Origin of the sequence: Streptomyces albidicamelliae (assembly GCF_025642175.1) — a bacterium.
GTDB lineage: Bacteria > Actinomycetota > Actinomycetes > Streptomycetales > Streptomycetaceae > Streptomyces > Streptomyces albidocamelliae.
Genome location: NZ_CP106795.1, coordinates 902,658 through 958,175, shown reverse-complemented (window position 1 = coordinate 958,175; position 55,518 = coordinate 902,658). Strand labels below are relative to the sequence as shown.

The 55,518-nt window shown below is 73.3% G+C and carries 54 protein-coding genes and 2 pseudogenes; 31 read left to right on the top strand and 25 right to left on the bottom strand.

What is annotated here, in order from left to right:
- Nucleotides 1-46: 46 nt before the first annotated feature.
- Nucleotides 47-1,564: an SDR family oxidoreductase gene (locus N8I86_RS04645; RefSeq protein WP_263277163.1), complete on the bottom strand. Its 1,518-nt coding sequence runs from the start codon at nt 1,562-1,564 to the stop codon at nt 47-49.
- A gap of 215 nt (nt 1,565-1,779) precedes the next feature.
- On the opposite strand from N8I86_RS04645, the gene N8I86_RS04640 reads away from it, so the two are divergent.
- From N8I86_RS04640 to N8I86_RS04630, 3 genes and pseudogenes are all read left to right on the top strand, one after another.
- Nucleotides 1,780-1,956 carry a hypothetical protein gene (locus tag N8I86_RS04640; RefSeq protein WP_185091484.1) on the top strand — a complete coding sequence of 59 codons (177 nt, stop codon included), beginning with the start codon at nt 1,780-1,782 and terminating at the stop codon, nt 1,954-1,956.
- Nucleotides 1,957-2,005: 49 nt separating this feature from the next.
- Nucleotides 2,006-2,541 (top strand): annotated as a pseudogene (locus N8I86_RS04635) (HXXEE domain-containing protein).
- 35 nt (nt 2,542-2,576) lie between these two features.
- On the top strand, nt 2,577-2,930 hold the full coding sequence (locus tag N8I86_RS04630; protein WP_263277162.1) for a VOC family protein: 354 nt from the start codon (nt 2,577-2,579) through the stop codon (nt 2,928-2,930).
- 149 nt (nt 2,931-3,079) lie between these two features.
- On the opposite strand, the gene N8I86_RS04625 is transcribed toward N8I86_RS04630, so the two are convergent.
- Nucleotides 3,080-4,114, bottom strand: coding sequence for an acyl-CoA dehydrogenase family protein (locus tag N8I86_RS04625; protein WP_263277161.1), 1,035 nt, complete (start codon nt 4,112-4,114; stop codon nt 3,080-3,082).
- Between the two features lie 120 nt (nt 4,115-4,234).
- Here N8I86_RS04625 and N8I86_RS04620 point away from each other — a divergent pair, with 120 nt between their 5' ends.
- The 7 genes from N8I86_RS04620 (at nt 4,235) to N8I86_RS04590 (ending at nt 10,521) form a co-directional block, all read left to right on the top strand.
- On the top strand, nt 4,235-4,585 hold the full coding sequence (locus N8I86_RS04620; RefSeq protein WP_073895304.1) for a YciI family protein: 351 nt from the start codon (nt 4,235-4,237) through the stop codon (nt 4,583-4,585).
- A gap of 16 nt (nt 4,586-4,601) precedes the next feature.
- Complete coding sequence (locus tag N8I86_RS04615; protein WP_263277160.1) at nt 4,602-5,801, top strand: RNA polymerase sigma factor; 1,200 nt, start codon at nt 4,602-4,604, stop codon at nt 5,799-5,801.
- Between the two features lie 116 nt (nt 5,802-5,917).
- Entirely contained in the window at nt 5,918-7,240 is a 1,323-nt protein-coding gene (locus N8I86_RS04610; protein ID WP_263277159.1) for an aldehyde dehydrogenase family protein, read from the top strand.
- A gap of 81 nt (nt 7,241-7,321) precedes the next feature.
- Complete coding sequence (locus tag N8I86_RS04605; RefSeq protein ID WP_123438921.1) at nt 7,322-8,227, top strand: aldo/keto reductase; 906 nt, start codon at nt 7,322-7,324, stop codon at nt 8,225-8,227.
- Between the two features lie 254 nt (nt 8,228-8,481).
- Nucleotides 8,482-8,859, top strand: a complete 378-nt coding sequence (locus N8I86_RS04600; protein ID WP_263277158.1) for a BlaI/MecI/CopY family transcriptional regulator — start codon at nt 8,482-8,484, stop codon at nt 8,857-8,859.
- A 161-nt stretch (nt 8,860-9,020) separates the two neighbouring features.
- Nucleotides 9,021-9,413, top strand: coding sequence for a VOC family protein (locus N8I86_RS04595; RefSeq protein WP_073894440.1), 393 nt, complete (start codon nt 9,021-9,023; stop codon nt 9,411-9,413).
- Nucleotides 9,414-9,450: 37 nt separating this feature from the next.
- The gene (locus N8I86_RS04590) at nt 9,451-10,521 is read left to right on the top strand and encodes an adenosine deaminase (protein WP_263277157.1); all 1,071 of its coding nucleotides are present in this window, start codon (nt 9,451-9,453) and stop codon (nt 10,519-10,521) included.
- On the opposite strand, the gene N8I86_RS04585 is transcribed toward N8I86_RS04590, so the two are convergent.
- Both N8I86_RS04585 and N8I86_RS04580 read right to left on the bottom strand, forming a co-directional pair.
- Nucleotides 10,503-11,018: a mycothiol transferase gene (locus N8I86_RS04585; RefSeq protein WP_073895302.1), complete on the bottom strand. Its 516-nt coding sequence runs from the start codon at nt 11,016-11,018 to the stop codon at nt 10,503-10,505. The genes N8I86_RS04590 and N8I86_RS04585 overlap by 19 nt on opposite strands.
- A 28-nt stretch (nt 11,019-11,046) precedes the next feature.
- Nucleotides 11,047-11,967: a LysR family transcriptional regulator gene (locus tag N8I86_RS04580; protein WP_123438925.1), complete on the bottom strand. Its 921-nt coding sequence runs from the start codon at nt 11,965-11,967 to the stop codon at nt 11,047-11,049.
- Nucleotides 11,968-12,125: 158 nt separating this feature from the next.
- Between N8I86_RS04580 and mgrA the strand changes: the two genes are divergently transcribed.
- Nucleotides 12,126-13,118: an L-glyceraldehyde 3-phosphate reductase gene (mgrA, locus tag N8I86_RS04575; protein WP_073894435.1), complete on the top strand. Its 993-nt coding sequence runs from the start codon at nt 12,126-12,128 to the stop codon at nt 13,116-13,118.
- A gap of 22 nt (nt 13,119-13,140) precedes the next feature.
- On the opposite strand, the gene N8I86_RS04570 is transcribed toward mgrA, so the two are convergent.
- On the bottom strand, nt 13,141-14,151 hold the full coding sequence (locus N8I86_RS04570; protein WP_241840993.1) for an oxidoreductase: 1,011 nt from the start codon (nt 14,149-14,151) through the stop codon (nt 13,141-13,143).
- Nucleotides 14,152-14,224: 73 nt separating this feature from the next.
- On the opposite strand from N8I86_RS04570, the gene N8I86_RS04565 reads away from it, so the two are divergent.
- Entirely contained in the window at nt 14,225-15,142 is a 918-nt protein-coding gene (locus N8I86_RS04565; RefSeq protein WP_073894433.1) for an AraC family transcriptional regulator, read from the top strand.
- Between the two features lie 168 nt (nt 15,143-15,310).
- On the opposite strand, the gene N8I86_RS04560 is transcribed toward N8I86_RS04565, so the two are convergent.
- Complete coding sequence (locus tag N8I86_RS04560; protein ID WP_073894432.1) at nt 15,311-15,694, bottom strand: nuclear transport factor 2 family protein; 384 nt, start codon at nt 15,692-15,694, stop codon at nt 15,311-15,313.
- A 313-nt stretch (nt 15,695-16,007) separates the two neighbouring features.
- Here N8I86_RS04560 and N8I86_RS04555 point away from each other — a divergent pair, with 313 nt between their 5' ends.
- The 4 genes from N8I86_RS04555 (at nt 16,008) to N8I86_RS04540 (ending at nt 20,435) form a co-directional block, all read left to right on the top strand.
- Nucleotides 16,008-16,418: a hypothetical protein gene (locus N8I86_RS04555; RefSeq protein ID WP_073894430.1), complete on the top strand. Its 411-nt coding sequence runs from the start codon at nt 16,008-16,010 to the stop codon at nt 16,416-16,418.
- A gap of 80 nt (nt 16,419-16,498) precedes the next feature.
- The gene (locus N8I86_RS04550; protein WP_073895298.1) at nt 16,499-18,850 is read left to right on the top strand and encodes an ABC transporter ATP-binding protein/permease; all 2,352 of its coding nucleotides are present in this window, start codon (nt 16,499-16,501) and stop codon (nt 18,848-18,850) included.
- Nucleotides 18,847-19,398, top strand: a complete 552-nt coding sequence (locus tag N8I86_RS04545; RefSeq protein WP_073894429.1) for a hypothetical protein — start codon at nt 18,847-18,849, stop codon at nt 19,396-19,398. The genes N8I86_RS04550 and N8I86_RS04545 overlap by 4 nt, the downstream gene beginning before the upstream one ends.
- On the top strand, nt 19,398-20,435 hold the full coding sequence (locus N8I86_RS04540) for a serine/threonine-protein kinase (RefSeq protein WP_073894427.1): 1,038 nt from the start codon (nt 19,398-19,400) through the stop codon (nt 20,433-20,435). The genes N8I86_RS04545 and N8I86_RS04540 overlap by 1 nt, the downstream gene beginning before the upstream one ends.
- On the opposite strand, the gene N8I86_RS04535 is transcribed toward N8I86_RS04540, so the two are convergent.
- Nucleotides 20,432-21,700, bottom strand: coding sequence for a streptophobe family protein (locus tag N8I86_RS04535; protein ID WP_263277156.1), 1,269 nt, complete (start codon nt 21,698-21,700; stop codon nt 20,432-20,434). The genes N8I86_RS04540 and N8I86_RS04535 overlap by 4 nt on opposite strands.
- A gap of 190 nt (nt 21,701-21,890) precedes the next feature.
- Between N8I86_RS04535 and N8I86_RS04530 the strand changes: the two are divergent.
- Both N8I86_RS04530 and N8I86_RS04525 read left to right on the top strand, forming a co-directional pair.
- Nucleotides 21,891-23,081, top strand: a pseudogene (locus tag N8I86_RS04530) (DUF6777 domain-containing protein); the annotation flags it as partial.
- Between the two features lie 452 nt (nt 23,082-23,533).
- Nucleotides 23,534-23,986 carry an ATP-binding protein gene (locus tag N8I86_RS04525; RefSeq protein WP_073894422.1) on the top strand — a complete coding sequence of 151 codons (453 nt, stop codon included), beginning with the start codon at nt 23,534-23,536 and terminating at the stop codon, nt 23,984-23,986.
- Nucleotides 23,987-24,076: 90 nt separating this feature from the next.
- Here N8I86_RS04525 and N8I86_RS04520 read toward each other — a convergent pair whose 3' ends face one another.
- Nucleotides 24,077-24,964 carry an RNA polymerase sigma factor SigF gene (locus N8I86_RS04520; RefSeq protein WP_073894421.1) on the bottom strand — a complete coding sequence of 296 codons (888 nt, stop codon included), beginning with the start codon at nt 24,962-24,964 and terminating at the stop codon, nt 24,077-24,079.
- A gap of 245 nt (nt 24,965-25,209) precedes the next feature.
- On the opposite strand from N8I86_RS04520, the gene N8I86_RS04515 reads away from it, so the two are divergent.
- Nucleotides 25,210-25,611 carry a helix-turn-helix domain-containing protein gene (locus N8I86_RS04515; RefSeq protein WP_073894419.1) on the top strand — a complete coding sequence of 134 codons (402 nt, stop codon included), beginning with the start codon at nt 25,210-25,212 and terminating at the stop codon, nt 25,609-25,611.
- Nucleotides 25,612-25,613: 2 nt separating this feature from the next.
- Here N8I86_RS04515 and N8I86_RS04510 read toward each other — a convergent pair whose 3' ends face one another.
- Nucleotides 25,614-26,810: an epoxide hydrolase family protein gene (locus N8I86_RS04510; protein ID WP_073894418.1), complete on the bottom strand. Its 1,197-nt coding sequence runs from the start codon at nt 26,808-26,810 to the stop codon at nt 25,614-25,616.
- 121 nt (nt 26,811-26,931) lie between these two features.
- Here N8I86_RS04510 and N8I86_RS04505 point away from each other — a divergent pair, with 121 nt between their 5' ends.
- Entirely contained in the window at nt 26,932-27,414 is a 483-nt protein-coding gene (locus N8I86_RS04505; protein ID WP_073894416.1) for a VOC family protein, read from the top strand.
- Nucleotides 27,415-27,420: 6 nt separating this feature from the next.
- On the opposite strand, the gene N8I86_RS04500 is transcribed toward N8I86_RS04505, so the two are convergent.
- From N8I86_RS04500 to N8I86_RS04485, 4 genes are read right to left on the bottom strand one after another with little or no spacing between them, the layout of a single operon-like run.
- A complete protein-coding gene (locus tag N8I86_RS04500) occupies nt 27,421-28,341 on the bottom strand; it encodes an aminoglycoside phosphotransferase family protein (RefSeq protein ID WP_263277155.1) in 921 nt (306 codons plus the stop codon).
- Between the two features lie 54 nt (nt 28,342-28,395).
- On the bottom strand, nt 28,396-29,295 hold the full coding sequence (locus N8I86_RS04495; protein WP_185091486.1) for a geranyl diphosphate 2-C-methyltransferase: 900 nt from the start codon (nt 29,293-29,295) through the stop codon (nt 28,396-28,398).
- A 47-nt stretch (nt 29,296-29,342) separates the two neighbouring features.
- Entirely contained in the window at nt 29,343-30,395 is a 1,053-nt protein-coding gene (locus tag N8I86_RS04490) for a family 2 encapsulin nanocompartment cargo protein terpene cyclase (protein WP_123438931.1), read from the bottom strand.
- A gap of 16 nt (nt 30,396-30,411) precedes the next feature.
- Nucleotides 30,412-31,854, bottom strand: coding sequence for a family 2B encapsulin nanocompartment shell protein (locus N8I86_RS04485; RefSeq protein WP_263277154.1), 1,443 nt, complete (start codon nt 31,852-31,854; stop codon nt 30,412-30,414).
- A gap of 310 nt (nt 31,855-32,164) precedes the next feature.
- Between N8I86_RS04485 and N8I86_RS04480 the strand changes: the two genes are divergently transcribed.
- Nucleotides 32,165-32,959, top strand: coding sequence for a VOC family protein (locus tag N8I86_RS04480; protein ID WP_073894412.1), 795 nt, complete (start codon nt 32,165-32,167; stop codon nt 32,957-32,959).
- 34 nt (nt 32,960-32,993) lie between these two features.
- Entirely contained in the window at nt 32,994-33,683 is a 690-nt protein-coding gene (locus N8I86_RS04475; protein ID WP_073894410.1) for a ribonuclease H family protein, read from the top strand.
- Here the strand turns inward: N8I86_RS04475 and melC2 are convergent, their stop codons facing one another.
- Nucleotides 33,684-34,505, bottom strand: coding sequence for a tyrosinase MelC2 (melC2, locus tag N8I86_RS04470; protein ID WP_073894409.1), 822 nt, complete (start codon nt 34,503-34,505; stop codon nt 33,684-33,686).
- A 35-nt stretch (nt 34,506-34,540) separates the two neighbouring features.
- Nucleotides 34,541-34,921: an apotyrosinase chaperone MelC1 gene (gene melC1, locus N8I86_RS04465; protein WP_263277153.1), complete on the bottom strand. Its 381-nt coding sequence runs from the start codon at nt 34,919-34,921 to the stop codon at nt 34,541-34,543.
- Nucleotides 34,922-35,258: 337 nt separating this feature from the next.
- Between melC1 and N8I86_RS04460 the strand changes: the two genes are divergently transcribed.
- The 6 genes from N8I86_RS04460 (at nt 35,259) to N8I86_RS04435 (ending at nt 41,264) form a co-directional block, all read left to right on the top strand.
- The gene (locus N8I86_RS04460) at nt 35,259-36,455 is read left to right on the top strand and encodes an FAD-dependent monooxygenase (protein WP_263277152.1); all 1,197 of its coding nucleotides are present in this window, start codon (nt 35,259-35,261) and stop codon (nt 36,453-36,455) included.
- 73 nt (nt 36,456-36,528) lie between these two features.
- Entirely contained in the window at nt 36,529-37,350 is an 822-nt protein-coding gene (locus N8I86_RS04455) for a lipase family protein (RefSeq protein ID WP_198960415.1), read from the top strand.
- Between the two features lie 104 nt (nt 37,351-37,454).
- On the top strand, nt 37,455-38,948 hold the full coding sequence (locus N8I86_RS04450) for an MFS transporter (protein WP_263277151.1): 1,494 nt from the start codon (nt 37,455-37,457) through the stop codon (nt 38,946-38,948).
- Nucleotides 38,949-38,964: 16 nt separating this feature from the next.
- Entirely contained in the window at nt 38,965-39,600 is a 636-nt protein-coding gene (locus tag N8I86_RS04445) for a TetR/AcrR family transcriptional regulator (protein ID WP_263280066.1), read from the top strand.
- Nucleotides 39,601-39,665: 65 nt separating this feature from the next.
- A complete protein-coding gene (locus N8I86_RS04440) occupies nt 39,666-40,649 on the top strand; it encodes an aldo/keto reductase (protein ID WP_073894404.1) in 984 nt (327 codons plus the stop codon).
- 75 nt (nt 40,650-40,724) lie between these two features.
- Nucleotides 40,725-41,264, top strand: a complete 540-nt coding sequence (locus N8I86_RS04435) for a DUF6328 family protein (protein ID WP_073894402.1) — start codon at nt 40,725-40,727, stop codon at nt 41,262-41,264.
- Between the two features lie 18 nt (nt 41,265-41,282).
- Here N8I86_RS04435 and N8I86_RS04430 read toward each other — a convergent pair whose 3' ends face one another.
- The 9 genes from N8I86_RS04430 to N8I86_RS04390 all read right to left on the bottom strand — a co-directional run bounded on the left by N8I86_RS04430 (nt 41,283) and on the right by N8I86_RS04390 (nt 50,530).
- On the bottom strand, nt 41,283-41,906 hold the full coding sequence (locus tag N8I86_RS04430) for a DUF2238 domain-containing protein (protein ID WP_263280065.1): 624 nt from the start codon (nt 41,904-41,906) through the stop codon (nt 41,283-41,285).
- A 119-nt stretch (nt 41,907-42,025) separates the two neighbouring features.
- The gene (locus tag N8I86_RS04425; RefSeq protein WP_073894401.1) at nt 42,026-42,454 is read right to left on the bottom strand and encodes an SsgA family sporulation/cell division regulator; all 429 of its coding nucleotides are present in this window, start codon (nt 42,452-42,454) and stop codon (nt 42,026-42,028) included.
- Nucleotides 42,455-42,516: 62 nt separating this feature from the next.
- Nucleotides 42,517-43,560, bottom strand: coding sequence for a hypothetical protein (locus N8I86_RS04420; protein WP_263277150.1), 1,044 nt, complete (start codon nt 43,558-43,560; stop codon nt 42,517-42,519).
- 139 nt (nt 43,561-43,699) lie between these two features.
- Nucleotides 43,700-44,671, bottom strand: coding sequence for an LLM class F420-dependent oxidoreductase (locus N8I86_RS04415; RefSeq protein ID WP_263277149.1), 972 nt, complete (start codon nt 44,669-44,671; stop codon nt 43,700-43,702).
- A gap of 48 nt (nt 44,672-44,719) precedes the next feature.
- Nucleotides 44,720-46,300, bottom strand: a complete 1,581-nt coding sequence (locus N8I86_RS04410) for a serine/threonine protein kinase (protein WP_263277148.1) — start codon at nt 46,298-46,300, stop codon at nt 44,720-44,722.
- Between the two features lie 196 nt (nt 46,301-46,496).
- Complete coding sequence (locus N8I86_RS04405) at nt 46,497-47,453, bottom strand: threonine/serine dehydratase (RefSeq protein WP_073894395.1); 957 nt, start codon at nt 47,451-47,453, stop codon at nt 46,497-46,499.
- A 92-nt stretch (nt 47,454-47,545) separates the two neighbouring features.
- Complete coding sequence (locus tag N8I86_RS04400) at nt 47,546-48,577, bottom strand: polyprenyl synthetase family protein (RefSeq protein ID WP_263277147.1); 1,032 nt, start codon at nt 48,575-48,577, stop codon at nt 47,546-47,548.
- A complete protein-coding gene (locus tag N8I86_RS04395; protein WP_123438942.1) occupies nt 48,574-49,698 on the bottom strand; it encodes a tetratricopeptide repeat protein in 1,125 nt (374 codons plus the stop codon). The genes N8I86_RS04400 and N8I86_RS04395 overlap by 4 nt, the downstream gene beginning before the upstream one ends.
- Nucleotides 49,699-49,852: 154 nt before the next feature.
- Nucleotides 49,853-50,530, bottom strand: a complete 678-nt coding sequence (locus N8I86_RS04390; protein ID WP_263277146.1) for an AIM24 family protein — start codon at nt 50,528-50,530, stop codon at nt 49,853-49,855.
- Between the two features lie 327 nt (nt 50,531-50,857).
- On the opposite strand from N8I86_RS04390, the gene N8I86_RS04385 reads away from it, so the two are divergent.
- The 3 genes from N8I86_RS04385 to N8I86_RS04375 are packed head-to-tail and all read left to right on the top strand — an operon-like array spanning nt 50,858 to nt 53,942.
- Nucleotides 50,858-52,471, top strand: a complete 1,614-nt coding sequence (locus N8I86_RS04385) for a PP2C family protein-serine/threonine phosphatase (RefSeq protein ID WP_263277145.1) — start codon at nt 50,858-50,860, stop codon at nt 52,469-52,471.
- Nucleotides 52,468-53,553 carry a cobalamin B12-binding domain-containing protein gene (locus N8I86_RS04380; RefSeq protein WP_073894389.1) on the top strand — a complete coding sequence of 362 codons (1,086 nt, stop codon included), beginning with the start codon at nt 52,468-52,470 and terminating at the stop codon, nt 53,551-53,553. The genes N8I86_RS04385 and N8I86_RS04380 overlap by 4 nt, the downstream gene beginning before the upstream one ends.
- Nucleotides 53,550-53,942 (top strand): STAS domain-containing protein, encoded by a 393-nt coding sequence (locus N8I86_RS04375; RefSeq protein WP_123438944.1) that lies wholly within the window; start codon nt 53,550-53,552, stop codon nt 53,940-53,942. Before N8I86_RS04380 ends, N8I86_RS04375 begins: the two co-directional genes overlap by 4 nt.
- A 251-nt stretch (nt 53,943-54,193) precedes the next feature.
- Here the strand turns inward: N8I86_RS04375 and N8I86_RS04370 are convergent, their stop codons facing one another.
- A complete protein-coding gene (locus N8I86_RS04370; protein ID WP_073894386.1) occupies nt 54,194-55,393 on the bottom strand; it encodes a serine hydrolase domain-containing protein in 1,200 nt (399 codons plus the stop codon).
- Between the last annotated feature and the right edge of the window lie 125 nt (nt 55,394-55,518).

Below are 55,518 nucleotides of genomic sequence, written 5' to 3'. Positions count from 1 at the left end.
TGGCTCCGGGGGCGGTGCGAGGCTGTCGGGTGCCGGTGGGCGTGGGTCAGGCGTGGGTGGGTGCCGCCCGGCCGGTCGCGGCGGCGGCCCGGGCGATGTTGCGGGCCATCCCGCCGAACACGAGGGCGTGGAACGGCGAGACGCTCCACCAGTAGGCGTGGCCCAGCAGCCCGTGCGGATGGAACAGGGCGCGCTGGCGGTACCGGCTGCGGCCCTTGCCGTCCGGCTCGGCGTACATCTCCAGCCAGGCCAGCCCCGGCAGCCGCATCTCGGCGCGCAGCCGCAGCAGGTGCCCCGGCTCGATCTCCTCCACCCGCCAGAAGTCCAGCGAGTCGCCGACGCGCAGCCGCTGCGCGTCCCGGCGCCCCCGGCGCAGTCCGACCCCGCCGACCAGCCGGTCCAGCACACCCCGCAGGTTCCAGGCGAGCGGGAAGGAGTACCAGCCGTTCTCCCCGCCGACGCCCTCGATCACCCGCCACAGCGCGGGCACGTCCGCGGCCACCGAGGCCGTGCGCCGGTCGGTGTAGAGGCTGCCGCCCGCCCAGTCGGGGTCGGTGGGCAGCGAATCGCTGGGGGCGCCCGGCGCCGCGGCGGACGACCAGCGGGTGGTCACCCGGGCCTCGCGCACCCGGCGCAGGGCGAGCCGTACGGACTGGTCGAAGCCGAGCGGATGCCCCGGCGGGTCCGGCACGTACCGCGCGATGTCGTGCTCGTGGCAGACGACCTCGTGGCGCAGCGACTCCGTGAGCGGACGGGCGATGCCGGTGGGCACGGGGGTGACCAGGCCGACCCAGAGGCTGGACAGACGCGGGGTGAGCACCGGCACCGGGAAGATGAGCCGGCGGGGGAGGTTCGCCACCCGCGCGTACCGGATCATCATGTCGCGGTACGTCAGGACGTCCGGGCCGCCGATGTCGAAGGTGCGGTTCACGTCGGCGGGCATGTCGGCACTGCCCACGAGGATGCGCAGCACGTCCCGTACCCCGATGGGCTGGATACGGGTGCGCACCCAGCTCGGGGTGATCATCACCGGGAGCCGTTCGGTGAGGTAACGCAGCATCTCGAAGGAGGCCGAGCCGGAGCCGATGATCACCGCGGCACGCAGCACGGTGGTGGGCACGCCCGAGTCCAGCAGGATGCGGCCGACCTCCGTCCGGGACCGCAGGTGCGGCGAGAGCTCGCCCTCGGGGACACCGTTCGGCGTGAGGCCGCCCAGGTAGACGATGCGGCCCACCCCGGCCGCCCGGGCCCGCTCCCCGAAGATCCGGGCGGCGCGGCGGTCGGTCGCCTCGAAGTCGCGGCCCGTGCCGAGGGCGTGCACCAGGTAGTACGCCACGTCCACGTCCCGCATGGCCTCGGCCACCGAGGCGGAGTCGGTGACGTCGCCGCGCACCACCTCCACCTCGCCCGCCCACGGCTGGTCGCGGAGCTTGCCGGGGGAGCGGGCCAGACAGCGCACCCGGTGCCCGGCGGCCAGCAGGTCGGGCACGAGGCGGCCGCCGATGTATCCGGTGGCGCCCGTCACCAGGCACAGCCGCCCCTCCCTGGGCTCGTCTTCCCGCATCGCTTCCGTCCTCCGGCTCGGCGTTCTCCTGCCCTTTCCGGTTCCGTGCGGGATCCGGATGCACTCCTCGTCCCCGGTCATGGGACCGGTACGGACGCACCGTTCGGGTCACGCCCGGCGGGCATGGGTGACATGTCCGCAGCGATCCGGGGCAGCGGAGATGTACAGGACGCACATTCCGTCCGACGGTGGAACGCTGGAGGTGACCGGCCGTCATGAGTGCGAAGGTGTTGGAACGGTTCCCCGCCGGGGCGCCGCGTGGATCGTGGCCGGCGGAGGAGTACGCGGCGGCCCGCCGCGCCGAGGGTGAACCCGCGACCGTGGTGATGGATCTGAGGTCCGACGCCTTCCTGGTGGTCGTCGAGGGGCCGGAGGAGGACGCCCGCCCCTGACGCGCACCCGTCCGCGACCGGGCAACGGGCCTTCGTAGACTGCGTGTTCGTGAACCGTGAACCGCGCGACGTCTCCGGAGCCGTCACCTGGGGCCTGCTGGCCGCGTGGGCCGTGCACGACCTCGAGGAGGTCGTGACGATCCCGCGCTGGGTGCGGACGCACGTACCGGAGCTCCGCGAACGGTTCCCCGGGGTGCCCGAACGGGTGTGGCGGGGGCTTACGTCGGTGGACCGGCGGGAGTTCGGCACGGCGGTCGCGGCCGTGGCCGTCGTGGTGGCGGCAGCGGCGGCCGACGGGTGGCGGACCGGGGGCCGCTCGGCGGCCTATCGGACGGCGCTCGACGGATTCGGTCTGCACGGCCTGGTCCATCTGGCCCAGGCGGCCGCCGTCCGCGGATACACGCCGGGCTCCGTGACCACGCCCCTGGTCGTCCTGCCCTTCACCCTGTGGGCCCGTGGCAGGCTCCGCCGGGCCGGAGCGCTGCCTCCCACCCGCGCGCGGGACGTCGCCCGGGGCTCGCCTTCGCGGCCACGACCGCGTTCGGCGCCCACGCGCTGGCCCGTCGCGTCCGGCACGCCCGCTGAGGACGCCGCTGCCCCGGCCCTGGCAGGATGAGGGCATGGAACGTGTGCTTGGAATCGGTGGGTACTTCCTGCGGGCCGCCGACCCGTCGGCGCTGACCGCCTGGTACCGCGACTGCCTCGGCCTGGACGCCGACGAGCACGGCCTGTGGCGGCAGGGGGACGGGCCGACGGTCTTCGCGGCCTTCGAGTCCGGGACCGACTACTTCGGGTCGCCCGCCCAGCAGACCATGCTCAACTTCCGCGTCCGCGACCTGGACGCCATGCTCGCCCAGCTGCGCGCCGAGGGGGCGGACGTCGCCGAGGAGACGCAGGAGATGGAGGGCGTCGGCCGATTCGGCTGGGTCAGCGATCCCGAGGGCAACCGGATCGAACTGTGGCAGCCGGCGTGACGCCCCGCTGCGGCTGACCTCGGCCGGCTCCGGCAACCGCCAACAGGGCAGAGCCCGCCACTCCGGCCGCATACGTCGCACGGCTCTCCGACCCCAGCGCCCCGCACGGGCACCGGGACGAGGCCTCGGCGGCACCCGGGCCTTCCCGCTCACGCCCCCGACAGAGCGGCCAGGTGGGCCGTGCGGGACTCGGTCGTCTGGCCCTGCACCAGCAGGAACAGGGCCTCCCGCGCGAGGCGTTGGGCCCGGCTCGTGAGGGCCATCGCCCGGCCGCCCCCGGCGACCACCGCCGCCGTCGTGGCCGTACCCAGCACCTGGTACGCCTCCGCGCGTACCGCCAGCCGTTCCGCGGCCCGCTCGTGCGGCGCCGGATCGTCGGCGAGGGCGTAGGCCCGGCGGCGGACGTCGGCCACGCGGGCCCGCAGCGGCCCGGCGGTCGCCTCGTCCAGCAGTGACAGGGCGGCCTCCGCGACGCCGAAGACCGCCGGAGTGGCGTTCAGCGTCCTGGCCCGGTCACCGGCCGCCCACCGCGCGTGGGGCGTCCGCAGGGCCACCGCGTCGTCCGGCAGCCACAGCCCGTCCAGCTCCAGCGACACGGTACGCGCGGCGGTGAGCGCCGCGAGCCGCATCGGCGGCGAGGCCGTCAGCCCGGGCTGGTCGCGCGCCTCGGCGAAGGCGAACAGCGCCTCGTCCGCGTCGGTCACCCCGGCGAGCAGCATGACGTCGTTCAGGCCCCACCCGGTGTACCAGGGAACCGTGCCCTCGAACCGCCAGCCCCCGTGCCGCCGGCGGACCCGCACCGGGACCCGCGGGAACGACCGCAGATGCGCGTACGCCACCCCGGACAGCAGCTCCCCGCGGGCCAGCGGCCCCAGCAGGCGTTCCCGCACCGGCAGTCCGCTCCGCGCCAGGGTCTGCACCGGCGTATGGTGCTGGGTCTGCACGAACCACGTCGAACAGCACGCCCCGGACAGGATCTCCGCGGTCTCCCGCAGCACGGCCGCCGGCGCCCCGGAGCCGCCGTACTCCACCGGCGCCACCACCCCGAGCAGCCCCGACCGTTTCACCGCCTCGACGTGACCGGCGGGCACACCCTCCTGGTCCACCCGCTCGGCCTCGGGGAGGAGCAGATCCGCCGCGAGCTCGCGGGCGCGGACGACCAGGGGATGCGCGTCGGCGTTCATGCGGAGGATTCTTCCGGACTTTTTCCGCACCGCCCGGCGCGCGGTGTCGATCCGGGGCCCGGCCGTTCGTGTAGGAGGTGACGGACAGCCCGACCCGGGCACGACGCCATGGAGGACGTCATGAAGCACTACCTGCTCAGCGTGGTCCAGCCGGCCGACGGCACGCCGCCCGCCACCGAGGAACTCGCCGGGATCATGCGCGCCGTCGAGGCCTTCAACGAGGAGCTGCGCGCCGCCGGCGCCTGGGTCTTCGCGGGCGGCCTGCACGGCCCCGAGTCCGCCACCATGCTCCGTCCGAAGGACGGCGACGTCCTCATCACCGACGGCCCCTACGCCGAGGGCAAGGAGTACCTGGGCGGACTGTGCCTGATCAAGGCGGCCGACCTGGACGAGGCCCTGGAGTGGGGCCGCAGGTGCGCCCTCGCCACCACCCTGCCCATCGAGGTGCGGCCCTTCGTGGACCAGCACTGACGCCGGGGCCGCACCGATGACCGCCCCCGACGTCGAGGCCGTCTTCCGCACGGAGTACGGGCGCGCGGTCGCCGTCCTCATCCGCTTCCTCGGCGACATCGACCTCGCCGAGGAAGCGGTGCAGGACGCCTTCGCCACCGCCCTGCGCACCTGGCCGGAGACCGGCCCGCCACCGAGCCCGGCCGGCTGGATCATCACCACCGCCCGCAACCGGGCCGTCGACCGGCTGCGCCGCGAGTCCTCCCGGGAGGCCCGGCACGCCGAGGCCGCCCGCCTGTACGCGCCCGACCCGACCCCCGAGGAGGGCCCCGTGCGCGACGAGCGGCTCCGCCTGATCTTCACCTGCTGCCACCCCGCGCTCGCCCTCCAGGCCCGCGTAGCCCTCACCCTGCGCCTGCTGGGCGGCCTGAGCACCGCGCGGATCGCCCGCGCCTTCCTGGTGCCCGAGCCCACCCTCGCCCAGCGGCTGGTCCGCGCGAAGGCCAAGATCCGGGACGCGGGCATCCCGTACCGCGTGCCCCGCGACGCCGACCTGCCCGGCCGGCTCGACGGTGTCCTCGCCGTCGTCTACCTGATCTTCAACGAGGGCCACACCGGCGATGCGGCCCTGTGCGCGGAGGCCCTGCGCCTCGGCCGTCTCCTCGCCGAGCTGATGCCCGACGAGCCCGAGGTCACCGGTCTGCTCGCGCTGATGCTGCTGAGCGAGTCCCGGCGCCCGGCCCGGCAGGCCCCCGACGGCGCCCTCGTCCCGCTGCCCGAGCAGGACCGCGCCCGGTGGGACCGGGCCCAGGTCGCCGAGGGCCAGGAGCTGGTCCGCCGCTGCCTGCGCCGGAACCGACCGGGGCCGTACCAGATCCAGGCCGCGATCCAGGCGGTGCACAGTGACGCGCCCACCGCCGCAGCCACCGACTGGCAGCAGATCCTGCGCCTGTACGACCAGCTCATGGCGGTGGCGCCGTCCCCGGTGGTCGCCCTGAACCGGGCCGTAGCCGTGGCCGAGACCGAGGGCCCCGCGCTCGCCCTGGCCCTGGTGGACGCGCTCGGCCTGGACCGCTACCACGTGCGGCACGCCGTACGGGCCGACCTGCTGCGCCGCCTGGGCCGCCGCCACGAGGCCGCCGCCGAGTACGCCGTCGCCGCCGGACTCGCCGGGAGCACGGCCGAGCGGGCCCACCTGGAGCGCCGCGGCCGCGAAACGGCCGCCCCGCCGACGTGATCCGTGTCACTGGTGATCACCGGAATGAACTTGAGGACCTGAAAGGTTGGCATATACACCTGACCTTTCGATCATGGCCGGGCCGCACCGGCCCGCGCCGCACCAGCGAGGCACCCGTGAACCTCCCCAGCACCGAGCAGCCCGCCGACGTCGTGGCCCGGCTGCGCGCCACCTTCGCCACCGGCCGCACCAGGCCCGTCGCGTGGCGCACCGCCCAGCTGCGCCGCCTGCGCGCCCTGCTCACCGAACGCGGCGCCGACCTCGCCGCCGCCCTGCGCGCCGACCTCGGCAAGAGCGCGACCGAGGCGTACCGCACCGAGATCGACTTCACGGTCCGGGAGATCGACCACACCCTGGAGCACCTGGACGCCTGGCTGCGCCCGGAGCCCGCGCCCGTCCCGGCGCACCTCGGCCCCGACGCCACGGCCTGGACCCAGACCGACCCCCTCGGCGTGGTCCTCGTCATCGCCCCCTGGAACTACCCGGCCCAGCTGCTGCTCGCCCCGATGGTCGGCGCGCTCGCCTCCGGGAACGCGGTCGTCGCCAAGCCGAGCGAGCTGGCCCCGGCCACCTCGGGCGCGCTGGCCGAGCTGATCCCGGCCTACCTCGACACCGACGCGGTCGCCGTCGTGGAGGGCGGTGTCCCGGAGACGACGGCCCTGCTCGCCGAGCGCTTCGACCACGTCTTCTACACCGGCAACGGCACCGTCGGCCGCATCGTGATGCGCGCCGCGGCCGAGCACCTCACCCCGGTCACCCTCGAACTGGGCGGAAAGTCACCGGTGTTCGTGGACCGCGGCACCGACCTCGACACGGTCGCGGACCGGCTCGCGCGGGGCAAGTTCCTGAACGCCGGGCAGACCTGTGTGGCTCCCGACTACGTCCTGACCGACCCCGGGACCGCCGCCGCCCTGGAGGCCGCCCTGGTCCGCGCCGTCGAAGCCCTCTACGGCACCGACCCGGCCGCCTCGCCCGAGTACGGGCGGATCATCAACGAGCGGCACTTCGACCGGCTGAACGGCCTGCTCGGCTCCGGCCGCGTGGCGGTCGGCGGCGTGGGCGACCGTACGGCCAAGTACCTCGCGCCCACCGTCCTCGCCGACGTCGAGCCCGACTCCCCCGTCATGCGGGAGGAGATCTTCGGCCCCATCCTGCCGATCGTCACCGTGGCCGGCCTGGACGAGGCGATCGCCTTCATCAACGACCGCGACAAGCCCCTCGCGCTCTACGTCTTCACCGAGTCCGACGACACCCGGGCCCGCATCGCCGCCGAGACCTCCTCCGGCGGACTCGGATACGGCCTGCCGCTCGCCCATCTCACCGTCTCCGACCTGCCCTTCGGCGGTGTGGGGGAGAGCGGCATGGGCAGCTACCACGGCCGCTGGTCCATCGAGACCTTCAGCCACCGCAAGGCGGTCCTGTCCAAGCCGCTGACCTGACCCGCCGCGCCCGCGCCGCCCGGGGACCGGCGGGCCGTTATGCCGGTGCCCCGGACGGGCGCCCCGTGCGACACTCCGCCGATGACTGCAGAAACGATCACCGCGGAAGCCTCCGGAACCTGGAAACTCGGCGACCTGCCCGTCCACCGCATCGGCTTCGGCGCGATGCGGCTGACGGGCAGTGCCGCCTTCCACCACGGCACCCCGAGCGACCGGGAGCGGTCGCTCGCCGTCCTGCGCAGGGCCGTGGAGCTCGGGGTGAACCACATGGACACGGCGGCCTTCTACTTCTCGTCGCTGCGTTCCGCCAACGAGCTGATCAACAGCGCCCTCTCGCCGTACCCCGACGACCTCGTCGTCGTCACCAAGGTCGGCCCTCACCGCGACCACCAGGGCGAGTGGGGTACCGCGGCGCGCCCCGACCAGCTGCGCGGACACGTCGAGGAGAACCTGCGGCAGCTCGGGCGCGACCACCTCGACGTCGTCAACTTCCGCCGGCAGCGCCAGGATTCGATCGCGGAGCACTTCGGCGCCCTCGCCGAGCTGCGGACGGCGGGTCTGATCCGGCACCTCGGCGTCTCCTCGGTGGAGCCGCGGCACCTGGCCGAGGCGCTGGAGATCGCGCCGGTGGTGTGCGTCCAGAACCGGTACGCCGTGGACCGCCCCGACCCCGTCGGCGACGAGGTGCTGCGGCTGTGCGGTGAGCACGGCATCGCCTTCGTCCCCTTCTACGCCGTGGCCGGGGACGCCGGGGAGCACGGTGCGACGGCCGCCCACGACGAGGCGGTGCTCTCCGTCGCCCGGGCGCACGGCGTCAGCGCAGCGCAGGTCCGCATCGCCTGGACGCTCCACCAGGGGCCGCACGTGCTCGCGATCCCCGGCACCGGCAACCCCGCTCACCTGGCCGAGAACGTCGCCGCCGGCGCGATCGAGCTCACCGGCGAGGAACTGGCCCTGCTCGACACGGCCCGCACGCGGACCGGCTGACGGGCCGCCGCCCAGGCCTCGGTCGTATCCGCGCACCTCTGCCCGTCGGGTGCGGCCGGGCCCGGCCCGCGGGCTCGACGGTGACCGCCACCGTCACCGCGGCCGCGCTCGGGACGGGCATCCGCCGCCGGGGTGCCCGGTCGGCCACCGGGGTGCCCGGCAGGACCGCGCCCGCCGACGGCACCGCCGGACGAGCGGCTAACTACAATCGTGTAGACGGGACCGCGGACGACGACGGGGTGAGGGACCTTCCCATGACCGAGGCCAAGGACGAACGCCGGCCGGCCGGTGAACTGGAAGCGAGCGTCATGGCCGCGCTGTGGGCCGCGGGCACGCCCCAGACGCCCGGCCAGGTCCAGCGGAGTCTCGGGGCGGAACTCGCCCGTACGACGGTGACCACGATCCTCTCCCGCCTGCACGACAAGGGTGTCGTCGACCGGCGGCGCCAGGGCCGCGGCTACGCCTACCAGCCCGTGCGGGACGCCCAGGACGCCCACGGCCTCACCGCCCGCCGCATGCACAGCGAGCTGAACCGGGACAGCGACCGCGAGACCGTCCTCGCCCGCTTCGTCGCCCAGCTCAGCCCGGACGACGAGCGCATCCTTCGGGACCTGCTCGAATCCGACGGCTGACGACCGCGCCGCTCCCGCTCGTACCGAGGTGATCCAGGGGCGCTCGGCCCTGAGTCCGACCCTCGCTCCGCCCTCGTAGCAACGCGCGTAGAACTGGGACTGGCGTCCGCGTAGTTTTACGTATAACCTCACCCGCTAACCACCCCCACCGGAAGGTTCCGATGCGACGCGTCGCCCTGGTCACCCTCGTCGTCGACGACTACGACGAGGCCATCCGCTTCTACACCGAGGCCCTCGGCTTCCGCCTGGTCGAGGACGCCCCGCGGCCCGACGGCTCCCGCTGGGTCGTGGTGGAGCCGGGCGGCGGTGAGACCGCGACCGGACTGGTCCTGGCCCGCGCCAAGGACGAGGACCAGCGCGCCCGCGTCGGCGACCAGACCGGTGGACGCGTCGGCTTCTTCCTGCACACCGACGACTTCGCCCGCGACCACGCCCGGATGACCGCCGCCGGCGTGACCTTCCTGGAGGAGCCCCGGTACGAGCCGTACGGCACCGTCGCCGTCTTCCAGGACCTGTACGGCAACCGCTGGGACCTGCTCCAGCCCGCCGCCTGATCTCTCCGTGAACCACCCGCCGAGGAAAGACCCTGCCATGACCGCGCCCCGCATCGACACCGAGACCCTCCGCCGGCTGCCCAAGGCCGTGCTCCACGACCACCTCGACGGCGGCCTGCGCCCCGCCACCGTCGTCGAGCTCGCGGCCGCGGTCGGCCACCAGCTGCCCACCACCGACCCCGACGAGCTGGCCGCCTGGTACGTCGAGGCCGCCAACTCCGGTGACCTGGTCCGCTACATCGCCACCTTCGAGCACACCCTCGCCGTCATGCAGACCCGCGAGGGCCTGCTGCGCGTCGCCGAGGAGTACGTCCTCGACCTCGCCGCCGACGGCGTCGTCTACGCCGAGGTGCGCTACGCCCCGGAGCTGAACACCAACGGCGGGCTGACGCTCGCCGAGGTCGTGGAGACCGTCCAGGAGGGACTCGCCGCGGGCATGGCCAAGGCGGCCGCCGCCGGCACCCCGGTCCGCGTGGGCACCCTGCTGTGCGGCATGCGGATGTTCGACCGCGTGCGCGAGGCCGCCGAGCTGGCCGTCGTCTACCGAGACGCCGGTGTCGTCGGCTTCGACATCGCCGGCGCCGAGGACGGGTTCCCGCCCGCCGACCACCTCGAGGCCTTCGAGCACCTGCGCCGCGAGAGCGTGCCGTTCACCATCCACGCCGGCGAGGCCCACGGCCTGCCCAGCATCCACCAGGCCCTCCAGGTCTGCGGCGCCCAGCGCCTCGGCCACGGCGTCCGCCTCACCGAGGACATCGTCGACGGCAAGCTCGGCCGCCTCGCCTCCTGGGTGCGCGACCGCCGGATCGCCCTGGAGATGTGCCCCACCTCCAACCTCCAGACCGGCTGCGCCACGTCGATCGCCGAGCACCCGATCACGGCCCTGAAGGACCTCGGCTTCCGGGTCACGCTCAACACCGACAACCGTCTGGTGAGCGGTACGACCATGACCCGGGAGATGTCCCTGCTGGTCGAGGAGGCCGGCTGGACCGTCGAGGACCTGCGGACGGTCACGGTGAACGCCCTCAAGAGCGCCTTCATCCCGTTCGACGAGCGCAACGCCCTCATCGACAACGTGGTCCTGCCGGGTTACGCCGCCGCGCTCTGAAGCAGCCCCCGCAGGTAGGCGGCCTGTCCGACGTGCTGAAGGTCGTCGGACAGGACGCTGACCAGTCGGACCCCCAGGGTGACCGGGGGGTCCCAGCGTTCGTCCACCACCCGTTCCAGATCCTTGGCGGCGAGCCCGCGCAGGGCGCCGAGGGTCTGCTCGTGCACGGCGTCGTGGTACCCGGTCAGCAGGTCCGCCGAGTCGACCCGCACCTTCGCGACCTTGGCCGGACTGTGCCCGTAGCCGGTGTCGTGCCGGGGCAGCCCCAGGTCGAGGCGTTTGTCCCAGCCCTGGGAGAGCCAGACCTGCTCCAGGCCGAAGGCGTCGGCGAGATGGTCGTCCTGCACCCGGGTGAGGTGCCAGACGAGCCAGGCGACGGAGTTGGCGTCGGGCGCCGGACGCCGGTGGAGCCCGTCCGGTCCGAGGCCGTCGAGGGCGGCATGGACTTCTTCCCGGATGCGGCCGAAGCCGTCGATGAGGATGTCCTTCGCATGCATACCGTCCACCATCGCAAATCGCGGCCGCTCACGCGTCCGGTCCCCGCAGCCCCTCCTCGGGCGCTGTCGGGCCGCCGGTCTCGAGGAGCGTGACGAGCGCGCGGGCGGCGGGGCTGGTGGACCCCTCCGGCGGCAGCAGGGCGACCGTCTCGTACTCCGTCTCGCCCGTGCCCTTGACCGGCAGCGCCGCCAGCGAGGGCCGCTTGTGCCGGAAGTGCCGGGGTACGACCGCGATCCCGAGGTTCTCGTCCACCAGGTCGAGCAGGCTGTGCACGTCGTTGACCTCCAGCGCCACCGTGCGCCGGACACCGGCCGCGGCGAACGCGGCGTCGGTGGTGCGGCGCGGCCCCCAGTCCGGGTGGAAGTCGACGAAGACCTCGCCCAGCAGGTCCTGCGGGGCGAGGACGGCCGCGGCCGAGGCGAGACGATGGCTCGGGTGGCACAGCACGGTCATCGGCTCGGCGGTCAGCGACACCGACCGCAACTGGTCGCTGTCCGCCTGGGTGCGGTAGGCGAAGGCCAGGTCGAGCCGGCCGGCCGCGACCTCCTCCGCCAGCGCGCCCGAACCCGCCTGGCGCAGCCGGATCTCGACGTCCGGGTGGCGCCCGCGGAACGCGGCCAGCAGCCGGGCCACGTGCACCCCCGCGATGCACTGCTCGGTACCCAGGGCCAGCGTGCCGCGCAGGACGCCCTGGACCGCGGCCACCGCCTCGTGCGCCGACCGCACCTGTGCGAGGATCCGCTCGGCCTCTCCCAGCAGCGCGCGCCCCGCCTCGGTGAGCGTCACCCGACGGGTGGTCCGCACGAACAGCGGCGCCCGCAACTCCCGCTCCAGCGCCCGGATGGACGCCGACAGACCCGACTGGGACACCATCAGGCGCTCGGCGGCCCGGGTGAAGTGCTGGTCCTCGGCGACGGCGACGAAGTGCTGGAGATGGCGCAGTTCCATGATTGAGAAGCCTAACCGCACAATCGCATCGGATTCTTCTGTTGGACCGCTGCCCGTCGGCCGGGGAAGAGTGGAAGCGTTCCCGGGCGGCCGCCGCCCGACCGGACCGGACGCCGCCGGGAGCCGGTAAGACCGTGTGCCAACCCTCAGGAGTCGCGTTGTACACCGCACACCCCGACCGATACGCCGACATGCCCTACCGGCGCACCGGGCGCAGCGGACTGAAGCTCCCCGCGCTGTCGCTCGGCCTGTGGCACAACTTCGGGCCAGACCGGCCCGCCGAGACCCAGCGCGCCATCCTGCGCCGCGCCTTCGACCTGGGCGTCACGCACTTCGACCTCGCCAACAACTACGGCCCGCCGCCCGGCGCCGCCGAGTCCGCGCTGGGCGACGCCCTGCGGGCCGACCTCGCGCCGTACCGCGACGAGCTGGTCATCTCCACCAAGGCCGGCTATCTGATGTGGCCCGGCCCGTACGGCGAGTGGGGCTCGCGCAAGTACCTGCTGTCCTCCCTCGACCAGAGCCTCGCCCGGATGGGCCTGGAGTACGTCGACGTCTTCTACTCGCACCGCCCCGACCCGGACACTCCGCTGGAGGAGACGATGGGCGCGCTGCACTCGGCCGTGCAGCAGGGCAAGGCGCTCTACGTGGGCGTGTCCAACTACTCCGCCGAGCAGACCCGTGAGGCCGCCCGCATCCTCGCCGACCTCGGCACCCCGCTCCTCATCCACCAGCCGCGCTACTCGATGCTGGACCGGCGTCCCGAGGACGAGGGCCTGCTCGACGCCCTCGACGAACTCCAGGTGGGCTCCATCGTCTACTCCCCGCTGGAGCAGGGCCTGCTCACCGGCCGCTACCTCGACGGCATCCCGGAGGACTCCCGGGCGGCGAGCGACAGTCCCTTCCTGAACTCGGACGCGGTCACCGAGGACCTCGTGGGCAGGCTGCGGGCCCTCGACGAGGTCGCCAAGTCCCGCGGCCAGACCCTGGCCCAGCTGGCCCTGGCCTGGGTGCTGCGGGGCGGCCGGGTCACCTCCGCCCTCGTCGGCGCGAGCAGCCCCCGGCAGCTGGAGGACAGCGTCGGCGCCATCCGCGCCCTCGACTTCGACGCCGAGGAACTGGCGCGCATCGACGCCATCGTGAAGGGCTGAACGGCTCGGGCGGAGGGCGCGGTCAGGCGGTGAGCTCCTCGCTCACCGCCCACAGCCGCGCCGCCGCCTCGGGGTCGACGGCGTAGGGCAGCACGCCGGGCAGCTCGGCCGTGGCGTACCAGTCGGCCTGCGTCTCCGGGGCGACCAGCGGGCTGATGTCGCAGTTCTCGCAGTAGACGCCGCCGAGTCCGTCCAGCCGCGGGCTGGTGGCGCACCACACGCCGGTGGCCGCTCCCTGCTGGACGGTCTTGAGCTGCCGGGCGGGGTCGATGACGACGCGGCCCTCGTCGTCGACGGCGCCGGCCGCGCGCAGGGCCTCGGCGGAGACGTGCTTGGCGAGACCGGTGTCGACGATGGTGCCGGGATGCACGGCGAAGGCCCGCACGCCGTGCGCCCGGCCCCGTCGGTCCAGCTCCACGGCGAACAGCGCGTTGGCGGTCTTCGACTGGCCGTAGGCGAGGAACGGTTCGTAGGGCCGCCGCTCGAAGTGCAGGTCGTCGAAGACGACGGGGGAGAAGCGGATGCCCCGGGAGGACACCGCCACCACCCGTGCCCCGTGCGCCGCCACCAGGGCGGGCCACAGCCGGGCGGTCAGCCGGAAGTGCCCGAGGTGGTTCGTCGCGAACTGCGCCTCGTGGCCGCGCGCGTCGCGGGTCAGCGGGGTCGCCATGATCCCGGCGCTGTTCACCAGGATGTGCAGCGGCCGGCCGGAGGCCAGGAACCTCGCGGCGAAGGCGTCGACGGACACCGGATCGATCAGGTCCATCCGCTCCACCTCGACACCGTCGAGCCCCTTCAGCGCGGCCCGGGCCCGCTCCGGGTCCCTGGCCGGTACGACGACCCGGGCGCCCGCGGCCCGCAGGACGCGGCTGGTCTCCAGACCGATGCCCGAGTAGCCGCCGGTGACGACGGCGACCCTGCCGGTCAGGTCGACGCCCTCGACGACGTCCCGCGCCGTGGACGCGGCGCCGAAGCCGGAGGGGAGGGGCTGCTGTGCGGTGGTCATGACGGGTGTCTCCTCGTGCCGGGTCATGACTCCACCGTAGGCAGCGGTCGTCGTACGATGAATGCTTGAGAGTGCGCCTTACTTGCGCGATAGTTCGACCATGTCCGTCGATCCCCTCTCCGACGCCCTCGCCGTGGCCGACGCCCGCGGGGTGTTCTCCGGCGGTTTCACGGCCGGTGGCCGCTGGGCCATCCGGCTGCGGGGGCGCGACAAGCTCAAGGTCAACGTCCTCGCGCGCGGCTCCTGCCTGCTCGTCGCCGAGGGGGGAGCCCGGCCGGTGACGCTGACCGAGGGCGACGTCGTCGTCTCCGACGGCCGGCGTCCCTACGTGCTGTGCAGTGATCCGGCGCTCACCCCGACGGACCCGGCCGAGGTCGCCGTGGACCCGGACACCGGCGTCGGCGCGCTCGGCGGGGGAGAGGAGGTGCTGTGCCTCTCCGGGCACATCGACCTCAGCCGGGACGGCGGCGACCTCCTGCGGCGGGCCCTGCCGGACCTGATCCACGTGCGGTCCGGCGCCACCGAGGCACCCGTGCTGCGCTGGCTCACCGGGCAGCTGATGACGGAGATGAGGGGCGGCCGGGCCGGTTCCGCCTTCAGCTGCGACCATCTGGCCCAGCTGATGTTCGTCCAGGTGCTGCGCGCCTGCCTGAACGAGTCCGCGGGGCTGCCGCCCGGCTGGCTGCGGGCCCTAGCGGACGAGCGCCTGGCCCCGGCCCTGCGCCTGATGCACGCCGACCCGGCCCGGCCGTGGCAGCTGCGGGAACTGGCGGAGGCCGCCGCGATGTCCCGGACCACCTTCGCCGTCCGGTTCCGCGCGGCCGCCGGAGTGCCACCGCTCACCTACCTGCAGAACTGGCGCATGAGCCTGGCCGCCCGCGCGCTCCGCGAGGACTCCACCCCGGTGGCGGAACTGGCCCGCTCGGTCGGCTACGGCTCCGAGAGCGCCTTCAGCAACGCCTTCAAACGCACGGTCGGCGTCGCGCCCCGCCGGTACCGGGACACGGTCCGGGGCTGAGGGCCGCCCGCGTCGGCACAGGGCCACCGAGCCGCCCGGCACGCTCCGGTGCCGACATGTCGCCACATCGTCAAGTCGCCAGGTCCTTCCCTCCGCGCGTGGCTGCCCCGGTCCGTCCCACGGGGCCGGCCGCCGCACGCGGCCGAACCCTTCCGCGGACAGGCGGTGTCAGGCGCCCGCCGGCACCCGGTCGAGGAAGCCGAGCACCTGCCGGATGCGGCCCTCCTCGTCCAGCGTCACCACGTCGAACCCGGCCACCGGTGCCGAGCCGTCGGCCTCGTCGACCAGCTCCCAGCCGAAGCGCGCGGTGTCGTGGTGCCCGTCCACCGCACCCAGCGGACGGAACACGAAGCCCGGGAACTGCTCGTGGACCGCGGCGATCACGGCGGCGATCCCCGCGTGCCCGCGGACCTCGGCGAGCGGGTCGGTGTACCCGCCGTCCGCAGTCCAGGCGGCGGCTACCGCCTTCTCGACCGCCGCCGGCTCGGTGGCGTTCCAGGCCTCGAAGTAGCGGGCGGCGGCACTCTCGTAACGGTTCGTGTGCGCGGACATGGTGATGCACCCTCCATCGAGGTCGTCATTCCTGCTCGGGCCCCGGATCCAGGTCCCGCCGATCCGGTGGGACCACCATGCCCGGCGCGCCACGGGCGGGTCGATTACCTCGGGCGTCATGCCCGCACTCCGAACGGCCGGTGTATTTCCGGCCAGAACGGACGGTGAATATGCCAACAGACTGGCCGGAAAGTCGTGGTGACTCTGTTTCGGCAGTGGCGATACTCGAACGTCAGGGGCACTTCACCGCACAGGGGCCGCGCGGAAAGCGAGGACCGGCCGGCCACCAGGCGAGGCGACGGGGGAGTGAGACGTGCACGACGAATTCCTGTGCCATGTCACGGCATACGGCATGTGCGACGGCCGGCGCATCGGCGTACCGCTCGGCACCTACCGCGCGCCCACCCTGGCTCTGGCGCTGTGGTGGCTGCGGGACCGGGCCTCGTGGATCGCCGAGCGGCTCGATCCGAGTCCCGGGGACGACACCTACCCGGCGGGCGCGCTCGTGCCGGTGGCGGACACGGTGGCGGACGTGCCGGCCCTGCTGCGGGCCTGGTGCGCCGACGACGCCCGGCAGGAGCTGGTCGCCGACGAGCTCGCGGGCGGGCGCCTGGTGCGGATCGCCGCCCACGACGACACCACCGAGTACGAACTGCTCGCCGAGTCCGTCGACGCCCTGCGCATGCAGCGCACCCTCCCGGCCCTCGTCATGCCCGTCGCCTGACACGTGTCGCCGGGCTGGCCGCCCTCCCGCGGGTCCGGGTGAACAGGCCCGAAAGCGGACTGATCGGTAGAATCGTGACCATGGCGGAGCGGCCGGTCGCCCCGACGGCACCCGAACTCGTCCTGGAGACCGACACGGGCTGCACGGTGATGAGCCCGGGTCACGACTACCACGTCGGACGTGACCCGCTGAGCGACATCGTGCTCGACGACGCCCGGGTCTCCTGGCACCACGCGGTACTGCGCTGCGCCCACGACCGGTGGACCCTGGCGGACGAGGCGAGCACCAACGGCACCTACGCCGACGGCCGCAGGATCGAGCACTGGGACGTACGGCCCGGCAGCGAGATCCGCTTCGGCAACCCCACCGACGGACCGCGCGCCGTCCTCACCGGCGCCCCCGAACCCGCCCCGGACCGGCCCTCCGCCGTGTCGATGCCCGAACTCACCGGCACCTTCCGCCGGCCCGCCACCGTCCGCCCCCTGCCCGAACGCACCATCCGCATCGGCCGGGCCCCCGACAACGACCTCGTCGTGGACGACCTGACCGTCTCCCGCCGGCACGCCGAACTGCGCGCGCACACCGACGGCACCTACGACATCGTCGACCTCGGCAGCCACAACGGCACGTACCTCAACGGCCGGGCCACCACCGAGGCCCCGGTCGGCCCCGGCGACACCATCGGCGTCGGGCACTCCGTGTTCTGCCTGGTCGGCGACGAACTCCAGGAGTACGTCGACACCGGCGAGGTCTCCCTCGACGTCCAGGACCTCACCGTCGCCGTCGACGACGGCGACACCGTCCTGCTGGACCACGTGTCCTTCCCGGTCGGGGAGAAGTGCCTGCTCGCGGTCGTCGGCCCGAGCGGCGCCGGCAAGTCCACCCTGCTGAACGCCCTGACCGGGCAGCGCCCCGCCGACCGCGGCACCGTCCTGTACGACGGCCGCGACCTCTACCGCGACTACGCCGAACTGCGCGGACGCATCGGCCTGGTCCCGCAGGACGACATCCTGCACCCCCAGCTCACCGTCCGCGCCGCCCTGTCGTACGCCGCCGAACTGCGCTTCCCGGAGGACACCGCGAAGACCGAACGGCTCGCCCGGGTCGACGAGGTGATCCGTGAACTCGGCCTCGAACGGCGCGCGGAGCAACCCGTGCACACCCTCTCCGGCGGCCAGCGCAAACGCGTCAGCGTCGCCCTCGAACTGCTCACCAAGCCCTCCCTGCTCTTCCTGGACGAGCCCACCTCCGGTCTCGACCCGGGCATGGACCGCTCGGTGATGAACATGCTCCGCGGCCTCGCCGACGACGGCCGCACGGTCATCGTGGTCACGCACAGCGTGCTGAGCCTGGGTGTCTGCGACCGCCTCCTGGTGCTGGCCCCCGGCGGCAAGGTCGCCTACTACGGGCCGCCCGGCGACGCCCTCGCCTTCTTCGGCTTCGAGCAGTGGCCCGAGGCCTTCGAGGCGTTCGACCGCGACCCGGAACGCGACTGGGCCCGGGAGTATCGCGAGTCGCCGTTCCACCGGCACTACGTCACCGACGCCACCACCCAGCCCCACCACCCCGGACCGGCTGCCGTCGCGCCGGCGCCACCGCCCCGCCCCCGCGGCGCCGCGGCGCAGTTCGGCACCCTGGTCCGCCGGTACACGGCCGTCCTCGCCGCCGACCGCACCTTCCTCCTGATCATGATCGCCCTGCCGTTCGTCATGGGCGCCATGGCCCGGGCCCTGGCGGGCGGCGCGCTCGTGCGGGACACGGCGATGAACACGCTGCTCATCCTGTGCGTCGGGGCGGTACTGACCGGAGCCGCCAACGCGGTACGCGAACTGGTCAAGGAACGCGCCGTGTACCGCCGCGAACGCGCCGTCGGGCTGCCCAGATCCGCCTACCTGATGTCCAAGGTCGCGGTGCTCGGCACGATCACGGTCGCGCAGGCCGTCGTCCTCACCCTGGTCGCGCTGCTCGGCGTCGACCTCGGCGCCCCCGGCGGCAGGGGCGTCCTGCTGCCCCCGCTCGCCGAGATCACCCTCGCCGTCGCCCTCCTCGCGTTCACGGCGATGATGCTCGGCCTGCTGGTCTCCGCACTGGTGCGCAAGGAGGAGGTGACGATGCCGCTGCTGGTGCTGCTCGCGATCGTCCAGGTCGTCTTCTGCGGTGCCCTGCTCCCCCTGGACGGCATGCCCGGCCTGGAACAGCTCTCCTGGCTCGTGCCGTCCCGCTGGGCGCTCGGCGCCATGGCGGGCACCGTCGGGCTCTCCCGGAAGGTGCCCGGCGACCTGACGGCCGACCCCCTGTTCCGGCACTCGACGGGCGTCTGGCTGCTCGACCTGGGCATGCTGTTGGTGCTGTCCGCCCTCTACGGGTTCGCGGTCGCCCGGCTGCTGCGCCGGCACGAACCGGCCGTGATGCGGAAGCGGGCGGCCCGATGACCAAAGCGCCCGGCCCCGGATTCCGGCCCACGCACGTCGTCCCGGCACACGGACTGCCCGCCTGGGAGGCTCCCGACCCGGCCCGGCCCACCGTGCCGCTGGACCCCCTGCTGCCCGTCCAGCTCGTGGAACGGCGCGGCGACTGGGGGCACATCCTGTGCGCCAACGGCTGGGGCGCCTGGGTCGACGGCCGCCTCCTGGTCACCGTCCCCGAGGACCCGCCGGCCGGCGACGGCCCGGTCGGCAGCGCCGATCCGCGGCCCCTGCTGGCCCGGGTCGAACAGGCCCTCGCCGACTACCGGTCCGCGGTCGAGCAACTGGCCGCCGGCGGCCTGGACGGTGAGGACTTCCACGACCGCACCGCGGGCCTGCGGATCGGGATCGTCGTCGACGGCGAGTCCATGTGGATCTACGACGCGCGGGAGGAGCGGTGGATGTACGGCGACGGTCGCCGGCTGAACGCCTACGCCACCGACCGGGAGATCACCGACACGGAGGCCGCCGGGCACGCCTCGACCCGGTTCGCCGCACCCGAGGGTGAGCGCTGATGGCCGGGGAGACCAGCCTGTTCCGCGGGCGCCCCTCCGAGCTGATCGGCCGCCGGGTGGCCGGCTACCTCATCGAGAGCGAGGTCGGCCGCGGCGGCATGGCCGTCGTCTACCGCGCCCGCGACCTGCGCCTGGACCGCACGGTGGCGCTCAAGCTGCTCGCGCCGGAACTCGCCCGCAACGACACCTTCCGCAGACGCTTCACCCATGAGTCCCAGGTCGCCGCCGCGATCGACCATCCGCACATCGTGCCGGTGTTCGAGGCCGGCGAGACGGACGGCGTGCTCTACATCGCCATGCGCTACGTCCCCGGCAGCGACCTGCGCCACCTGCTCGACCTGCGCGGTCCGCTGCCGCTCGCGGACACCGTGCGGATCAGCGCCCAGGTCGCCTCCGCCCTCGACGCCGCCCATGAACACGGTCTGGTGCACCGGGACGTCAAACCCGGCAACATCCTGATCGCCGCGGGCACCGACAGCGACCACCCCGAGCACGTGTACCTCACCGACTTCGGGCTCACCAAGAAGTCGCTGTCCCTGACCGGCTTCACCAGCGTCGGCCAGTTCGTCGGCACCCTCGACTACGTGGCGCCCGAGCAGATCTCCGGCCGCCCGGTCGACGGCCGCTGCGACGTCTACGGGCTTGCCTGTGTCGTCCACGAGGTCCTCACCGGGCGCCCGCCCTTCCAGCGCGAGGACGACATGGCGCTGCTCTGGGCCCACCAGTACGACGATCCACCCCCGCCGAGCGGTGCCCGGCCGGGCCTGCCCTCGGCCGTCGACACCGTCTTCGCCCGCGCCCTCGCCAAGAGCCCCGACGCCCGGTACGACACCTGCCTCGACTTCGTCGCCGCCCTGCGCGCGACCGGAACGCCCGCACCGGTGGCCGCCCCGCCCGCGTCCCCCGTGCCGCAGGCGACCGTCAAGCCGACGCCCGTGCCCACACCCGCGTCCCCGCCCGCGGCGAGCGGACCGGACCGCCCGGCGCCGACCGTGCCCGCGCCCCCGCGCTGGGCCGACCCCGTGTTCCGGGCCTAGGGCCCGCCCGTTCCGCGCCCGCGGCGCACCGCGTGGGCCGCCAGCGCCCCCAGGAAGCCGGTCACCAGCCCCCACAGCGCGCCCAGAGCCACCGCCTGCCACAGCCGGGGCCGCAGGAACAGTTCCCCGGACAGCCCGCCGCCCAGGTCGCCGATGCCGAGCAGGGACAGCGCGTAGTGCGCCGAGATCCGCCCGGTCAGACAGATCATCAGCACCGTCAGGGCCAGCGCGACGGCCAGTCGCACGGCGTGCTGCCACAGACGGACCCGGGCCGGTGCGCACACCGCCGTCCGGAACGCGACGGCGAGCAGCAGCAGCGCGTCCACGACGACCAGCCACGCGTACCGGCCGTCGTAGTCGGTGAGGGAGCTCAGGTTCAGTTCCGAGACGTCAGGGGTGCGCAGGACGGCGTCCAGGACATGCGGCAGCGGCAGCCCGAACGGGCCGTCGACGCGGCCGTCCCAGGTGGCCCCGAGGCCGAGACTGAAGCCCAGCCAGGCCACATTGGGCAGGCCCAGCAGGATCAGCGCGAAGGTGGTGGCCGCGTGTCCCCGTGTGGCCGCGACGACCAGTGCCGTGACGAGTCCGACGGCGACGCAGGCGAGGAGCAGGACGACCATCGCGTGCGCCGCCGGTCGCACCGTCTCCTGGAAGCGCAGCAGCCGCCCCGGCAGCGGCGCTCCGCGTGCGACCGCCAGCGCCAGTACGAGCACCCCGGCGAGCCAGAGCAGCCCGAACAGCACGGTCAGCGGGACGTTCGCGGCGAAGCCCACCTTCGGTGCCGCGCCGAACAGTCCCGCGAGATCGCTGAGCGTGCCGCTGCCCATGTCGACGGCGAAGGTCTGCCGGGCGCCGAGGGCCAGACCGACCAGGGCGAGCAGCCACAGCACCGCGATCCTTGCGGCCCAGCCGGCCAGTTCCCGCACGGAGGCGACCGCCCGGTGCCGCAGCGGGCGCAGGAAGCCCCAGCCGAGCAGCAGCGCGCCGGCGAGCGTCACCGACAGCGGCATCACGGTGACCCCGGCCCGTGACTCGGCCAGCGCGCCCGCGTCGCCCGCCAGTTCGATGCTGCCGCCGACCGCCGTCACCAAGGTGGCCGCGACCACCCTCGGGAACGCGCCGTCCGGCAGATCGGCGGCCCCGGCCGCCCACAGCCCGAGCGCCGCCGAGAGCGTCATGACCGCGAGGGCGACCAGTACGGTGCGCACGGCCTGGACCCAGCCGTGACGGGCGACCGGGCGCTCGGAGACGGTGGGAGAGCTCACGCCTGACACGCTAGGCAGCTTCCGGGGACCGCGCCCGCCGGGAGGGCCGGCCGTCCGCGTCGGCTTGCGAGCGTCACCCGACTGCGACACACAATGGGATCAACGTGCACCCGGATGCAGCAGACAGAGTGTGACCGAGAAAAGCCGCACGAGCCGCGCAGCGCGACGACCGCGACGGGAAGAAGGCCTCGTGAGCGTCGACCCTCCGTCCTCCGGCCCCCCCACCGGACCGCCCTCGGGGCCCCTGTCGGGATCCAACCGACCGCCCGCCGGACCGCCTCCCTCGCAGCCGCCCGGCGGGGGCACCGGCCCCCGGAAGGAACCGCACGGACCGTGGTGGAGGTCCGTGCCCCGCGTGGTCGCCGCCACCGCGGCGGTGATCGTCGCCGTCGTCCTGGCGGTCGTCTTCACCCGTGGCGGCGGTGGTTCCTCCGCCAAGGGCGGCGAGGTCTTCCTGCAGTCCGCCGGCAGCACGGGGCAGGACCCGTACACGCCGTCGACCGCCAGGCAGAACTCCGCCGCCCCGGAACCGGCCGTCTCCGCCATGCCCACCACGGGAGCCGCCAACGAGGTGCGCGGAGTCGAGGGCGGGGCGCCCGGCCTGTACACCGGCACCAAGAACGTCCCCGCCTGCGACGTGGAGAAGCAGATCGCCTACCTGCGGGCGGACCCGGCCAAGAACCGGTCCTTCGCCTCCGCCTCCGGTGTCCAGCCGTCCGGCGTGCCGGCCTATCTGCGCTCGCTGACCCCCGTCCAGCTGCGTGTCGACACCCGCGTCACCGACCACGGCTACCGTCCCGGATCCGGGACCGCCTACCAGGCCGTGCTCCAGGCGGGCACCGCCGTCCTGGTCGACGGACACGGCGTGCCCCGGGTGCGCTGCGCGAGCGGCAACCCGCTGACCCCTCCGGTCGCCCAGCGGGCCACACCGAAGATCGTGGGGCAGCGCTGGTCGGCGTACAGCCCCGCGCGCGTGGTCGTGGTGACGCCCGCGGCGAGGCCCGTCAAGGTCTTCGTGCTCTTCGACACCCGCCACGACGACTGGATCCACCGGCAGCGCGGCGACCACGAGTGCCGGCACGACCGCCACGCCCAGCCGCCGGTGCTGAAGAACCCCTGGAACGCGCCGAGGCCGAGCGGCTCCCCGACCTCGCCGCCGAACTCCTCCACGTCCCCGTCGTCCCCATCGTCCCCGTCATCCGCCTCACCGTCCGAGTCGAAGCCGTCGGGGTCCAAGCCGTCGGGGTCCAAGCCGTCCGAGTCCAAGCCCTCGGAGTCGAAGTCCTCCGAGTCGAAGTCGCCGGAGTCGGGATCCAAGACGCCGGAGTCCAAGACGCCCGAGTCGAAGACGCCGGAGTCCAAGACGCCCGAGTCCAAGACGCCCGAGTCCAAGACGCCAGAGTCGAAGACCCCCGAGTCCAAGACCCCCGAGTCGAAGACGCCGGAGTCCAAGACGCCGGAGTCGAAGACCCCCGAGTCCAAGACGCCGGAGTCCAAGACGCCAGAGTCCAAGACGCCGGAGTCGAAGACCCCCGAGTCCAAGACGCCTACCTCTCAGCAGCAGTCCGCGACCGAGCCGGTCGCCCCGACCCCCGGCTCCGTGCCGGCCGAGACGTCCACGTTCACCTCCCGGTCCGGTAGCGTCACGCCGCCGGAGTCGCCACGGACCGTGTCGCCTACGGTATGAGCGGCGGATCCACACGCCCGGCCGTCGCCGTGAGCATCGCCACTGTGCGCGCTTGGCGAACGTGGGACTGCCGGGCCGGACTCGGGGTAAGGGGACTGGTGCAACAGCGAGCGGCCGGCCGGAGCGGGCCTACCGAGAGAGACAGCATGACCGAACACCTGGGCGGGGCAGTGATACCGACTGGTTTCGACGTACCCGTGGAGCCGCTGCGACGCGCGGCGCACTACACCGGCGAGCCCGGATGCATCGCGGAGGCGCGCGCGTTCGCCGCCCAGTTCCTGGCGCAGCTGCGCACGGAATGGTGCGCGGCCACCGACAGCCGTGCCGACGGTGAGCTGCTTCTCATGGTGAGCGAGCTGGTGACCAACGCCGACCGGCACAGCGAGGGCCCGTACATCCTGGAGCTGGAGGGCACCGACAGCACGGTCACGGTGTCCGTCTACGACAGCAGCGGCACCCTGCCCCGGCGCTACCCGAAGGACCCGCAGCGCGTCGGACGGCACGGTCTGGAGATCGTGCACGCCCTCGCCTCGGCGGTCACGGTGGAGCGGGTGCCCGTGGGCAAGTGCGTGCGCGCCCGCTTCGAGCTGAAACGCTGACCGCCCAGAGCTGAAGGCCGACCGGCCGGCCACGGCCGGCAGGGAAGCGCACGAAGGGGCGGACCGGACGGTCCGCCCCTTACCCGTGTCTCAGGCGCAGCCGAGTTCGCCGAGCATCCCCTCGCGCAGCCGGGTGATGATCCGCTTGATCAGCCGGGAGACGTGCATCTGGGAACAGCCGAGCCGTTCCCCGATCTCCGCCTGCGTGGCCTCCTCGACGAAGCGCATGTGGATGATCTGCCGGTCGCGGTCGCTCAGCTCCGCCATCAGCGGCGCGAGCGCGTGGAAGTCCTCGACGAGCCGCAGGCCCTCCTCCTCGACGCCGATGAAGTCGGCGAGGACGGACTCGCCGTGCTCGGGCCCGTCACCGGTGAGCGCGGCGTCCAGGGAGGACGAGTTGTAGCCGTTGGAGGCGAGCTGGGCCTCTACCACCTCACCCTCGGAGAGGTTCATGAGCGTGGCGAGTTCGGCGACCGTGGGGTCGCGGTCCAGCCGACTGGACAGCTCCTCGCGCGCCTTGGCGAGTTCCACCCGCAGTTCCTGGAGCCGGCGCGGTACGTGCACCGCCCAGGTGGTGTCCCGGAAGAACCGCTTGATCTCGCCGACGATGTACGGCAGCGCGAACGACGTGAACTCGACCTCGCGCGCCAGCTCGAACCGGTCGATCGCCTTGATCAGGCCGATCATGCCGGTCTGGACGATGTCCTCCATGTCGTCGCCGCGGTTGCGGAACCGGCCCGCGGCGAACCGCACGAGCGACATGTTCATCTCGATGAGCGTGTTGCGCGCGTACTGGTACTCGTGCGTCCCCTCGTCCAGTTCGGCCAGCCGGCGGAAGAACTGGCGGGACAGCTCACGCGCGTCACGCGGAGCGACGGTCTTGGGGTCCGCGATCCCAGGCAGTGATCCCTCGCCCGTCCTGTGCTGCTCGGTCTTCTCGGCGACCTCTGCTTGCGACCGGATCCCGGCGGTTTTCATTGCCTCTCCCACGAAAGTCACGGTTCGACGACTACTGCACCTGCGGCCTCGGTGTCCGTTTCTTTCCGAATTCTGCTTAAGGCGCGTGTTCCCCGGTACCCCTCATCCGGAGGTTCATGCCTTCTCGGCGGAGCGCTCACTCCTCGCGTACCCCCGGTGACGCCGAGCATGCGTCCCCGGCGGTTTCCCTCTCGGCGCAACTCCCGCCCCTTGATCCGGGAGCCCCGGCTCCTAGGCTGATCCGGGTGAGCGATCAGGTGAGCGACGAAGCCCGGGTGATCCCGCTGCGAGGGGCCCCCGCCCGACCGGACGCGGGCCGGCCGGCGCCCCCGGAGGCGGGGCCGAGAGAACCGCTGTGGCGCGATCTGGTGGGCGAGGTGCTGCGCCGGGAGCGGCGGGCGCAGGAACGCACGATCAAGGACGTGGCCGAGGCGGCCCGGATCTCGCTGCCCTATCTGTCCGAGGTCGAGCGCGGCCGCAAGGAGGCCTCCTCGGAGGTCCTCGCGGCCGCCGCCCAGGCGCTCGGCCTGGGCCTCGGCGACCTGCTGTCGCTGGTGCACGGCGAGCTGGCCCGCCGAACGGCCCCGTACCGCCGCCCGGCCGCCGTGCCGCGCCGCCCCTACGACGGGCTCGCCCTGGCCGCCTGACGTCAGGTCCGGCGCAGCTGCCGGAAGAACGCCCGGACGTCGCCGGCCAGCAGGTCCGGTTCCTCCATGGCCGCGAAGTGGCCGCCCCGGTCGAACTCCGTCCAGCGCACGAGGTTCTCGGTCCGCTCCGCCTTGTGCCGCAGCGCGACCTGCGGTTCGGCCGGGAACAGCGCGAGCGCCGTCGGCGCCGCGGACGGTTCGGCCGGCCGGGCGGTCCGGCCGCCGGCGTGCGCCCGCTCGTAGTAGATACGGCCCGACGACCCGGCCGTACCGGTCAGCCAGTACAGCATCACGTTGGTCAGCAGCCGGTCCCGGTCGACCGCCTCCTCCGGCAGTTCCTCGCAGTCCGACCACTCCCGGAACTTCTCCACGATCCAGGCGAGCTGGCCGACGGGGGAGTCCGTCAGGGCGTACGCCAGGGTGTGCGGCCGGGTCGACTGCAGGACGGCGTACCCCGTGCCCTCGCGCGACCACTCCGCCCAGCGGCGCCAGGACCGAAGTGTCCGCTCCCGCTCCGCGGGGCCCAGTCCGGCCAGCTCCTCCTCGGTCGGCTCGGTGGCCGCCTGGCCGCCGGGCAGCAGGTTCAGATGGACGCCGATCACCCGGTCGGGGTGGGCCCGGCCCAGCTCCCGGGAGACGGCCGCGCCCCAGTCGCCGCCCTGCACCCCGAACCGTTCGTGGCCGAGCCGCCGCATCAGCTCCGCCCAGGCGTCGGCCACCCGGCCCGCCTCCCAGCCCGGTTCGGTGGTGGGTCCGGACAGCCCGAAGCCCGGCAGGCTCGGCACGACGACGTGGAAGGCGTCCGCCGCGTCGCCGCCGTGCGCCACCGGGTCGGTGAGCGGGCCGACCACGTCCAGGAACTCCACGATCGAGCCCGGCCAGCCGTGGGTCAGCACCAGCGCGGTGGCGTCCGGCTCGGGCGAGCGCACCTCGGCGAAGTGGACGTTCGCCCCGTCGATGGTGGTGGTGAACTGCGGCCACCGGTTCAGCTCCGCCTCGGCGGCACGCCAGTCGTAGGTGTGCCGCCAGTACCGCACCAGGTCCCGCAGGTAGCCGGCCGGTACGCCGTACTCCCAGCCCGCGCCGGGCAGCTCGGCGGGCCAGCGGGTGCGGTCGAGGCGGTCGTACAGGTCGTCGAGGTCGCTCTGCGGGACGGACAGGCGGAACGGCTCGATGCTCTCGGCAGGCGAAGAGGTCATGATCCGGATGCTAGGCGGACCCGCCGTTCACCCGCGCGGGTGTTTTTGGCGGACTGCCGATGAGTTCCGCACCGGGAACGGGTCGGTACAGACGAACGCATTCCACGCCCAGGAGGTGCCCATGACCACCGACGGATTCACCACGTGTCTCTGGTTCGACGGCCAGGCCGAGGAGGCCGCCGAGTTCTACGTGTCCGTCTTCAAGAACTCCAGCATCGGCCGGGTCAGCCACTACACCGACTCCGGGTACGGAGAGACCGGCTCGGTGCTGACGGTCGAGTTCACCGCCAACGGACAGAGGTTCGTCGCCCTGAACGGCGGACCCCAGTTCACCTTCAACGAGGCCGTCTCCTTCCAGATCCTGTGCGCCGACCAGGCGGAGATCGACCACTACTGGGCCAAGCTCACGGAGAACGGCGGCGAGCCCGGCCCGTGCGGCTGGCTCAAGGACCGGTACGGCGTCTCGTGGCAGGTCGTCTACGCCCGGCTGGCCGACATGATCCACGACCCGGACCGGGCGAAGGTCGACCGGGCCACGAAGGCCATGATGGCCATGGGCAAGCTGGACGTCGCCGCGCTCGACAGGGCGTACGCGGGGGAGTAGCGGGGATCAGGACGCCCGTCCGGCCTCGTCGAGGATCTCGGCGATCACATGCCGGGAGTTCTCCGCGAGCGCCGGATTGGTGTCCCGGTAGTACGGCAGCTGGATCAGCGAGATCGACAGCGCCCAGCCCCGTCCGCGCGCCCACTCGGCGTCGTCCGCGCCCACGGCCGCGCGGAAGGTGCCCCGGGAACTCGCGGGCAGCAGGTTCCAGGCGACGACGAGGTCCACGGCCGGATCGCCGATCCCGGCGGTGCCGAAGTCGATCACGGCGCGGAGCCGGCCGTCGCCGCCGACCAGCACGTTCCCGGGAGACAGATCGCCGTGGGCCCACCTCGGCCCGCCGGCGTGGGCGGGGGCGCCCAGCGCCCGTTCCCACAGGGCCGTCACCGCGCCGGTGTCGACGCTGCCCGCCAGAGCGGCGACGGCCGCACGGGTGGGTTCGTCCCGGTCCGTCAGAGGCCCGCCCCGGTAGCCCGGCGGACCGTCCTGCGGATCGGCGTCGCGCAGCGCCCGCACGAACGCCCCCAGGTCCTCCGCCAGCCGCTCCGGCTCCGTCACGGCTCCCGCCACGGGGTTGCGGCCGTCCAGCCAGCGGTAGACCGACCACGGCCACGGGAATCCCGCATCCGGCTCGCCCACCCCGAGCGGCTCGGGCACGGCCGCCGGCAGCAACGGACCGAGCCGGGGCAGCCAGTGCTGCTCCCGCACCACGTCCGGTACGGCTCCCGGGCGCCGGGGGAGCCGTACCACCAGCTCGGAGCCCAGCCGGAACATGGCGTTCTCGGTCCCGGAGGACGCGAGACGCCGTACCGGCAGTCCGGCCCACTGCGGGAACCGGCGGGCGATCAGGCGCTGGACCAGGGGGGCGTCGAGGTCGGGCTCGTCCGCGTGCATCTTGTGCGGCGGCCCGCTGTGGAAGGCACTCATCGGTACCCATCCCAGCGCCTCGACGCCCGTGCTGTCGACGGGATTTCGTGGAACTCAGACCCGGTCGGCCACGATCAGCAGATACTGGAAGCTGCCGTTGCGGTAGGCGTCGAGGAAGGTGTCCTCGATGCCCGTGACCAGGTGATCGGCCTTCTTGCGCAGGTCCCAGTAGGGAATCGTGGCCTGCGTCAGATCCTCCACGTGGACCGGTACCAGACGGTTGCGCGCCATCGCCCGGAAGTACTCCGAACGCGGGTGGATGTCGCAGATGTAGTGCGCGTTGATCAGCGACACCTCCCGGGAGGCCTGCCCGTAGGTGTCGTTGTAGCAGCCGGTGATCACCACGTAGCGCCCGCCGCGGCGCAGCAGCCGGGCGTGCTCGGCGAACAGCAGGTCCAGCTCGACGTACATGGTCGACTCGTTGTTCCACGAGGCCGCGTACGCGCCCGACTCGAAGCCCGTGTCGAGCATGTTGCGGTGGTGGTAGCGCACCTTGTGGTCGATGCCCCGCGCACGGGCCTGCTCGTTGGCGAACTCGGCCTGCTTGGTGGAAAGGGTGACGCCGTCCGCGTGGCAGCCGTACCGCAGATGGGCCGTGACACTGCCGCCGCCGCGGCCGCAGCCCGCGTCGAAGACCCGGTCGGTGGGGGAGAGCGGGCCGAGATGGGTGGCGAGCAGCTCGGCCTGCGCGTGTTCCAGGCGGTGCAGCTCGGTGGTGATGCGCTCCCGGCGCAGGTCGGGGTCGGGCTCGTCCAGCACCGACAGATCGGCTCCCCCGATGCCGTAGTGGTGGTGGTACAGATCGTCGATCCTGCCGAGTTCGAGGTTGACCGGGTTCTCCTCGGCGTTCCAGTAGTCCGCGACGCGGCTCTGGTACGTGGACTGGGCCGGCACCGGGGCGGATGCGGTCCGGGCGACGGGGACGGTCGTCAACGCTGACTCCTCGTTGTGCATGTGCCTGTTCTTCGTTCGCTGTGCGGGACTGCCACCAGAGGGGGCGGTCACCAGTAGTCGGGCAGGTGGTAGCGGTGGCTGTTGGTGGCGTGCCACTCGTGGTTGCCGGACACCCAGGCGGCGAGCCCCTGGGCGTAGCGCTCCACTAGGGGCGAGGTCGCGGACAGGACGGCCGACTCCTCCTCGAAGGCCGCCATGATCCGGTTGTGGATCTCGACGGACTTCAGATAGGCGGCCTTCAGCCCGCACCGGTCGTTGGCGGCGACGACCTGCGGCAGGTTCAGGTGGGTCGGATCGCTCGCCAGCTCCTTGGTGAAGGAGTAGAGGTCGTTCACGATGGTGGTCGCGTTGCACGCCAGCGCGGTGATCCGCTGGATCTCCGGGCGGGCGTAGATCTGCTCGGGCAGTTCGTAGCCGTCCACCGCGTCCACGATCGACAGACACGGACGGAAGTTGTTGAACTGCCGCATCACCAGGTACTCCCACACCCGCGGCACGTACCGGGTCTCGGCCCAGGCCGCCTCCGCGAGATAGCCGAGGTGGAGCCGGGCGATGTCGTGCACGAACCGGCCGGTCTGGCTGGGGGTGGCGAAGGCACCGTAGTCGGCGAGGGCGAAGTGGTACGAGCGCAGCGGACCGTCGGCCCGCACGCCCTCGCGCCACTCCTCCTCCAGCTCCGGGACGCCGTGGTAGGGGTCGAGGGCCGACTGGGCCAGGATCAGCCGGCCGCCGAGACCGCTGCGCGCTCCGCCCCGGCCCTCGTCCTCCTCGCAGTAGCAGGAGTCGACGACGTTCTCGGCGAGCAGCAGCTGGCCGGCCACCGTCAGACGCTCCAGGTCGAGGGCGCCCGGATGCTGGAGCACGACGGCCCGGCCGAACTGGAACCCGGCGAAGTCGCCCTTCCAGGCCTCGGGGAACAGGTCGAGGCCGCGGGCCCAGGTCTCCAGCCGCCGGTCGATCTCGGCGGCCTTCGCGGGGTCGGCGGGGGCGGCCGGCCGGTGGTGCAGTCCGGGGACGGCCCCGGTGCGCCGCTCGCGGCGCAGGCTCCGGGCGATGTCGGGCGGCCCGGGCAGCGTGTAGGAGGGGGTCGGTGTGCTCATGGCGCGCTCCAGGCCCTCAGTCGGCGGTCCGGCCGAGCTGGACGTTCTCCAGGATCCCCGCCGCGTCGGGGACCAGAATGGCCAGCGAGTAGTAGGCCGTGACGAGGTAGTTGACGATGGCCGCGCCGTCGATGCCCATGAAGCGGACGTTCAGCCCCGGCTGGTACTCGTCCGGGATGCCGGTCTGGTAGAGGCCGACGACGCCCTGATCGGCCTCGCCGGTGCGCAGCGCGATGATGCTGGTGGTGTGGTTCTCGCTGATGGGGATCTTGCTGCACGGGAGGAGCGGCACCCCGCGCCAGGCGGGCACCTCGTGGCCGTCGACGCTCGCGGTGCCCGGCACCAGGCCGCGCCTGTTGCACTGCCGGAAGATGGCCGCGATCGCCTTCGGATGGGCCAGGAACACCTTGGTCTTTCGCCGCATGGACAGCAGTTCGTCCATGTCGTCCGGCGTCGGCGGTCCCGTGTACGTGCTGATCCGCTGGCCGTGGTCGACGTTGTGGAGCAGCCCGAACTCCCGGTTGTTGACCAGCTCCCACTCCTGCCGCTCGCGAATCTCCTCCACGGTCAGCCGCAGCTGCTGGGCGGTCTGGTCCATCGGGTCGTTGTAGAGGTCGGCCACCCGGGTGTGCACCCGCAGCACCGTCTGGGTGAGGGACAACTCGTATTCGCGCGGGGTCAGTTCGTAGTCGACGAAGCCGCCGGGCAGCGTGGGCTCGCCCACATGGCCGGCCTGCACCGGGACCTCCGCCTCGCCCTTGCGGTTCATCGGCAGGCGCTGGCGCTCGACATAGGCCTGGAGGTGGGCGGCGAGCGACGGCGCCCGCTCGGTGAGCTCCTCCACCACGTCCCAGGGCAGCGCCAGCACCACGCCCGCGGTCTCGGCGCGCACCGAGGCCAGCCACAGCGGATCGGACTGCCCGACCGCCTCGTCCCCCATCTGGTCGCCGCCGGTGACGACCCCGATGACCTCCTCCTCCCCGTACTTGCCGGTGGTGTAGCGGGTGAACCGCCCGTGCACGACGAGATAGGACTCGGTCACCGGCTGGCCCGCCTCGAACAGCACCTGACCGGCGCGCACGTCCCGGGACTGGAAACGGCCGGCGAGCTCCCGCAGCACCTCCGCGTCGTCGTAGCCGCGCAGGATCGGCAGCTCGGTCAGCGTCTGCGGGACGACCCGGATGTCGTCGGCGCCGTTGTGCTCGAAGTGCACACGCCCGCGGCCGGTGCGCAGCTGGAGCCGCCGGTTGACCCGGTAGGCGCCGCCCTTGACGTCCACCCACGGCAGGGACTTGAGCAGCCACCGCGAGGTGATGGCCTGCATCTGGGGTTCGGTCTTGGTGGTGCTGGTGAGCTGGCGGGCCGCTCGGGTGCTCAGGCTGGTGAGCTGCCCGTCGGCCGGGGCCTCGGGGCCCGGTTCGTCGACTGCTGGACCGGTGGCGATGTCCGGAGTGGACACGTTCCCTCCTGCGAAGTGGCGGACAGGGGTGATGCGGATCGGTCGGTGGTGCGCGGGGTGCCGGTGCGCTCGGACCAGCCAAACAGCACTCGTGAGCCGGGGGATACAGCGCGAAGGGGGCGGTTTTGATCAAGAGGTGGTGCAAACCGGCCGGCGAGGGCGTGCGGTGCCGTGTGCCGTGATCGCGCGCCGGTCGGCTGCTCCCGCGCCCCTGTGTGAACGAGGTCCGCGCCGTTCGCCGCGCGGGCCCGGCACAGGGTGGCTAGCGTGATGTCCCGGGAGAGTCCGTGCGATCGAGAGGGCCCCGGCCATGGCCGTACAACCTGAAGGAAAGCCCTGCTGGGCCGACGCGATGTTCGGCGACCTCGAGGGCGCCAAGCGCTTCTACGGCGAGGTCCTCGGCTGGACCTTCGGCGAGTCGTCGTCGGAGTACGGCCACTACACGCAGGCCTACGCGGACGGCAGGGCGGTGGCCGCCGTCGTCCCGCCCATGCCCGGCCAGGAGGGGCAGTCGCAGTGGTGCCTGTACTTCGCCTCGCCGGACGCCGCCGCCACCGCGGAGAAGATCCGCGAGAACGGCGGCGAGGTGCTGATGGAGCCGATGCAGGTCGGCGAGTTCGGCACCATGTGCCTGGCCCGGGAGCCCAGCGGGGCCGTGTTCGGGGTCTGGCAGGGCGGCACCCACGAGGGCTTCGAGGCCGTGGCCACCCCGGGCGCCTACTGCTGGGCCGAGGTCTTCACCCGCGAGCCGGAGAAGGCCGACGGCTTCCTCTCCGCGGTCTTCCCCTTCCGGATGAAGGAGATCGAGGACCACGCCATCGACTTCCGCATGTTCGACATCGGCGAGGAGACGGTCCTCGGCCGGATGAAGATGACGGACGACTTCCCGCCCGAGGTGCCCTCGTACATCAACGTCTACTTCACGGTCGACGACTGCGACGAGGCCGTCGCGCGGGCCGTCAAGCTCGGCGGGATCCTCCGCTTCGGGCCGATGAGCAGCCCCTTCGGCCGGTTCGCGGCACTCAGTGATCCGCAGGGAGCGAACTTCTCGGTGATCGACATCACCACCACCGAGGGCGAGATGCCCCGGGTCAAGGACGTCTGACCGGGGCCGGAACAGGGGCCCGCCGGGTCATGGCATGATCGAGCGCATGCGTGAACGTGTGGTGGCCGCGTGCGACGGGGCTTCGAAGGGAAACCCCGGACCGGCCGGATGGGCATGGGTGGTCTCCGACGACGAGCGGACCGCGGCCCGCTGGGAGGCGGGTCCGCTCGGCCGGGCCACCAACAACGTGGCCGAGCTGACCGCGCTGGAGCGCCTGCTCGCGGCCGTCGACCCGGACGTGCCGCTGGAGATCCGGATGGACTCCCAGTACGCGATGAAGGCCGTCACCACCTGGCTGCCCGGCTGGAAGCGCAACGGCTGGAAGACGGCCGCCGGCAAGCCCGTCGCCAATCAGGACCTGGTCGTGCGCATCGACGAGCTCCTCGACGGCCGGTCCGTCGAGTTCCGCTACGTGCCCGCCCACCAGGTCGACGGCGACCCGCTGAACGACTTCGCCGACCGTGCGGCCAGCCAGGCCGCCACCGTGCAGGAGCCGGCCGGCAGCGCCCTCGGCTCCGCGGAGCCGCCGCCGTCGCCGGACACCCCGGCCGCGGCACCGCGCAGGAAGACGCCCCGCCGCACCGGCGGCGGAGCGTCCTCGCGCACCATCAAGGCCAAGTTCCCCGGCCGCTGCCCGTGCGGCCGCTCCTACGCGGCCGGCGAGCCGATCGCCAAGAACCCGCAGGGCTGGGGCCACCCGGAGTGCCGTACGGCCGATGCCTGATCAGACGTCGAACGTGTAGTGCTTCGTGTGGTCCAGCAGCTCCACCGGGCGCACGTCGTTCCACGGCTTCATCGTGTCGTTCAGGTCCACGACGTCCGCGGTGCCGCCGGTGGGCACGTAGCCGGCGCCCGGGTGCCGGCGCTGCCACTCGGCCCACAGCTTGTCGATGAAGGCGTGGTGCAGCCAGAACACCGGGTCGTTGGGGGAGACCCCGGTGGCCATCTGCCCGCCCACCCACACGTGGACCCGGTTGTGCAGGTTGACCCCGCGCCACCCCTCCAGGTGGTTGCGGAAGCCGTCCGAGGCGCTGTTGTACGGCGGCATGTCGTACGTCTCCATCGCCAGCACCGACTCCACCTCGGCCGGCGTCGGCAGGTCGCGCACGGACGTGCCGAGCGAGCGGCGCAGGAAGGTACGGCCGTCCACCCGCACGTTGATCGGCCAGTTGCCGGTGGACGCGGCGAACGGGCCGTCCGTCACCCGGCCGTCCGAGCTGCGCCCGGTACCGCCGAGGAAGTCCGGCGCCCACAGCGAGGCGCGGACCGTGCGGTCGGTGCTCCAGTCCCAGTACGGCAGCGCCACCGAGGAGTCCACCGACTGCAGCGCCGCCTCGAAGTCGAGCAGGAATCTGCGGTGCCAGGGCAGGAAGGACGGGGAGCGGTGGCCGGTCCGCTCGCCGCCGTCGGTGTCGGACATGATGAACTCGTTGTGCGTGCGGACGAAGTCGTCGTAGCGTCCGTTGCGCTTGAGCGCGATGAAGGCGTCGGTGAGCCGCTTCTTCTCGGTGGCGGTCAGGGCGGCCTGGTTCTTGCGTACGGTCATGGTGCGGGTGGCTCCGTAGGTCCTTGCGGGGGCGGTCAGTTGGCGGGGAACGGCAGCAGGGGCGCGCCCTGCAGCTCGTCCACCGCGGCACGGGCGGCGGCGCGCGGGTTCGGCACCGGGTCGTAGTGGCTGACCACGCTGATCCAGGTGCCGTCGGCGTTCTGCATCAGGTGCAGCTGCACGCCGTCGACGAACACCGCGTAGCCGCCGCCGTGTTCGTTGTGGTGACCGCCCCCGCTCGACGGCCGGCCCTGTATCCGGCGGCCCTTGTAGACCTCGTCGAAGGTGTCGGGCGAGGTGTGGCCGTGGTCGTGTCCGGCGGCCGAGGCGGCGGGCGCGACCAGCGCGGCGGCCGAGGCCGTCGCGGCCAGGGCGGCCGCCGTGGTGAGCGCGCGGCGCCGGGTGATGTCGGGCATGCGGTCCTCCAGGAGGGTGTTCCGGTGGTGACGACGCATGCCTACCGGGGGGTTCGGGGGCGCGGGAAATTCCGCGCGCCCGGTTGGCTGTGATCCGGACAATTACCCACATGCGGTACGGATTTGAACCAAGATGATCTTGCTGTGCAGTCGGCCGGATCGGCCCGGAACGGGGAATTCCTTGCCGTACCGCCCGGATTCGCGGTGGTCCTTGCCGGACGAGGGGAACCCGGGTGGCACGGCTCACCACGCCGAATTGACGTGATCGCGCGATCCCGGACCCTGCTACCCTGCGGTGCCGTTCGGCCACGTTGGGTGACTGTCAGGGGTGTGCGCGGTGAAGGTCGTCTGTGTCGGAGGGGGCCCCGCGGGCCTGTATCTCGCCATCCTGCTCAAACGGCAGGACCCGGCGCACGAGATCACGGTCCACGAGCGCAACCCGGAGGGCTCGACCTACGGCTGGGGTGTGACGTACTGGCGCGGTCTGCTCGACAGGCTCCGGGAGCACGACGTCGCGTCGGCCCGGGCGATCGAGGAGGCGTCCGTCCGCTGGCACGAAGGGGTCGCCCGGGTGGGGGACCTGACGGCCCGGCAGCGCGGGGACGAGGGTTTCGGCATCGGCCGCCACCGGCTGCTGACCCTGCTCGCCGACCGGGCCCGCACCCTCGGGGTGCGCCTGGAGTACGAGAGCGAGATCGGCGCACCGCCGGCCGACGCCGACCTCGTCGTCGCGGCCGACGGGGTGCACAGCGCCCTGCGCGCCCACCACGCCGGGCACTTCGGCACCGAGGTCACCACCGGCCGCAACCCCTACATCTGGCTCGGCACCACCAAGGTCTTCGACGCCTTCACCTTCGCCTTCACCGAGACCGGTCACGGCTGGATCTGGGCCTACGGCTACGGGTACGGCGACGGTCACAGCACCTGTGTCGTCGAGTGCTCCCCGGAGACCTTCACCGGTCTCGGCCTGGACCGGGCCGACCGGGGCGAGGGCCTGGCACTGCTGGAGAAGCTCTTCGCGGGCGTCCTGGACGGCCACCCGCTCATCGGCCGCGACGGCGCCTCCTGGCTGAACTTCCGCACCCTCACCAACCGGGCCTGGCACCACGGCAACCTCGTCCTGCTCGGCGACGCGGCCCACACCACGCACTACTCCATCGGCGCCGGCACCACCCTCGCGCTGGAGGACGCCATGTGCCTCGCCCGCGCCCTGCGCGAGCACGGCCGGCTGCCCGACGCCCTCGCCGCCTACGAACGCCGGCGCCGGGCCGAGCTGCTGTCCGCGCAGAGCGCGGCCCGCTACAGCGCCCGGTGGTACGAGAACCTGCCCCGCTACATCCACCTGCCGCCGCACCGGATGTTCGCCCTGCTCGGCCAGCGCCACTCGCCTCTGCTGCCATACGTCCCACCCCAGCTCTACTACGGCCTCGACAAGGCGGCCGGGCGCCTCGAGGCGCTGCGCAGGCTGAAGCGCTGGCTCGGCCCGAGAGCGGCCCGCACCCTGCAGGCCCGCTCCGCGGCCCGCCGGGGCTGAGAGCCCTCACCGGCCGGGCGCGCAGCCGCCCCGGCGCAGTCCACGGCCCCCCACCCAGAAGGAGCCCCGCCCCATGGCCGTACCCGTCGACTTCGACCACTCCTCGTCCGGTTACAGCCTGCGGCGCGCCTACTGGCTGGCACGCGCGGCCGACCTCGCCTACCGGGACCGGGCCGACATCGAGGAGCAGGCCGCACGGTGGGGGTTCGACCGCGTGCGGCACCACGCGGCCCGGTTCACCCCGCCCTTCCCGCTGGCGGACACCCAGGCGTACACGCTCGCGAGCGACCGAGTGATCATCACGGCGTTCCGCGGCGCCGAACCGGACGAGATCAAGGACTGGCTCTCCGACGCCACCGCCCCGCCCCGGCCCGGACCCGGGGGGAACGGCTACGTCCACCACGGCTTCGCCGAGGCCCTGGACGCGATCCACCCGTCCGTCGCAAGCGCCCTCGCGGAGCTGCGCACCGACGGCCAGAGCGTGTACTTCACCGGCCACAGCCTGGGCGGCGCCCTCGCCATGCTGGCCGGCGCCCGGCTCTACCTGGAGGCCCCGCACCTGGCGGCGGACGGCGTCTACACCTTCGGCCAGCCGCGCACCTGCGACCGGCTCCTCGCCGAGGCGTTCCACCAGGGATTCGGCGGCCGGATGTACCGCTTCGTCAACAACAACGACATCGTGGCCCAGCTGCCGCCCGAGCCCGCCTACACCCATGTCCGGGCACTGCGCTACATCGACTCCCACGGAAAGCTGCACGAGACCATGCCCATGTTCTCGGCCCTCTCCGACCGGGCGCGAGGACTCACCGCCGACGCCCTGGCGCCCGCCTCGGACGGAGTCCGCGACCACTTCATGCGCAGCTATCTGACGGCCCTGGAGAAGAACCTGATTTGACCGTGCGGGGCCGGCGACCGGACGGACCGTGTTGGTGAATGGCCATTCACTCGATAAGGTGAATTGTTATTCACCATGCCGTCACGCCGACCCCGGGAGCGCCGATGGGCCACCCCGCCCCGATACCTCCGCCGCCCGGTACCGCGCCCGCGGCGGCTCCGCTGCGGGACCGCCTCACCATCCCGGTGCTGGCGTCGGGCGGCATCCTCATGGCGGTCATGCAGACCGTGGTCGTCCCCCTCCTGCCGGACCTGCCCCGGCTCACCGGCGCCTCTGCCGCCGCGGTGTCCTGGACGGTCACCGCGACCCTGCTCGCGGGCGCCGTGCTCACCCCGGTGCTGGGCCGCGCCGGTGACATGTACGGCAAGCGCCGGGTGCTCACGGGCGCGCTCGCCCTGATGACCGTCGGCTCGGTGCTGTGCGCCCTGTCCTCCGACATCGGCGTGCTCATCGCCGCCCGCGCGCTCCAGGGCGCCGCCGCCTCGGTCGTCCCGCTGTCCATCAGCATCCTGCGCGACGAACTCCCGCCCGAGCGCCGGGGCTCGGCGGTGGCCCTGATGAGCTCCACCGTGGGCATCGGCGCCGCGCTCGGCCTGCCGCTCGCCGCGCTCGTCGTGCAGTACGCCGACTGGCACACCATGTTCTGGCTGACCAGCGCCCTGGGTGCGCTGGGCGTCGCGGCCACCTGGTGGGCGGTCAAGGAGTCCCCGGTACGGGAGTCCGGACGGTTCGACACGCTCGGCGCGCTCGGCCTCGCCACCGGACTGGTGAGCCTGCTGCTGGGCGTCTCCCAGGGCGGCACCTGGGGCTGGGGCAGCCCCCGCGTCCTCGGGCTGTTCGCCGCCACCGTCGTCGTGCTCGCGCTGTGGTGGTGGCAGCAGCTGCGCGCCGAACGGCCGCTGGTCGACCTCAGGCTGGTGACCCGGCCGCGCGTCGGGCTGTCGCACGTGGCGGCCCTGCTGACCGGCTTCGCCTTCTACGCCAACTCCCTGGTCACCGCCCAGCTGGTGCAGGCACCGAAGGCCACCGGCTACGGCCTCGGACTGTCGATCGTCGCCACCGGTCTGTGCCTGCTGCCCGGCGGCGTGACCATGCTGCTGTTCTCGCCGCTGTCCGCGCGCATCTCGGCCTCCCGCGGCCCGCGCATCACCCTGGCCCTCGGCGCCGCCGTCATCGCCTGCGGCTACGCCCTGCGCATCGCCGACAGCCGGGACCTGTGGATGATCATCCTCGGGGCCACCGTGGTGGCGACCGGGACGACGCTCGCCTACTCGGCGCTGCCGACCCTCATCCTGCGGGCCGTCCCGGCCGGGCAGACCGCCTCGGCCAACGGCGTCAACGTCCTCATGCGCACCATCGGCCAGGCCACCTCCAGCGCCGCCGTCGCCGCCGTCCTCGTCCACCACAGCAGCCCCCTCGGCGGCATCCCGGTGCCGACGCTCCACGGCTACCTGCTGGCCTTCGCGATGGCCGGTGCCGTCGCCCTGGCCGCCTGCGCCGCCGCCCTGACCATCCCGGGCGACGCCCCCTCGGGAGGCACCCGCCGCGCCCGGGAGGCCGCTCCGGGCGCCCGCGACGAGGCACTGGAAGGAGCGTGAGGACCCTGAACACCGCATCGGAGCACGAGGCGACCGCGTCGGGCCCCGCGGGCGCCGCACCCCGACGCCCCCGCCCCCGGCCCCGGAACCGCCCGTCCCCGCCCGCCGCGACGCCGAGGCCACCAGGGCGGCGATCCTGAAGGCCGCCCGCCATCTCCTCGCCCGGCACGCACACGCCGACATCACCCTGAAGGCGGTCGCCGAACGCGCCGGTGTCAGCCCGCCGTTGATCCTGAAGTACTTCGGCAACAAGGACACCCTCTTCGCCCGGGTGATGTCCTTCGAGACGGACGCCGACGCCCTGCTCGCCGCCCCCGTGCCCGGCCTCGGCCGGCACATGGCCCGGCACGTGCTCGCCAGCCAGCGCGACCGCGGCGCCGACCCGCTGGTGCGCATCGCCTTCGCCCCGCTGCACGGCGACCACGGCGACATCCTGCGCGCCAACTTCCGCGCCCAGGTGACCGAACGCCTCGCCGCCCGGCTCTCCGGTCCCGACGCCGGACTGCGCGCCGAACTCGCGGTCGCCGCCCTCGTCGGTCTCGGCGTGATGTACGGCGTGGCCCGCGGCCCGCACCTGCGCGAGAGCGACATCGACACCATCGCCGACCGCTACGGCCCCCTCGTACAGGCACAGTTGACGCCCCCGGGCTGAGCGCCGCCGCCGCGCCCGGAGCGGCCCGTTCCGCGGGACGGTGAAGCGGGTGACAGACTGACGGCATGGACGAACGCGTAATCGGCAGGTCGGGTCAGTGGGCATCGGTCGTCGGCCTCGGCACGTGGCAGCTCGGCGCCGACTGGGGCGACGTGGACGACAAGGAGGCCCTGTCCGTCCTGGAGACGGCCGCCGAGTCGGGGGTCACCTTCTTCGACACCGCCGACGTGTACGGCGACGGCCGCAGCGAGGAGACCATCGCCTCGTTCCTGAGCAGCCGGCCCGACCTGCACGTGCTGGTGGCCACCAAGATGGGCCGCCGGGTCGAGCAGCTCCCCGAGAACTACGTCCTGGACAACTTCCGCGCCTGGAACGACCGCTCGCGCCGCAACCTCGGTGTCGACCGCGTCGACCTGGTCCAGCTCCACTGCCCGCCCACCGCGGTCTACTCCTCGGACGCGGTCTTCGACGCCCTGGACACCCTGGTCGAGGAGGAGCGCATCGCCGCGTACGGGGTGAGCGTGGAGACCTGCGCCGAGGCGCTGACCGCGATCGCCCGGCCGAACGTGGCGAGCGTGCAGATCATCCTCAACCCCTTCCGGATGAAGCCGCTGGCCGAGGTCCTGCCCGCCGCCCGCGAGGCCGGCGTCGGCATCATCGCGCGCGTGCCGCTCGCCTCCGGCCTGCTGTCCGGCAAGTACACCAAGGACACGGTGTTCGCGCCCGACGACCACCGCACCTACAACCGGCACGGCGAGGCCTTCGACCAGGGCGAGACGTTCTCCGGCGTGGACTACGGCACCGGTGTGGAGGCGGCCGCGGAGTTCGCCGCCCTCGCCCCCGAGGGTTTCACCCCGGCCCAGCTGGCCCTGCGCTGGATCATCGAACAGGACGGCGTGACCACGGTGATCCCCGGCGCGCGCAACCCCGCGCAGGCCCGCGCCAACGCCGCCGCGGCCAAGCTGCCCCCGCTGCCCCCGCAGACGGCCGCCGCGATCCGGGAGCTGTACGACCGCCGGATCAAGGACCAGGTGGAGCACCGCTGGTAGAGGCGGCGACACCCCGGCGCGCCGGCGCACCCACCTCTCGTTTGAACGGACGGCCGGACGGTTACACGCAACCGCATGACGGAGGACGGGCGGCGCAGAGGGCGCAACGAGACCGAGGAGGAACGGGCCGACCGGATGTGGGGTGAACTCATCCAGGAGGTCCGCGTCGCCCAGACGGGTGTTCAGATCCTGTTCGGTTTCCTGCTGACGGTCGTCTTCACGCCGAAGTACTCCCAGCTGGCCGCCACCGACCAGGCCATCTACATCGGGACCGTCGTCCTCGGCGCCTGCGCGACCGGCGCCCTCATCGGACCGGTCTCCCTGCACCGGCTGGTCGCCGGCCGCCGGGTCAAGCCGCAGGCGGTCCGGCTGGCGTCGAGGATGACGCTCGTCGGACTGCTGCTGCTGCTCGCCACGATGACCTCCTCCCTGCTGCTCATCCTGCGGGTGGCCACCCACGACGGGTACGTGCCGTACCTGGTGTCGGCGGTCGTCGCCTGGTACCTCGTCTGCTGGTACGGACTGCCGTTGTGGGCCCGCCGATGGCACACGACCGAGCCCGGCGATCGGCCGGTGCCCCCGAAGACGGAGGACGGCGGGCCGGGCCGTCGGTAGGGGCCGGTCCCGGTGCCCTCACCGGCCGGCGCGCACCTCGGCGGCGGCCTCCAGGGCCCGCAGCCCGCGGTCGTGGACGCGGCTGAGCACCGCCAGGGACAGCACGGCTCCGATGAGGGCGCAGAACATGTCCCACTGCGTGTCCCACACATCGCCCTGGGTGGCGAGGAACGCGTCCGCCTCGTGCCCGCCGATCTCGGCCGCCGCCCACTCCAGCAGCTCGAAGCACGCGCTGAAGGCCAGGCAGGCGCAGACGGTGAGGGGCGCCAGCCAGCGGCTGCCGCGCAGCGGAGAGGTCCGGGTGAGCAGCTCGCGCACGAGGATCGCCGGGACGAAGCCCTGCATCAGGTGCCCGAAGCGGTCGTACGGGTTGCGGGCCAGGCCGAAGGTGTCGCGCACCCAGTCGCCCAGCGGTACCTGCGCGTAGGTGTAGTGGCCGCCCATCGCGAGGACCAGCGCGTGCACGGTCAGCAGCCCGCACAGCAGGCCCGTCAGCGGGAAGCGCCGCCACAGCAGCACCAGCAGGGGCAGGCCGACCAGTGCCCAGACGGTCTCCAGGAACCAGGTGGTGCGGTCCCGCACCCCCCACGCGGAGAGGGCGAGTCCGGCGGCCGCCACGGCGGCGTACACGGCGGGCGGCACGCGGCGCGGCGCGGCGTACGGGACGGGTTGCACTGCGGTCACGGCGGGGCTCCTCGGCTTAAGGGCGTCTCGGGAGCCCCCATCGTGGTGCCGGGCCGGGGCGGCCGGCATGAGTACGGCTACTCAGCCCCGGAGAGGATCTCCTCGAGCAACTCGTCGACCGCGACGCGCTCCTGCCCGCGCGCCACGACCTGGAGGGTGTCCCGCAGGAACGCCGCGACCGCGGGCGCCCACGCGAACACCACCGCGTGGTGGCGGCCGCCGTCGGGGCGGCAGTCCCCGAGGAACTCCATGCGCAGCTCCCGCCACATCCCGTCGGCGGTCGGCCGCAGCCGCACGTCGCCGATGCCGACCGGCCTGGTCAGCCCGTCGAAGAGCATCTCCCGGTCCAGCCGCCACCGCGCCAGCACCCGGCCGTCGTGGCCGAAGACGGCCGTGACGGCGAACGGGTCCGCCACGTCGTAACTGAGATGGGCGAGCACGGGACACCGGTCGGTACCTTCCGCGTGGAGCTGCACCACCAGGGTCTTGTGCACGAACGACTTCACGCGAGGGCCTCCGGGGACAATCGGTTCAGGCTCCCCTAGTACCCCCGTGCGGCGAGGAATGCTCACCCGTGCGAATGATGTGCGCCCGCGCCCCGCAAAGCGGACAGACAGGTGCCGATCGCCTGCTGGAGTTCCTCCAGCCGCCGGACCATGTCGTCCTCGTAGTAGTCCTGGGCGTCGTCGAAGGTCAGCTCCTCGAAGGCCCGGGTCGCCTTCTGCAGGCTGCTGTAGAAGCGGGTGCGCCGCTCCTGGACGCGCAGCTCGGGGTCGGCCTCGACCGTCTCGGCGACCAGCGACCGCATGGTGTCGTAGGCCTCGGTGGCCCACTCGCCGGTGTCCTCGCCGTCCTCCAGCTCGTCGATGAGGGACAGGTGCCGTTCCGCCTCCTCGCGCAGATCGGCGGGCGCCTCCACCGTCTGCCCGGCGGGCGTCCTGATCCGCCCGGACTCGGCGATCTGGCGGACGTAGCCGATCCGGTCGGCGGCCCGGCTCTCGGTCGCCACGGCCTTCTTCAGATCGTCGGTCCGTACGACGTCCCGGGCCAGCTCGGCCTGGAGCCCGGGGTCCTCCCGGACCCGGTCCAGCAGGGCGGCCCGGGCCGCGTGGGCGGTGGACGGGTCCGCGAGGATCGCGGCCCGCAGTGCGGTCGGGTTCTCGGCCACCTCCAGCGCCTTGGTGGGGCGGATGCCCTCGGCCTCGGCGGACTGGGCGATGGCCGTGCCCCGCTCGGAGGTGGCGCTGTTGCGGGAGACGTAGTAGCTCAGCCAGACGTCGGCGTCCGGGAGGCCGGTCTCCTGGCCGGGTTCGAGGGTCTCGAAGTGCGGCACGAGTCCGTCGTCGGCGGCCCGGTCCCACGCCCTGTAGTGGCGCATGACCCGCTCCGGGGAGCAGCCCGCCAGCTCCGCGAACTCCTTCGCCGACACCTTCGGACTCTCCCCGGCGGCCTGTCCGCCCGGCCGCACACTGCGCGCCACCATGAGGGCGAAGGCCCAGCCCCCGGTGCGCGCGTACACGCCGAACTCGCGGGCGTCGCGCGCCACGAGATCGGACAGGGGCGGCGCGGCGGGGGCGGACGGCTCGGGTGACGGCTCGACGACCAGGGTCACGGACGACTCTCCTGCGGGTACGTTCACGGGACCCGCACCCGGGGCCGGGTACGGACAGGAAAGCCTATATGGGCCCATTGACCATGCTTTGACGGACCCGCTCCGTGCGGCCCCCGCGGCGGGCGAGGGGCGGCGGGCCTCAGCCGAACGCCTCCCGCAGGGCGGGCAGCAGGGTCCCGGCCGACCATTCCAGGTACTCCGGTTGCGTGTCGCCGCCGATCTGCACCAGGGCGATCTCCCCGAAACCGGCCTCGGCGTAGGGCCGTACCGCCTCCACGAAGGCGTCCGGGTCGTCACCGCAGGGAATGGCGGAGGCGACGTCGTCCTCGGTGACGAACTGCGTCGCGGACTCGAAGGAGTCGGGGTGCGGCAGCTCGGCGTTGACCTTCCAGCCGAGACCGAACCAGCGGAACTGCGAGTGGGCCCGCTTGATCGCCGTGTCCCGGTCGGGGTCGTAGCACACCGGCAGCTGGCCGATGCGCGGCTTGCCGCTGCCGCCGTGCCGGTCGAAGGCCTCCAGCAGGCCGGCCTTGGGCTCGGTCGCGATGACCAGGTCGGCGAGGTGCCCGGCGAGCTTGCAGGACTGCTCGCCCGAGACGGCGATGCCGATCGGCGGAGCGTCCTCCGGGAGGTCCCACAGCCGCGCCGAGTCCACGTCGTAGTGCTGTCCGTGGTGCGTGACATGGCCGCCCTCGAACAGCGCGCGGATGATCCCGACCGCCTCCTCCAGCATCTCGTGCCGTACGTCCGCTGGCGGCCAGCCGCCGCCCACGACGTGCTCGTTGAGGTTCTCGCCGGCGCCCAGGCCGAGCCGGAACCTGCCCTCGGACAGCAGCTGCATGGTGGCCGCCTTCTGCGCCACGACCGCCGGGTGGTAGCGCACGAGCGGGCAGGTCACGTAGGTCATCAGCGGAATCCGCGAAGTGGCCTGGGCGGCCGCGCCCAGGACGCTCCACGCGTACGGGGAGTGCCCCTGTGTGCGCAGCCACGGAAAGTAGTGGTCCGAGGTCACCGAGAAGTCGAACCCGGCCTCCTCGGCCCCCACCACGTGCTCCACGAGGTCCCGGGGGCCGGCCTGCTCGGTCATCATCGTGTATCCGATTTGCACCATACGGTGCGAGTCCCCGGGTCTGCCGCGGGAAAACGGCCGGAGTCCGGGTCAGCTCCCCGCTGCCGCGAACGTCCGCAGGAACGTCTTCCGTGCCAGCCGGTTGGCCGTCTCGTCCCAGGTCCCGGCCGGGGTGGTGAAGCGCAGGGAGAACCCGCGCCGGCCGCCCAGCAGGAAGCCCCTTCCGAAGGTGTGCACCCGGTCGTCGCCCGTTCCCGCCAGCCACTCGATGTCGGCGGCCCTGCGGCCCTGGTAGGTGGTGGCCCGGACGTCCCCGACGCGCCGGTATCCGGGGAGCTCGCGCAGGCCCGGCTCGACGTCGTCCCGCCAGACGGCGACCGGGTCGGGTCCCACCCGTTCGCTGTAGGTGACGGCGAGGGTGGGGGAGCCGCCGCCGCGGCCGAAGGTGACGCGGTAGGCGCGGTCGTCCGCCCGCGAGGTGGTCAGCCGCTTCCAGCCCCCGGGCAGCGCCACGGAGAAGCCCTCCGGGGCGCTGTAGGTGCGGTACCCCGCCGGCAGGGCGGGGGAGGGGGAGGCCGGGGACGCGGGGGCCGCCGGAGAGGCCGGAGCCTTCGGCGCTGGGGTGCCGGAGCCCGTGTGGGTGGCCGGGGCGGTCGCCTCGGGAGGCGCACCCGCCGTGTCCGTGCCGGGCAGCCGCTGGGTCGCGGCCAGCACGGCGGCCGTGACGGTGACGCCGGCCAGCACCGTGCCCGCGATCAGGGCCCGCCGGCCCCGCCCGGACTCGGCGAGGCGCACGCCCCGGTACGCGCCGCGCACCCGGGGGACCGGCGCCGGCTCCCGGTCCCCCTCGGTGTCCCCGGTCAGGGCCCGGGTCAGGGCCGCGTGCACCACCGGCCGGGCGAGCCGGTCCACCGAGCTCTTGCGGAGCAGCCCCTGGACGGCCTGGGTGAGCGGGCCCGTCCGCAGCGGGGTGCGCAGCGGCAGCCGGTCCACGGCCTTCAGGGTGGCGTCGGGCCGGCCCCGGTCACGGAACGGCGGCCGCCCCTCGGCCATCGTGTACAGCAGCGCGCCCAGCGCCCACAGGTCGGCGGCCGGGCCGATCCGCTCGTCGCGGGCCTGCTCCGGTGAGGCGTACGACGGGGCCGCGAGCCGCGGGACCAGCGTCGCGCCCGCCAGCCCGAACCCCGTGACGACCACCGGTCCCCCCTCGCGCACGAACAGCTGGGCGGGGCTCAGCTCGCCGTGCGTGATGCCCTCGTCGTGGGCGGCCCGGAGGACGTCGAGCAGTTCCAGACCGATGCGTGCCGCCCGCGCGGTGGTGAACGAGCCCTCGCGGTCCAGGAGTTCGCTCAGCGGGGTGCCGTCGATCCACTCCGTGACCGTCCACAGGGTGCCCGCCTCCACCACGGCGTCCACGACGGTGGCGACCGCGCCGGGGCGCAGCAGCCGCATGGTCTCGGAGGTCCGCACGACCCGGGCGGTGACGCGGCGCGCGGTGTCGTCGTCGCACGGCTCCGGCAGGGCGGTCTGCGCCACCAGCCGCGGCTGCTCCGCCGCCACGTCCTCGGCGTACCACCACAGGCGGTTGGTCTCGCGGGCGAACACCTCCAGCAGCCGGTACCGCCCGGCGACCCACTCGTGTGCGGAGACGTGCGCCTTGGCCATGGTCATCCCTCGCTGCAACCCCTGCCTGGTGTTTCCCAGAGGTACGCGGGGCGCGCGGGGGTGCGTTCAAAGAATCCTCAACTCGGAGCGCTTCCTGCCTTTTATTCAATCGCCGTCACCGGCGTCCGAGTTAAGGATGACTCCGCCTAAAGGTGTTCGACCTGCGGGTAACCGAGGGTAAAGCCCCGTGGGCGCACACGGGTCACAGCCCGAACCGGTCGGCCCAGCCCACCAGTTCGCGCAGAGTGACGTTGCCGCCGCAGACCACGAGTCCGATCCGGGCGTCCGCACCGACGCGTGCCACCACTTGCCGGGCAGCCGGCAGCAGACAGCCCGCGGCCGGCTCGGCCCACACCTTGGCGTGGTCGGCGAGGTCCAGGCAGCCCCGTACGGCGTCCCGGTCCGGCACCACCAGCACCTCCTCGACCAGCGCGGACACATGGTCGTACGTCAGCTGCGAGGCCGACGGCGCACTGAGCGTGGTGACCAGGGACGTCAGCGGCACCGGAACCGGACCGCCCGCCGCGAGCGCGCCGGACAGGGCCTCGGCGCCCGCCGTCTCCACACCCCACACGCGGACCCCCGGCCGCCGGGCGCGCAGCGCCGCCGCGACCCCGGCGATCAGCCCGCCGCCGCCGATGCTGACGACGACGTCCGTCAGCTCGTCCGCGTCCTCGGCCAGCTCCAGCCCCACCGTGCCCTGCCCGGCGATCACCACCGGGTCGTCGAACGGGTGCACCAGGGTCAGACCCTCGTCCCGCAGCCGCGTCACCAGCTGGAAGGCGCTGTCCATGCCGTCGGTCAGCCGGACCGACGCACCCGCCTCCTCGGCGATCCCGATGGACCGGGCCGGTGCGGTACGGGGCATCACCACGGTCGCCTTCACATCGAGGGCCGCCGCCATCACCGCGAGCGCGATGCCGTGGTTGCCGCCGCTGACCGCGACCACACCCGCGGCCCGCTCGGCCTCGCTCAGCGACAGCAGTTTCGCCGTGGCCCCGCGGGCCTTGAACGAGCCGGTGCGCTGGAGCAGTTCGAGCTTGGCGGTGACCGGGACACCGAGCAGGGCGGACAGGCCCGGGCTCGGCACGGTCGGTGTCCGCACGACGTGTCCGGCGATCCGCTCGGCGGCGGCTTCGATGTCCGAGATGCCGATCAAGGTGCCTCACCCTTCCGGCGCGGGGGTGGAACCGCGCCGATCGCACCTTCACCCGCCGGGGCGGCCGCGGTCAACGCGGTTCCGGATCAGCGTCACCGCTCGCGGTCGAGCAGCAGGTCCAGCAGTCCGTCCAGCTCGCTCACGGCCCCGGCCGCCACGGGCGCCCGGGCGAGCGCCGAGCGTGCGGCGGCCGTGTGCGCCCGGGCCTCGGCCAGCGCCGCCGTACGGCCGCCCGCCTGCTCGACCAGCGCCGCCGCCTCCGCCTCCCGGCCGGGCACGCCGAGCAGCGCGGGCAGGCCACGGGCGTCCGGGGAGCCGAGCGCGACGAGCACCGGGAAGGTCTTCTTGCCCTCCCGCAGATCGCCGCCCGCCGGCTTCCCGGTGACGGCCGGGTCGCCCCAGATGCCGAGCACGTCGTCGACCAGCTGGAAGGCGACGCCCAGGTGCCGCCCGGCCCGGTCCAGCGCGCCGACCGCGGCCTCCGGCGCCCCGCCGAGCGCGGCGCCCAGGGCGGCCGCGCAGCCCAGCAGCGCGCCCGTCTTGCCCTCCGCCATCGCCCGGTACTCCTGGGGCGTCACCCGCTCGGGGCCGGTGCCGGGCCGGGTGGTGAACAGCAGGTCGTCGGCCTGCCCCCGCACCAGATCGGCGAGCGCGCCGGAGAGCAGCCGTACCGCGCCCGGCCCCCCTGGCGCGGCGGCGAGGGTGTCCACGGCCAGCGCGAACAGGGCGTCACCGGCGAGCACCGCGGGTCCCGTGCCGTACGCCTTCCACACGGCGGGGCGGCGGCGCCGGGTCGCGTCGCCGTCCATGATGTCGTCGTGCAGCAGCGAGAAGGCGTGCACCAGCTCCACCGCGACCGCGGCGGGGACACCGGCGCGCCCGTCGGCGCCCGCCGCCTCGGCGCCCAGGACCGCCAGCGCCTGCCGGACGCCCTTGCCGCCCGGGGCGCTCGCCGGCGCCCCGCCCACCTCGCACCAGCCGAAGGAGTACGCGGCCATCTCGGCGACCCACGGATGCAGCCGGCCGACCGCCTCCGTCAGCGCCGGCCCGACCAGTTCGCGGCAGCGGGCGAGGGTCCGGGGTGCCGCGAGCTGCGGCCGTACCGCCGCGGGGAGGACGCTCACCGTACGACCTCCATGGCCGCCACGGGCTCCGCGACCACGGAAGCCGGGACCGTGAGTTCCGCGGACGCCGGCGAACCCATCGGTTCCGCAGGCTCCTCGGTGAGGCCGAACTCCCGTTGCGCCCGGGTCACCATCTCCCGCGCGTGCTTGAGACCGCTGCGCTCCAGCGTCCGGGCCAGGTCCGCGAGTTCGGCCGCCGTCCCGGCCCGGTCCCGGCCGAGGTGGGCCCGGGACTTCGCGAGGCCCAGCCGGGCCAGCGCCTCTCCGCGCGGCTCGCTCATCGCGCGGAACTCCTCCAGCGCCAGCTCGTACAGGTCGCGCGCCTCGGCGTACCGGCCGGCGCGGTAGAGGACGTTGCCGCGCATCTTGTGGTTGTAGGCGAGCGCGCTGGACAGGTTCATCGCCCGGCAGGTGGCCTCCGCCTCGGACAGCAGCTCCAGCGCCCGGGGCGTGTCGCCGTCGCGCACCGAGACGATGTCCGCGAGGCCGCGCAGCGCCCAGGCGTGCCCGCGCCGGTCGTCGGCCCGCCCGGCTATCTCCGCGGCCTCCTCGAACAGCGCGTACGCCTTGTCGTAACCGCCGGTGTTGCGGTGCATCTGCGCGATGCCCTCCAGCGCCCACACCGTGTGCCGGGCCTCACCGCGCCTGCGGGCCTCGGCCAGCAGTTGCTCGTGCAGCCGGCCGACCGCCTCGTAGTCGCCCTGGATGCGGCCGGTCTCCGCCAGGCCGGCCAGCGAGTACCCGCGGACCACCACGTCGCCGCCGCGCTCGCCGAGTTCGGCCGCGAGCCCCAGCAGCCGCCAGGCGAGCGGGAACGCGCCGCGCTGCCGGGCCAGGGTGCCGCCGCTCCACAGCGCCCAGGCCATGGCCGCCGTGTCGGCCGCCTCCCGGGCGGCGCGGTAGCTGGCCTTCCAGGCCCGGTCGGCGTCCCCGACGTGGCCGAGGCGCCGGTGGGCCTCGGCCACGGCGAGGCCGCAGCGGGCCGCCTCGGCGGGGCGGCCCGACCGTTCGGCCTCGCGCAGCCGCTCGGTCGCCTCGGCCAGTACGTCGACCAGGGAGGAGTTCACGGACAGGGTGGTGAGGGCGCCCTGGTACTCCGGGGCGGATGCCTTGCCGTACATGCGTACCCTTCTATACACGGAGTGTATACACGACGTGTATAGCATCTCGGAAATACGCCCCGGCCCGCTGGGACCGGGGCTTCGGTCTGTTGTCGATCAAGACGCGGGTACGGCGACGCGGGTTGCCCGCCCCGCCCGGATCACTTGTGAAGGTTCAGTGCTGCTGCGCCTTCTGGGGTGTCAGCTCGCTCGGCCGCACCACGACGTACCCCTCGCCCTGGAGCATCAGCTGCACGGCCTCGCCGGAGCCGCCCCGCAGCATCGAACCGATGGACTGCGAGCGGTGCAGCGAGGTCTGCAGATGCGCGGTCCAGCCGACCACCGCGTCCGTGTCGACGTACACCGGGGCCTGCGCGGAGACCGGTATGACCAGCGGATTGCCCTCGCACACCAGGCCGAGCCGGCCCTGTCCGCTGAACACGCTGTTGAACAGCCCGCCGCCCGCGATGCCCGAGCCCTTGACGGTCTTTATCTCGTAGGAGAGCGAGGCGTCGAAGCACAGCACGTTGCGGCCGTTGACGGTGAACAGGTCGCCGGGCTCGACCTCGACGACGAAGCAGTTCTGCGCCTCGTGCGCGAACCAGGCCTCACCCTGGCCGCGCACCGCCATGAGGGGCAGTCCCTCACCGGTGACGGCGCGCTTCAGCATGCCGCCGACGCCCTGCCCCTTGCGTTCGAACCTGAGGTCGCCGCGGTAGGCGACCATCGCGCCCTGGCGGGCGTGCATCTCGCCGTTCACCGCGTACTTGAGGCACTTGGCGTTCTCGACGGACATGCCCGGCGCCACGGCCGGCTGCACGACGTGCTGACTGGAAAAGAGATCACCCTTCATGCCGGGCATGGTGTCCCGGACGATGTGGTTCCGCCAAGATCGCCGAACCGGTCCGTCCGTGTCCGAACCGGGCGCCGGTGCGAACAGTCTGGCGACGCCTCACCGAGTCGTGTGACAAATCTCCCGCACGCGCACCGAAACCGGTGGGAATGCCCAAGGGGTCGCCCGGGCGGCTTGCGCCCATGGGGACCTGTGCGGGACTGTTGCCAAAAGACATCTGTTTTCCATGGCAGGAAGGTGGTGAGGTGCGCACGACGCGTGCCTCCGGTTGTGTCATTCTCCCCCGGTTCCTCCGCCCGCCCACCCGACGCCGACCTCAGGGTCGGCGTGACGTGGGCCGAGGCCCCCTATCCGGTGCTGGTCGTCGACCGGCACGGCGGTCTGGTCCGGATCAATGAGGCCGCCCGACAGATACTCCCCGACGCGGCGAGCGGCGACTGGCTGCACGAACGGGTGCCCTCCTGGCTCTGGGGAGCGCACCAGCGCATCGACGCCGGCACGCGCGGCGCCTCCGAGGGCCCGCCCACGGGGCGTATCAACGGGCGTCTGTTCGAGGCCCATCCCACGCAGGCCGGCGACGGCGACGTGGTCTGGTGGCTGGTCGACGAGACCGACCGGCGGCTGGCCGAGACGGCGCTGAGCGACGCCCAGGTGCGGACCGAGGTGCTCTCCGAGGCCTCCGGCGCGCTGCTGTCCACCCTGAACGTGCCGCGCTGCATGGAGGTGGCCGCTTCCATGGCCGCAGAGCACCTCGCCGAAGCCGCCGTCCTGATCGCACCGCCCCACGGACGCCGCTACCCGCTGACCTACGCACGCCAGGGCGGTCCCGTCACCCAGACCACGCGCAAGGTCGACGTCGCCGGCGTACCGGGCCTCGCCGAGGCGCTCCAGGGCTTCCCGCCCGTACCGGCCCGCTGGATCGACCCCGCCCTCCTTCCCGACTGGGTGATCCCGGACGGCCTCTCCGGCCCCGTGGGCTCCGTGATCGTCACCCCGCTCCCCGGCCACGGCGTGCCCGCCGGCGCCCTGGTCCTGCTGCGGTCCAGCACCGAGCAGGCCTTCACCGAGGGCGAGGAGGTCTTCGCCCGCCTGTTCGCGGCCCGCGCCGGCGCCGCCCTCTCCGCCGCCCGCCTCTACACGGAACAGGCCACCATCACCGCCACGCTGATGCGGGAACTGCTGCCGCCCGCGCTCCACAGCGTGCACGGAGTGGAGTACGCCGGCGGCTACCGCGCCGCCAAGGACCACGAGCGGGTCGGCGGGGACTTCTACGACGTCCACCCGGGCGCCGACCCCACCCAGGAGACCCTCGTCGTGCTCGGGGACGTCGCGGGCAAGGGCCTGGACGCGGCGGTGCTGACCGGCAAGATCCGCAACACGCTGCAGGCCCTGCTGCCCCTGGCGGAGGACCACCAGCGGATTCTCGGCCTGCTCAACGGCGCCCTGCTGACCTCCCATCACACCCGGTTCGCCACCATGGTGCTGGCCTCCGTGCGCCGCCGCGGCGGCCGTGCGCAGGTGCGGCTGACCAGCGCCGGGCACCTGCCGCCGCTGATCGTCCGCAACGACGGCACCGTCGAGGAGGTCCCGACGCACGGCACCCTGGTGGGTGCGCTGCCGGCCGTCAAGGCGCACACCGTGGAGACGGTGCTCGCGCCGGGCGAGACGTGCCTGCTCTACACCGACGGCATCACCGAGGCGCGCGGCGGGCCGCTGGGCGACGAACTCTTCGGTGAGAGGCGCCTGCAGCGGGCGCTCACCGAGTGCGCGGGCATGCCCGCCGAGGCGGTCGTGGAACGGGTGCAGATGCTGGCGGCCCAGTGGCTGGGCGCGGGCCGGCACGACGACATGGCCGCCGTGGCCATCAGCGCGCCCCGCAACGGCTCGCTGAAGGTCGTCAACGGGCACGCGGGCGGCACGAGGAGCAGGAGGAGCATGTGAGTCATCGCACCGCGACGACCCCCCTCGTCGACCGGCTGTGGGACGCCGTGACCGACGGCGACGAGTACTGGGCCGCCGACATCGTGCACGGGGCCATGGACGAGGGCGCGGACGAGGAGACGCTGCTCCTGGAGGTCATCGCGCCGGTCCAGGAGAAGGTGGGCGTCGAATGGGCCGCCGACCGGCTCAGCGTCGCCCAGGAGCACGCCGCGACCGCCATCAACGAGCGGGTCGTCGCCTCCCTCGCCCACCGGCGCGCCGAGAAGAGCGAGGTCCCGCCGCGCGGCCGGGTGACGGTCGCCTGCGTCGACGGGGAGTGGCACGCCTTCCCCGCCCGGCTCGTCGCCGAGGTCCTGCGGCTGCGCGGCTGGCGGGTCGACTTCCTCGGCGCCCAGACGCCGACGTCGCACCTGGTGGCGCATCTGCACCAGACCAACCCCGACGCCGTCCTGCTCTCCGGCTCGATCCCGACGCACCTGCCCGTCGCGCACGGCGCCATCAGCGCCTGCCAGGCCGTCGGTGTGCCGGTGCTGGCGGGCGGCCGTGCCTTCGGCCCCGACGGGCGCTACGCCCGGACCCTGCGCGCCGACCGCTGGGCGCCCGACGCCCGCGCCGCGGTCGCCGTACTCGACGAGGGCATGGCGCGGCCGGACGCCTCGGTGAGCCGGCAGGCGGTGGACGACCTGCCGCACCTGGCCGACCAGGAGTACACGATGGTCGTCCAGACCCGGGCCCAGCTGGTCAAGCAGACGCTGTCCGACCTGGAGGACCGTTTTCCCGCCATGCGCGGCTACAGCGAGACCCAGCGGGAGCGCACCGCGGAGGACCTCGCCCACGTCGTGGGCTTCCTCGCGACGGCCCTCTACGTCGACGACCCCGACCTGTTCACGGCGTTCCTCACCTGGACCGCGGACATCCTCGAGGTCCGTCACGTGCCCGCCCACTCCCTGGTGACCGGCCTGGACGCCCTGGCCGGCCAACTGCGCGACTTCCCCCGCGCCTCTCATCTGATCCACGAGGGCTCCGCCGCCCTGAGCGGCCGCCCCGCCCGTCCTGTCCCCGGCCCCGGCACCCACGCATGATCAACCTGCCACCATCCGAGTTCACCCTCGTCGTCCTCAGTGAACCCGCCACGCTCACGGTGCGCGTGGCCGGCGAACTCGACTACGACACCAGCGACGACTTCGTGCAGACCGTCGTCGAGCACCTGGCGAGCGGCCAGCCGCCGCCTCGCGATGTCCGCCTGGACTTCGGCGGCCTGACGTGGATCGACTCCTCGGGCCTGTCCGCCCTGCTGATGGTCCACCGCCGGACCAGCGCCACCGGTGCCACCCTGCACCTGGACAACCGGCCCGAGGTGCTGGAGCGCATCCTCCGCCTGACCAACGTCCTGGACCACCTCACCGCCGTGGTGGGCGGTGTCCGCGAATCCGAGGACGACGACGGCCTGACCGGCGCGGGCGCCACCTGACCGCGGCCGTGCCGACGTCCCGTCCCTGACGGCCCTCCCCGGGGTCGGCGCGGCTCCACCGGGCGCGTTCGCCCTCCGGCCGGACGTGCCGGGCATGACGCCGGTGCGCGGGCCGTGGCGTGTGCCACCGCCCGCGCGGCGCAGGGTGCGCCCGCCCAGAGCCTGTCGTGCGGATCATGCCCGCGTCGCGGGGGCTCGGGTCGGCCGGCAAGGCACCGTGAGCCAGGCCGGCCTGATCCCAACGACAGGCCCTAGCCCTCGTCCGCGACGGCGCCGCCGTGCTTCCCGGCGGCCGCCGTCCCCGGGGCGCCGCAGAACGCCGCGTTCAGCGTGCCCGCCAGCGTGTCGAGGACCTTCCCGTTGTTGGAGGTGTCGGCCACGGCCGTGATGCTGCGGCTGCCGTCCTTCGTGGCGAAGGCGTAGGTGTAGTACCCCTGGACCGCGCCCGTGTGGCCGTACACCGAGACCCCGCACGACAGGTCGCGGCGGCGCAGTCCGAGTCCGTACGCCGTCGTGCTGTTGACCGGGGTGAAGCGCTCCATCTCGGCGAGCCGCGCGGCCGACATCAGCCTGCCGCCCAGCAGCGCGGAGTAGAAGGTGTTCAGGTCCCGCGCGCTGGAGATGATGGCGCCCGCGCTCTGCGCCCACGACACCGTCTGGGCGGTGGCGTCGACCAGCTTGCCGCCCGCCGTGTCGGGAGTGAGGTACCCCCGGGCGTACCGGCCGGGGATCGTGGTGTCGGGATGGACGTAGAACGTGTCCCGCAGACCCAGCGGCTCGAAGACGCGCTTCTCGTACTCCGTCCGCACGGAGTGGCCCGTCAGCTTCTCGATGAGCAGGCCGGCCACGACGAAGTTGGTGTTGGAGTACGCGTAGGCGGCGCCGGGGGCGTTGGTGCGGGGCTTCTTCAGGGAGAGCGCCACGAGCTGGCGGTAGGTGTAGACCTTCTTGCGCACCGCCTCGAAACCGGACACGCTCTCGGCGAACATGTCGTTGGTGTAGTCGTACAGGCCGCTGCGGTGGCCCAGCACCTGGCGCACCGTGATCCGGTCGTCGGGCAGGAGTCCGGGAAGGTAGCGGTTGACGGGGGCGTCGAGCGTCAGTTTCCTCTCGTCGACGAGCTGGAGCAGGACCACCGCCGAGAAGGTCTTGGTGACGCTGCCCACCCGGAACCGGTCGTCGGCGGCGATGGCCCGCCCGGTGACGCGGTCGGCAACTCCCTGTGTGGACCGGTATGTCCGGCCCCGGTCGTCGATCCTGGCCAGCGCACCGGGCGCGCCCTGGTTCACGGCCGTGCGCAGCACCGCCGCCAGGCCCGCCGTGTCGGGCGCCGGCAGCGCCGCCGCCACGGGCGTACCCGCCTCCGCGGTCGCCGCGCGCGCCGGGACCGCGAGCAGCGACAGTACGACCGCCCCGAGGACCGCGCCCCTGCCCACCGTTGCTGAGACCATCCGGCATCCACTCCCATCCGTACGGTTCCTGATGCGATATCGGTCACATTCAGGCCTCGGAACCTAGGGGATGTGGGCAACGTCTCCGCTGTCGACACACAGTTGAGGGACTCGTGATCACCCTG

Excerpts from the sequence above, each read along its gene's own strand:
- N8I86_RS04645 (WP_263277163.1), bottom strand. The coding sequence starts at position 1,564 with ATGCGGGAAGACGAGCCCAGGGAGGGGCGGCTGTGCCTGGTGACGGGC.
- N8I86_RS04640 (WP_185091484.1), top strand. The coding sequence starts at position 1,780 with ATGAGTGCGAAGGTGTTGGAACGGTTCCCCGCCGGGGCGCCGCGTGGA.
- N8I86_RS04630 (WP_263277162.1), top strand. The coding sequence starts at position 2,577 with ATGGAACGTGTGCTTGGAATCGGTGGGTACTTCCTGCGGGCCGCCGAC.
- N8I86_RS04625 (WP_263277161.1), bottom strand. The coding sequence starts at position 4,114 with ATGAACGCCGACGCGCATCCCCTGGTCGTCCGCGCCCGCGAGCTCGCG.
- N8I86_RS04620 (WP_073895304.1), top strand. The coding sequence starts at position 4,235 with ATGAAGCACTACCTGCTCAGCGTGGTCCAGCCGGCCGACGGCACGCCG.
- N8I86_RS04615 (WP_263277160.1), top strand. The coding sequence starts at position 4,602 with ATGACCGCCCCCGACGTCGAGGCCGTCTTCCGCACGGAGTACGGGCGC.
- N8I86_RS04605 (WP_123438921.1), top strand. The coding sequence starts at position 7,322 with ATGACTGCAGAAACGATCACCGCGGAAGCCTCCGGAACCTGGAAACTC.
- N8I86_RS04600 (WP_263277158.1), top strand. The coding sequence starts at position 8,482 with ATGACCGAGGCCAAGGACGAACGCCGGCCGGCCGGTGAACTGGAAGCG.
- N8I86_RS04595 (WP_073894440.1), top strand. The coding sequence starts at position 9,021 with ATGCGACGCGTCGCCCTGGTCACCCTCGTCGTCGACGACTACGACGAG.
- N8I86_RS04590 (WP_263277157.1), top strand. The coding sequence starts at position 9,451 with ATGACCGCGCCCCGCATCGACACCGAGACCCTCCGCCGGCTGCCCAAG.
- N8I86_RS04585 (WP_073895302.1), bottom strand. The coding sequence starts at position 11,018 with ATGCATGCGAAGGACATCCTCATCGACGGCTTCGGCCGCATCCGGGAA.
- N8I86_RS04580 (WP_123438925.1), bottom strand. The coding sequence starts at position 11,967 with ATGGAACTGCGCCATCTCCAGCACTTCGTCGCCGTCGCCGAGGACCAG.
- N8I86_RS04570 (WP_241840993.1), bottom strand. The coding sequence starts at position 14,151 with ATGACCCGGCACGAGGAGACACCCGTCATGACCACCGCACAGCAGCCC.
- N8I86_RS04565 (WP_073894433.1), top strand. The coding sequence starts at position 14,225 with ATGTCCGTCGATCCCCTCTCCGACGCCCTCGCCGTGGCCGACGCCCGC.
- N8I86_RS04560 (WP_073894432.1), bottom strand. The coding sequence starts at position 15,694 with ATGTCCGCGCACACGAACCGTTACGAGAGTGCCGCCGCCCGCTACTTC.
- N8I86_RS04550 (WP_073895298.1), top strand. The coding sequence starts at position 16,499 with ATGGCGGAGCGGCCGGTCGCCCCGACGGCACCCGAACTCGTCCTGGAG.
- N8I86_RS04545 (WP_073894429.1), top strand. The coding sequence starts at position 18,847 with ATGACCAAAGCGCCCGGCCCCGGATTCCGGCCCACGCACGTCGTCCCG.
- N8I86_RS04540 (WP_073894427.1), top strand. The coding sequence starts at position 19,398 with ATGGCCGGGGAGACCAGCCTGTTCCGCGGGCGCCCCTCCGAGCTGATC.
- N8I86_RS04525 (WP_073894422.1), top strand. The coding sequence starts at position 23,534 with ATGACCGAACACCTGGGCGGGGCAGTGATACCGACTGGTTTCGACGTA.
- N8I86_RS04520 (WP_073894421.1), bottom strand. The coding sequence starts at position 24,964 with ATGAAAACCGCCGGGATCCGGTCGCAAGCAGAGGTCGCCGAGAAGACC.
- N8I86_RS04510 (WP_073894418.1), bottom strand. The coding sequence starts at position 26,810 with ATGACCTCTTCGCCTGCCGAGAGCATCGAGCCGTTCCGCCTGTCCGTC.
- N8I86_RS04505 (WP_073894416.1), top strand. The coding sequence starts at position 26,932 with ATGACCACCGACGGATTCACCACGTGTCTCTGGTTCGACGGCCAGGCC.
- N8I86_RS04500 (WP_263277155.1), bottom strand. The coding sequence starts at position 28,341 with ATGAGTGCCTTCCACAGCGGGCCGCCGCACAAGATGCACGCGGACGAG.
- N8I86_RS04495 (WP_185091486.1), bottom strand. The coding sequence starts at position 29,295 with ATGCACAACGAGGAGTCAGCGTTGACGACCGTCCCCGTCGCCCGGACC.
- N8I86_RS04490 (WP_123438931.1), bottom strand. The coding sequence starts at position 30,395 with ATGAGCACACCGACCCCCTCCTACACGCTGCCCGGGCCGCCCGACATC.
- N8I86_RS04480 (WP_073894412.1), top strand. The coding sequence starts at position 32,165 with ATGGCCGTACAACCTGAAGGAAAGCCCTGCTGGGCCGACGCGATGTTC.
- N8I86_RS04475 (WP_073894410.1), top strand. The coding sequence starts at position 32,994 with ATGATCGAGCGCATGCGTGAACGTGTGGTGGCCGCGTGCGACGGGGCT.
- melC2 (WP_073894409.1), bottom strand. The coding sequence starts at position 34,505 with ATGACCGTACGCAAGAACCAGGCCGCCCTGACCGCCACCGAGAAGAAG.
- melC1 (WP_263277153.1), bottom strand. The coding sequence starts at position 34,921 with ATGCCCGACATCACCCGGCGCCGCGCGCTCACCACGGCGGCCGCCCTG.
- N8I86_RS04455 (WP_198960415.1), top strand. The coding sequence starts at position 36,529 with ATGGCCGTACCCGTCGACTTCGACCACTCCTCGTCCGGTTACAGCCTG.
- N8I86_RS04450 (WP_263277151.1), top strand. The coding sequence starts at position 37,455 with ATGGGCCACCCCGCCCCGATACCTCCGCCGCCCGGTACCGCGCCCGCG.
- N8I86_RS04440 (WP_073894404.1), top strand. The coding sequence starts at position 39,666 with ATGGACGAACGCGTAATCGGCAGGTCGGGTCAGTGGGCATCGGTCGTC.
- N8I86_RS04435 (WP_073894402.1), top strand. The coding sequence starts at position 40,725 with ATGACGGAGGACGGGCGGCGCAGAGGGCGCAACGAGACCGAGGAGGAA.
- N8I86_RS04415 (WP_263277149.1), bottom strand. The coding sequence starts at position 44,671 with ATGGTGCAAATCGGATACACGATGATGACCGAGCAGGCCGGCCCCCGG.
- N8I86_RS04410 (WP_263277148.1), bottom strand. The coding sequence starts at position 46,300 with ATGACCATGGCCAAGGCGCACGTCTCCGCACACGAGTGGGTCGCCGGG.
- N8I86_RS04395 (WP_123438942.1), bottom strand. The coding sequence starts at position 49,698 with ATGTACGGCAAGGCATCCGCCCCGGAGTACCAGGGCGCCCTCACCACC.
- N8I86_RS04390 (WP_263277146.1), bottom strand. The coding sequence starts at position 50,530 with ATGAAGGGTGATCTCTTTTCCAGTCAGCACGTCGTGCAGCCGGCCGTG.
- N8I86_RS04375 (WP_123438944.1), top strand. The coding sequence starts at position 53,550 with ATGATCAACCTGCCACCATCCGAGTTCACCCTCGTCGTCCTCAGTGAA.
- N8I86_RS04370 (WP_073894386.1), bottom strand. The coding sequence starts at position 55,393 with ATGGTCTCAGCAACGGTGGGCAGGGGCGCGGTCCTCGGGGCGGTCGTA.